The sequence below is a fragment of the Pedobacter zeae genome (assembly GCF_014196715.1).
In the GTDB taxonomy this organism is placed as follows: domain Bacteria; phylum Bacteroidota; class Bacteroidia; order Sphingobacteriales; family Sphingobacteriaceae; genus Pedobacter; species Pedobacter zeae.
This window is the reverse complement of the sequence record NZ_JACIEF010000004.1, coordinates 519,043-576,126: the sequence shown is the minus strand read 5'-3', so window position 1 is coordinate 576,126 and position 57,084 is coordinate 519,043. Positions and strand designations below refer to the sequence as shown.

Genomic DNA, 57,084 nt, shown 5'->3' with positions numbered 1-57,084 from the left:
GGTTTAACAGGAAATTAAAATACATGCGGGCATTAACTACCTGCTGCTCGGCCGAAACCAGTTGTGCATTTACATTTTCTACTTCACTTTTCGAGCGCAAAACATAAGCCGGTAAACCTTTACCACCATCGAGTAATTTTTCGTTTACCCGTAAACCCTCATTAGCCAGTTGTAAACCAGATTTATAAATTTCAACCGCCTGCAATGCATTTTGGTAATTGTAATAGGCCGTTTTAATGCTACGTACCAAATCGCGTTTGTAAATCTGCACTTCAAATTCTTGCAAGCTTACCTGTTGGGCCGAAATCTGTTTATTATAACCCAAATCGGTATTAATAATGGGTACAGTTGTACGCACTTTGGCATCATAATAATTCTTCGGCAAGAAGTTGATGCTCTGATTTTCCATTAAAGGAAAGTTGTTGGTGGCAGTCAGTTTATTCAAGGTAGTATAAACAGGGTTTAACAAATCACCTAGTGGCAAGGGGATGTTACGACCACCATCAGCTGTAGACCAGGTAGTAGAAAAGGCAACAGTCGGAAGATATAAACTCCTGGCTGTTTTTAACGCCAGCTGGGCCTTATCCAGCGAAATGTTTTTTTGTTGCAAAACAATGTTGTTCTTAAAAGCCTCAGCAACGTAGCCATCCAACAATTGCTGCGCACTGGCGTCCGAACTCCAAATTGTAACCGTGCAGAGCAAGAAACCAAATAACTTTGTTCTCATAATTAACAGTGTTAATTTAATGTTATTTTAAACTATTCAACATCGCGATAAAGCCCTCAAAAGTTTTCTCCAGCCAATCGCCCTCCTCCAACATATGCGCTTTAGTTGTGGCCATGTGATCGAGATGCCCCTGTAGCTTTAAGCTGCATAAACCATGCATTAACGACCATACGTTGAGTGCAAAAGTGGTGGTATCAAAACTGGTAAAGTAACCCGCAGCCTTGCATTGATCAACCGTCAAAATTAAAGCGGTAAATGCCTGCTCTCCTTCTTCCCACTCTTCGTCGTGACAGTGGGCCTTAACAAATTCGATGGGCTCTTTCATGATAAACATGAGTTCGTAAAAGTCTGGATTACTTAAGGCAAAGCTCATATAAACACGACCCATAGCCTTTAAACGTTCGAAAGGCTCGCTTACATGCTGCAAAACACCGAACTGCGAACCCAGGAGTTTAAAGCCTTCCTGATGGAGGGCATACATGATATCAGCCTTATCCTTATAATACAGGTAAATGGTAGTCGGACTGAATTCTATTTTCTCTGCAATCTTCCTGATTGAGGTGGCCTCGTAGCCATCCTTTAAAAAAAGGTCTTTTGCCGCATCCAAAATCCGCTGCCGTAAATCTTCCTTGTGCTTCTCTTTACGCTCTTTTATTCCCATGATAAAATAATTACAGTGCAAACATAATTAACAGTGTTAATAAAATGAAATTATTTTAGAAAAAATTTACTTAAATAGACAAATAGAAATGTTTAAAGCTTCTACTATTGAATTCCACACAGGAATAGATCATTAACCGAATCTTAACCAAAACGCCTTTAAAATTACCTCCTTCTTAACTCAGCAACTTTACACAAACGTTTGTTCTGTTTTCTTTACAGAATAATAGAATGGCCTACTTCAAAAAGCCTTATCTTTGTCCAAATCATAAAAAATAAAATATGCTTAAAGGATTTTTTAAGGTACCTACCCCAGTTAACGAGCCTATTAACAGCTATGCGCCAGGCACAAAAGAACGTACGCTTTTAAAAGAAGCTATTGCTGAGGCACGTTCAAAAAAATTGGATATTCCGATGTTTATTGGCGGACAGGAAATACATACAAAAAACAAAAAGGAAGTAGTTGTTCCACACGATCACCAGCACGTATTGGCAACTTTTAGTTATGGCGACAAAAGCCATGTAAAACAGGCTATAGATGCTGCTTTAGCGGCCAAGGCCGACTGGGAAGCTTTAGCCTGGGAGCACAGGGCAGCCATCTTTATGAAAGCTGCAGATTTGATAGCTACAAAATACCGTTATCAAATTAATGCTGCAACCATGCTTGGCCAAAGTAAAAATGCCTATCAGGCAGAGATCGATTCGGCCTGCGAATTGATTGATTTCTTACGATTTAACGTAAGTTATATGCAGGATATTTATGGCCAGCAACCGCCTGTATCGCCAAATGGTATGTGGAACAGAACCGAACAACGCCCCTTAGAAGGTTTCGTATTTGCTTTAACACCTTTCAATTTTACCGCAATTGCAGGCAATTTACCTTCCAGCGTAGCCATGATGGGCAACGTAGTGGTTTGGAAACCTGCTGATACGCAAGTTTATGCAGCCAATGTTATTATGCAAATTTTTCGCGAAGCAGGCTTACCTGATGGCGTAATTAACCTAATTTTTGCCGATGGCCCTGAAGTTGGAGATGTGATTTTTAATCATGCTGATTTTGCAGGCATCCACTTTACCGGTTCTACCAAAGTGTTCCAGGAAATATGGAAAACCATCGGAACAAACATCCATAAATACAAATCGTACCCACGTATTGTTGGCGAAACCGGCGGTAAAGATTTTATCCTGGTTCACCCATCTGCACAAATAAAAGCAGCCAGTACCGCAATTGTTCGCGGAGCTTTCGAATACCAGGGACAAAAATGCTCTGCTGCCAGCCGGGTTTATATTGCTGAAAGTGTTTGGCCAGAAATTAAAGAACAGATATTAACTGATCTTGCCAGCTTTAAAATGGGCGGAACAGAAGATTTCAGTAACTTTATCAATGCCGTTATCGATGAGCGTTCTTTCGATAAATTAGCAAAATATATCGATCAGGCCAAAAAAGATAAAGGCGTAGAAATTATTGCCGGCGGCAATTATGACAAGAGCAAAGGTTATTTCATCGAACCTACTGTTTTAGTGGTTGATGATCCTAAATATACTACGATGTGTGAAGAACTTTTTGGTCCGGTGCTTTCCGTATACGTATACCCGGATCAAGAATTCGACCAGATTTTAGAGCTCATCGATACAACTTCGCCTTATGCTTTAACAGGTGCTATTTTATCGCAGGATAGGTACGCAATAGAAAAAGCTAGTTACGCTTTACGTAACTCGGCCGGTAATTTTTACATTAATGATAAATGTACAGGTGCGGTAGTAGGGCAACAGCCTTTCGGCGGAGCCAGAGGATCGGGTACAAACGATAAAGCTGGTGCGATGATTAATCTGTTGCGCTGGGTATCTCCACGTACCATTAAAGAAACCTTTAATCCTCCAGCTGATTACCGTTATCCGTTTTTAGCAGAAGATTAAATAATAATTTAAGGCCAGGCATATTGTTTGGCCTTTTTTATGCCTATCAAACACCCTTCTAACCATGAACCCCAAATTTTTACTGACCTTTATCCTCTGTATTACAAGTTTTGGCTTTTACGCAACCGCACAAAAGAAACCCAATGTAATTATCATTTATGCTGATGATTTAGGTTATGGCGATCTCAGCTGTTATGGCGCAACCAAAATAAAAACACCCAATATTGACGCCCTCGCAGCACAAGGGTTACGTTTTACCAACGGTCATGCCACCGCCTCTACCTGCACACCTTCGCGCTATTCTTTAATGACAGGGAGATATGCATGGCGGAAAAAAGGAACAGGTATTTTACCTGGCGATGCTGCATTGATTATCCCAACAGATAACAGTTCCCTGCCATCGGTTTTTCAGCAGGCGGGTTATAAAACAGGCCTTGTTGGCAAATGGCATCTCGGTTTAGGCAATACAGTAGAAAAAGACTGGAACAAAGAAGTGAAACCTGGTCCAAAAGAAGTCGGTTTTGATTATTCCTTTATTTTTCCGGCTACTGCCGATAGGGTGCCCACCGTTTTTATGGAAAATCAATTGGTGGTAGGTTTAGACCCTAAAGATCCGATTACAGTAGATTACAAAAATCCAACCGGTACCGATCCAACAGGGAAAGACCATCCCGAACTGTTAAAAATGCCTGCTGAAGCGAATCATGGGCACAACCAGACCATTGTAAACGGGATCGGTCGGATCGGATATATGCAGGGAGGCAAGCTTGCCCGCTGGACTGATGAGGAGCTTCCGCTTACTTTTTTAACCAAAGCAAAAAATTTTATCGAAGAGCACAAACAAGAGCCTTTTTTCCTGTATTATGCCTTAACTGAACCACATGTACCACGCTTACCTGCTACCATGTTTAAAGGCAAGAGTAAATTGGGCAACCGGGGTGATGTCATTTTACAACTCGATTGGGCAGTTGGCGAAATCACTAAACAACTAAAATACCTGGGCCTTGATAAAAATACGATGATCATTTTTAGCAGCGACAACGGTCCCGTAATTATGGACGGTTATGAAGACCAGGGTTACGAAAAATTAGGCGCCCACACCCCTGCAGGTAATTTGCGCGGAGGAAAATACAGCATTCTAGAAGGTGGTACACGCGAACCTTTTATCATTTCGTGGCCGGCAAAAATTAAACCGGGTGTTTCCGGAGCCTTGGTTTCCCAGATTGATTTTTTAGCCTCATTTGCCAACTTTTTCAATATAGAATGTAAAAACGCCATTGACAGTAAAAATGTATGGGATGCCTTTACCGGGAAAGACCCAAAAGGCCGCAGCTTCTTTATCGAACAGAGCAGTCAACTGGCAATTGTTAAAGATAACTGGAAATACATCAGGCCCTCAAAAGGCGAAGCTTTTTATAAACTTACCCGTACCGAAAGCGGGAACCTGCCGGTACCGCAATTATACAACCTCACAGTTGATGTAAGCGAAAAAAACAATCTTGCCCTGAAGTATCCGGAGAAAGTAAAAGAGCTGGAAGCTTTATTAAGTACCGAAGAAGCGAAAACCAAATAAAACAGATCAGCTGGTGAATTTATACCACACTGTTTAAAGATATGAAACCAATCTTCTTTTGTGCTGTTTATATAAAAATAGCTTAAGAGAAGATCATGGAAAACACAAAAGACAATAATAAAAACCTGGGCAATAAAAATGCAGATAATGCAGCAGATAAAGCGAATATGCCCGAGCAGCAGGTACCCCGCCACCGCAGCAATGAAAAAGAAAAGAAAAACACGGTAAAAACCGATGCTGGCAACCTGGGCAGAGATTTCGGAGGGGGCGATTTTGGTGCTGAAGAAGCAAGGGAAGATGCTGAAAAAGGTAATAAAGGTACGGCGGGCAATATGCCACACAGCAAAAAAAAATAAAAGCCCGGATAAATCCGGGCTTTTCCTAACAACTAAAAAATTACACCTTGTCGGTGCTTTAACTTACCTTAAATGCAGGCGAAACATCATCAAGACTTTTGGCCGTTACCTCTAAATCTTTGATCAATCCTGTTTTTAAGCTATATACCCAGGCATGTACAGATAAATCTTGTCCGTTAGCCCAAGCACTCTGAACAATCGAGGTATTCATTACTTTGGCCGCCCCTTCAATCGCATTTAGTTCCACTAAACGGTCGAATTTCTGATCAGGATCCTGAATGGCCGAAAGTTCCTGGTCGTGAAGACGGTACACATCGCGGATATTCCTCAACCAATTATCGATCAAACCTACCTGTTTATCGCCTAATGCTGCTTTAACGCCACCACAACCGTAGTGACCACAAACAATAACGTGTTTTACTTTTAATACGTTGATTGAGTAATCGAGTACCGAAAGTAAGTTCATATCGGTATGCACCACCACATTGGCAATGTTCCGGTGTACGAAAATATCTCCCGGCCTGGTATTGGTAATCTGGTTGGCAGGCACGCGGCTATCAGAACAACCGATCCATAAAACCGGTGGAGCCTGGCCTGCTGACAGTTTATCAAAAAAGGCAGGATCGCTATCAATCGTATCCTTTACCCAGTCTTTATTCCCCTGTAATAAACTGTCGTATGTTATGTCTTTCGTATCTATTGTTTTTGCGCACATAATTATAATTTATTAATATCTTCTTCTACTTTTATATTCAGTTTTGGAACAGAATAATGTTTCTGTATGTTTTCTAAAGTTACCACAATGCCCTTGGTGTAGGCATTATGCTTGTAATTGTAAATGGTTTCCAATACATCAGGATCGATGTACCTCGCGTTTGAACCATCAATAATCACATTGGTTTCTTTCGGAATATCCGTTAAAAGTACCTGTATCGCTGCTTTATTTAAAAAGGAAACCTCTTCGGCCAGTTTAATCCTGATGTTTTTTTTATCGCCTTCTTTCGCTATCCGGTAAAAAAAGGGGTTACGCATGTTGGTACGCAACAGATAGAAAACCGAAACCAGCATACCAATGGCAACGCCTTTTAACAAATCGGTAAATAATACGGCCACAACGGTAACTACAAAAGGTACAAACTGGTCCCAGCCCTTATGGTACATGTGTTTAAACAGGCTGATCCGAGTTAATTTATAACCGGTTACCAGTAAAATGGCCGCCAAACATGATAGTGGAATCATGTTAATCAAACCCGGGATAAACAACAGCGACAACAGCAACCAAATACCATGAAAAATAGCCGACATCTTGGTTCTACCGCCCGCATTAACATTGGCCGAGCTGCGTACAATTACTGATGTCATAGGTAAACCACCAACCATGCCGCTGGTAATGTTTCCTATACCTTGCGAAATCAGCTCCCTGTTTGTTGGCGTTATACGTTTAATAGGGTCAATTTTATCGACTGCTTCGATGCTCAGCAAAGTTTCCAGACTGGCAACAATAGCAATGGTTAAGGCTACGATGTAAACGTTTTTATTGGCCAATTGTGAAAAATCAGGCAGTGTAAATAAACGGGTAAATTCGTCAAAGCCGTTAACAACCGGGATTTTTACCATTTGATCGGCCCTTAAAGGATAGTTGGTACCAGCAAAAAACAATGTACCTAAAACACCCAGGGTTACCACCAATAACGGAGCCGGTACAATGGCCAGTTTCTGAAATTTAGGCCAGATAATCAGGATGGCTATTGATAACACACTGATCACCACAGCGCCCAAACTGAAATGACCTACGGCAGCTGTAATTGCTGAAAAAGTATTTTCGTGATCTTGTTGAAAGAAACCTTCATCGCCTGTAAAGTCGGTATCAACACCCAATGCATGAGGTAACTGTTTTAGGATCAAGATCAAACCGATGGCGGCAAGCATCCCTTCAATTACACTCGAAGGAAAATAATTACCGATGGTACCTGCTTTAATTAAACCTAAAATCAACTGAAATACCCCGGCAAGTACCACAGCAAGTAAAAAGGTGGGATAGCTCCCCAAGGAGGTTATGGCCCCCAAAACAATAACCGTTAAACCTGCTGCAGGGCCACTCACACTTAATTGCGAGCCACTGCAAGAGGCAACTACAATACCACCGATAATACCGGTGATTAAACCGGCAAATAATGGTGCACCAGAAGCTAATGCAATGCCCAAACATAGCGGTAAAGCCACTAAAAACACTACAATACTAGAAGGTAGGTCTTTCTTTAAATTCTTTTTAAGAAAATATTTTTTCACGTCCGAACCTGAAAAGGCCGGGTTAAACTTTTGCATAACGATATAATTATCTGGTAAATTTTAACGAATAAATCGCAGGGGAATGTTTAAGGCATATCCAGAATAGCACCACACAAAGGTTTAAGTTTTAAACATAACCTTTATGCCCATTCAATTGAGTAGGCCAAAATTACCCCAATAAAAAACTAGATTACGTTAGGCGGTGGTGTTGGAACAGTAGGATGATATGGATCTACATATCTTTTGAAATGTTCTATAAAACTGCTCTTCAGAAAGAAATGGCTTGAAGAGAACTCATAAGAAAAGATAGGATGATTAAGCTCAACAATTTTAAAATCGGCAAATTTTGCGGTGTCTTTGGCGGTATCCTTACCGCCTTCATGCTCTAACTCAATCTGCATGATTACAGCATTCATGATTTCCTTGTCAATACCCGTACAAAACACCGGCGCAGCAGCTATCCCCATCTTCGCCATGAAGATGAATATAAACGAAGCGACGATCAAATACTTGTATTTCCTTAAAAACATTTAAAATTCTAATGTTATTTTAATGCCAATGAGTACAAATTTAAACGGATAATTGGTTTTTCAATGCCTTAGGCTGTAAAAAAAATGTAATATAAGTAAAATACAGGCACTTAAGATGTAAAGACAAGGTTCTTGCCAGGTTTTGGAAACGGTTGGTTCGCTATTATCGGTCAGTTCAGTACTGCCCATCCGCTAAATCTTTTTGGCAAAATCAGCTTTAACTTAAAACCAACATAAGCGGGACTGAAATTGCCAAAAGCACGGAACCGCTCATTTCCAATTAATACTAGAATATTTTTCTTTTTAGTAAACACAGGATTAGTTTTCATAGGCAATATAAGCCAGCCATCTGCTTTATTCAAAATCGCGTGTTAGGCCCGGATAAAATAACACCGCTTATCTTGCATTACCGTTAGTAATTTTTAATTTTAAAATCTCATAGCATCAGCAATGGATAAGAAAATAGCATTACTTAAAGATAAAATCAACCAGGCGCACCTTGGTGGCGGGCAGGCACGTATCGATAGTCAGCATAAAAAGGGAAAACTTACTGCCCGAGAGCGTATCCATTTTTTAATGGATGAGGGCAGTTTCGAAGAAATTGGCATGCTGGTTACACACCGCAGTACCGATTTCGGTATGGAACGCGAAAAGTATCTTGGTGATGGCGTGGTAACCGGTTACGGAACCATTAACGGACGCCTGACCTATGTTTTCTCCCAGGATTTTACGGTATTTGGGGGCTCATTATCCGAAACCCATGCCGAAAAAATCTGCAAACTGATGGATATGGCCATGAAAAACGGTGCACCACTAATTGGTTTAAATGATAGTGGGGGTGCCCGTATACAAGAAGGCGTTGTTTCTTTGGGTGGTTATGCTGATATTTTTTACAAAAATGTACAGGCATCAGGAGTTATTCCACAGCTATCGGCCATTATGGGCCCCTGTGCTGGTGGGGCGGTGTATTCGCCTGCCATTACCGATTTTATCCTGATGGTAGAAAACACCTCTTACATGTTCGTTACGGGCCCTAATGTAGTAAAAACAGTAACACATGAAGAAGTAACTTCAGAAGAACTGGGCGGCGCCGGTACGCATGCTACAAAATCGGGCGTTACCCATTTTGCCTGTGCCAATGAAATAGAGGCTATTAACCAGGTTAAAAAGCTGTTAAGCTATATGCCTCAGAATTGTGAAGAGACAGCCATTCATTTACCTTACGAAAGTGCCGACGAAAACCGCCCGGAACTAAACACTTTTATGCCCGAAAATGCTTCGCAGCCCTACGATATCCGTGAAGTTATTGGAGCCGTAGCCGATACCGACAGCTTTTTAGAGGTACACGCTGCCTATGCCGAAAATATTGTGGTTGGTTTTGCCCGTTTAGCAGGAAGAAGTATCGGTATTGTAGCCAATCAACCTGCTTACCTGGCTGGCGTTTTAGATAGTAACTCCTCAAACAAAGCCGCCCGTTTTGTCCGTTTTTGCGATTGTTTTAACATCCCTTTACTGGTGTTTGAAGATGTACCTGGCTTTTTACCGGGTACCGACCAGGAATGGAATGGCATTATCACCAATGGGGCAAAATTATTATATGCCTTTAGCGAAGCCACAGTACCGCGCATTACCGTAATTACCCGGAAAGCCTATGGTGGGGCGTATGACGTAATGAACAGCAAACACATTGGCGCAGATATGAACTATGCCTGGCCAAGTGCCGAAATTGCAGTTATGGGTGCAAAAGGCGCTGCTGAAATTATCTTTAAACGCGAGATTACTTCAGCAGAAAACCCTGAAGAAAAATGGCTGGAGAAGGAAAAAATTTACTCTGATATCTTCGCTAACCCCTACCGTGCAGCAGAACGCGGTTTTGTTGATGAAGTAATAGAACCTGCTCAAACCCGCATAAAGTTGATAAAAGCGTTCAAGATGTTAGAAAATAAGGTGGTGAACAATCCCAGAAAGAAACACGGAAATATACCTTTGTAAAGATGGAAAATGGATGAGGTAAGATGGTAGATGGAACAACTACACTGTCATTATACATCTTACGTATTTAATTTCATCATCCATTTTACATTGTACATCTTACATTTCACATCTTACATTATAATAACGTTACATGTTAAAACGAGCCGATATCCTCCTTATGGCTTTTTGCACAGGCCTTATTGTTGCAAACATTTATTACTGCCAGCCATTGGTGATCTTGATTGCAAAAGATTTTAACCTCAGCGAAACCAATGCCGGTAAAATTACCTACCTCACACAGATTGGCTATGCGCTTGGACTTTTCCTTTTGGTACCACTGGGTGATATGTTTGAGCGTAAAAAGCAGATCCTTGTCATTACAGGACTGGCTATTTTTGCCCTTTTGATTGCTGCACTTTCGCAGAGCTTTTTTATATTGGAAGCGGCTTCAGTGCTGATTGGTACCTGCTCCATTGTGCCGCAATTAATTTTGCCTTTGGCTGCTAATTTAAGTAGCGACGAAAACCGTGGAGCAAACATTGGCATGATTATGAGCGGACTATTGGTTGGTATTTTAGCTTCGCGGGCGGTAAGCGGAAGCATAGGCTTTTGGCTGGGCTGGAGAGCGGTTTATTATATCGCTGCTGCAATATGCGGTTTGCTGATCTTTTTAATGGCCAAACGTTTTCCAAAAAGCCATCCGGCATTTAAAGGATCCTACAGAACGCTTATGGGATCGATGTTCGGCTATATTAAAACACAACCTGCATTAAGGGAAACCTCCATTATCAACTTTTTGGCCTTTGCCATTATCAGTGCATTCTGGACCACTATGGTACTTTTTTTAGCCAATCCACCTTTTAACTTTCAAACCTTACAGATCGGTTTATTTGGTATTGCCGGTGCTGCCGGTGCATTGGCTGCCCCATTGGTTGGAAAATTAAGTGATGGCAGCAATCCCCGTAAAAACCTCCTGATCGGTTTTATCCTGCAGCTAGTGAGCATGGCCCTCTTTTATTTTACCGGTAACCATTTATACCTGTTTGTAATTGGCATTGTACTGATCGATATTGGCCAGCAGGCCATACACGTAACCAACCAGACCCGCATTTATACACTGATACCCGAAGCAAGAAACAGGCTCAATACCATTTTTATGTCGGTTAGTTTTATTGGCGCAAGTTGTGGCTCAGCCTTGGGTTTATGGCTTTGGGCCCAGGGTGGATGGGCCTTATTCTGCTATGGAATGACAGGTATAATTATCCTGAATATTTTAATCTATCAGTTCTACGGAAAGAAAAAATCAAATCACTAACCTTATAAATTTTCATGAAATTTAAAAACGCAATCAAGGCTTTAGTTTTTTATTATAATTATGGTTCAAATTGAGCAGATATTCCCCTCTCTAACCTGGCGGATCAGGCATGAGGCCATGTATCCGGAATTACCTTTTGATTCAGTAAAACTACCTGATGATTTTGAGGGCATCCATTTTGGATTATACCTCGATCATAAACTCACGGGCGTAGTTTCGCTCTTTCATCGGGACAGTATTTATCAGTTCAGAAAGCTGGCCGTTCTCCCATCAGCACAAAAGGCAGGTTTGGGCTCACAGCTCATGGCTTATATACTCGATTTTTGTAAAATTCAAAAAGCGACAAAACTATGGTGCAATGCGCGTGTAAATGCTAAGGAATTTTATTTTAAATTTGGCTTCCACGAAACCGATAGAACCTTTTTTAAAGATGGCTACGATTTTGTGATCATGGAAAAAGAACTTTAAATTACCAACCGTCATGCTGAATTTAGTTCAGCATCTCATTAATCAGATCCTGAATCAAGTTCAGGATGACGAATAATTATAGAATAACATTATGGCTAAGAAAAAAGACGACGAAAAGAAAAAACATGTTGCTGTGGTTACTAAAAAATCGCTGCAGTTTCTTGAAGAATACATCAATAACCCTGCTCCTACCGGTTATGAATGGGAAGGACAAAAACTTTGGTTAAACTATTTAAAACCATACATAGACGAACATTTTATCGATAACTACGGTACAGCTGTAGGTGTTATTAATCCTAAGGCTGCTTTTAAAGTAGTGATAGAAGCGCATGCAGATGAAATTTCGTGGTATGTAAATTACATCACTCCTGATGGTTTAATATATGTAATTCGCAATGGGGGTTCGGATCATCAGATTGCGCCATCAAAACGGGTGAACATCCATACTGCAAAAGGATTGGTTAAGGCGGTATTTGGCTGGCCGGCAATCCACACCCGTCATGGCGAAAAAGAACAGGCACCGGAATTAAAGAATATCTTTTTAGACTGTGGCTGCACTTCAAAAGAAGAGGTTGAAAAATTAGGTATCCATGTAGGGTGTGTAATTACCTATGAAGATGAATTTATGGTTTTGAACGACCGCTATTATGTTGGCCGAGCCTTAGATAACCGTGTTGGCGGCTTTATGATTGCCGAGGTAGCCCGTTTACTGAAAGAAAATAAGAAAAAACTTCCTTTCGGTTTATATATTGTAAACTCTGTGCAGGAAGAAATCGGTTTACGTGGTGCAGAGATGATTGCCCAACGCATTAAACCAAATGTGGCCATTATTACCGATGTAACGCACGATACCACCACACCAATGATCAATAAAAATGTTCAGGGCGAGTTATCTGCAGGTAAGGGTCCGGTAGTTTCTTATGCTCCGGCTGTTCAAACCAATTTAAATAAGTTATTGATCAAAACTGCTGAAAAGAACAATATTCCCTTCCAGCGCCAGGCATCTTCACGTTCTACCGGAACGGATACCGATGCTTTTGCCTATTCGAACGGTGGTGTACCATCAGCCTTAATTTCGCTGCCATTACGTTATATGCATACCACTGTAGAAATGGTGCATAAAGAAGATGTAGATAATGTAATCAGCCTGATTTACGAAAGCTTACTGAACATTACTGATGGTCAGGACTTCAGGGAATTTAAATAATAGAAAAAGTGACCATCAAAAAACGATCATCAGAACATTGCTAAAGTTTTTGCCGATCGTATCCTTATTTTGGGCGTTACGGCTTCTTTTTTTAAGATTTAACCGATTAAAGAGGAGCGATTGAAGAGGAGCGATTGAAAAGAAAAAGAACACCAATCAGCTCTAAGTTTAAGCATAATCAACAGGAAGCTGGGTTTTGAATTAAAGCCCGGCTTCTTTTTTTGCACCATACCTCCACCTTTTAGCGCGTTCTACATCCGGCCCACGCATCATTTGAACTAACTCCCTATTTTATTAATACTCAAAATATCTTTACATTGTTTGTGTAATTTATCCAAACAGTTTATCCTTTATTTATGAGTATCAAAAAAAAAAATATTGATCTATCCATTATCCGCGATGCACATTGGGATGTGGTATTCGATCACGTTGGTCTCGGCTTTTGGGAGTTGAGCATCGCAACCGGCATTCTCCGTTCAACACGGTCATTCAAAAAAAACCTGGGTTGCCCTCCTGATGAGGTTTTAAGTTATGAAACCTTTTTAAGCTTAATCTTACCGGAGGATCTTGACTACGTCCAGGATGAGATTGAACTTACGGTTTCGAAAGAAAAAAACAGTTACCATTCGGTACATAGAATCCGCCGGCCGGACGGAGAAATCAGGTGGATTAAAGCCGATGGAATACTATCCCAGCAGGATGGCGAAAGCTTAAAATTAATAGGAACACTTTTAGATGTGACCGATTTAAAGCAATAGGTTAAATGGCGTTAAACCTCACTTAGCTCAATCCAAACCGGACCGTGGTCGCTTGTTTTTTCCCAGCCTCTTACATGCTTATCTACTCCCGCAGATTTTAAGCGATCACTAACTTGGGGACTCAGTAAAAAATGATCAATTCTTAATCCCGCATCTCTACCATATGCATTTCTAAAGTAATCCCAAAAGGTATAAATTGTTTCTTTAGGGTATAACTTTCTGATTGCATCTGTCCAACCCTGCTCCATTAAATTTTGAAATGCCAAACGGGTTTCCGGGCGGAATAAAGCATCTTCAACCCAACGTTCCGGCTTATACACATCTTTTTCCGTAGGGATTACGTTATAATCTCCACACAGAATTACCGGTAAATGATGTTCCAGTAGTTTTGCTGCATGCGCATTAAAGCGTTCAAACCAGCGTAACTTGTAATCGAATTTTGGTCCTGGCGCCGGATTTCCATTCGGAAGGTAAAGACAGCCGATTATCACATTATTAACCATTGCTTCGATATACCTGCTATGTAAATCTTCAGGATCGCCATCTAAATTTCGTTTCAGCTCCTTTATTTCGAGATTCCTGGCCAATATGGCAACGCCATTCCAACTCTTTTGGCCATGCCAAATGGCATTATAACCAGCATCTTTAATGGCCTGCTCCGGAAATTTTTCCTGCGGTGCTTTTAGTTCCTGCAAACACACCACATCAGGTTTGGATTCTTCCAGCCAACGTAACAGAACAGGTAAGCGCCCATTTATTCCGTTCACATTATAAGTTGCTACTTTCATCTTTATCAATCTGCTTTTACAGTAATGAAGCCTTGCCAGTGCAGGCTGTTGCCATTATTAATTCGAAGTGTAATTTCTGAACTATGATGGTTCATTCCATAAATCTCAGCAATAAAACTCAAAAATTAAACTATTTAATAGTTTAATTAAAAGTGCATAATTGCAATCTTAATATTCCCATTATTTTTTAAAACTAATACCAAACTAAAATGTTTATCTTTCCGAGATTCATTCATGTTTGAGCGCATGTTTGAGTTTAGATAGAGGGATAAGCCCATAGCTTGTCCCTTTTTTATCCTTAAGCAACATGCTGTTTTCCTGTTTCAGTGATTAAATTTTTGCCTGTTATAAAGCCAGCCCGTCCTTGTAATTTTTGAGCATCTTTTTTAAGAGCCCTCTGGCTACATGTATCTTGGTTTTAACCGTTCCTAAAGGAATATCGAGCTCTTCGGCAATTTCATGATATTTATAGCCTTCAAAATAACGGCAGAAACAAAAGCGGCAATCTTCAGGCAGGCGGTTTAAAGCACGTTGAATATCTTCCATCATAAATTTGACCGACCCCCCATTGCCTGTAGCGCTTGGCATGAGCTGAACAGAAGTAAGGTCATCTTCCTGCTGTATCATTTCGTTTTTCCGCTTTAACTTGTAATAGTGGTTCAGGAAGGTATTTTTTAAAATCGTAAAGAGCCATGCCCTTACATTACTGCCCATTTCGAACTTTGCTGAAAACCTGAATGCTTTCATAAAAGTATCCTGCACTAAATCTGCAGCGTCATCTTCATCACGGGTATAAGCTAAGGCACGGTCGAAAAGTGGTTGTCTGTATTGGTAAATGTCGCAATTGAAATTTAATATTTCCATGTTTAGTTAGGATTGATGTATCCATTCAACAAAATAGCCTTATCCAATGTTATCTGTAGAAATACCCGATTTTTTACGGTTTCTTTTATCACCCTGAAAAATGCCCAAAAAACAGGCAAAAAACTAAGAAACATAGCCGTTCCGCATGGCAAACCGAACCAGCGAAGCGGAGTTTTTGGTGCCCGTTTTGTTGATCAGCGCTTCTCTTTGGCTCTCAACTGTGCGTCTGCTCAGGTACAATTTATCAGCAATTTCCTGGTTGGTAAAACCATCTGCAATGAGTTTTAGCACATTGATTTCACGCTCCGAAAAGTTGATTTCGGCACTTTTCTTTTGCGATAACAGATTGAGTTCGGTATTAAAACGTTCCAATATTGCAATACACAAATTAGAAGAAAGATAGCGTTTCCCCTTCATTACATGCTTCAGGCAAAACAATAGTTCTTCTTCTTCAATATCTTTTAAGAGGTATGCAAAAGCCCCTGAAATAAAGGCATTTGAAGCATACTTTTCGTCATCTAATATGGAGAGTATGACCACTTTTGTATCGTATCCACCTGCCTTAATTTTACTGATCAATCCGATCCCATCGAGGTTGGGCATTACAATATCTGATAAAACAATATCAGCTTTTATTCCTTTTTCGAGAAGTTCTAAAACGCCTAAACCGTCCGCTACTTCTGCTACCACTTTAATCTCTTCGTGTTTTTCTATCAGTACTTTTAGAGAGGTCCGGATGATATTGTGATCGTCCGCAAGAATAATGTTAATCATAATCCAAATATAACTTACGGTATTTTAAAAATAAAAACGGCTACTTTGGCAACTCGATATAGAAGGTAGTTCCGACACCGGTTTTACTCTTAAACCAGATTTTTCCCCGGTGTAAATCGACAATTGCCTTAATGATGCCCATTCCGAAACCGCCAGATTCTTCACCCTTTAAACCGGGCCTCAGGGTTTCCGGTAAATGATCGAACAGGCCGGGTTGCAGCTCTTCCGGAATCCCGATGCCATCATCAGTTACCGTAATCAACACGGTGTTTTCCAATTCTTCGGCATGCAGTCCAATGTAACCATGGTCGCCGGTAAATTTCAGGGCATTCGAAATTAAATTATTGATCACCTGAAGAAATTTCATACTATCTAAATTCAGGTAGATCTGTTCAGCAGAACTCGTAAACCTGATGTTTTTAGCTTTGCCCAATTTGGAGCGCCTGTAAAAACGTACCACATCCCGGAGTTCCCATACCAGATCGGCCCGCTCTTTATCAATTTCTATATTGGACGATTTTAAAAATTCGCGGTTAATCATGCTTTTCACTAAAAGTAAATTACGCTCGCAAAGGTCTTTTATAAAAGCGAGCGAGTTCATCATCCGCTTGTCTCCCGTTTGTGCAATACTACCTTCCATTGAGGAGGCAGTCAGTTTCATCATGCCCAAGGGTTCTTTTAAATCGTGGGCCAGTACTTCTAAGGTGATATTTTTGCGGGAATTGATCTGTTCGATATGGATTTTGTTATGCCGGGCCACAGTTGTATCTTCTACCGTACCAATTAAATAACGATCGGCATGATGCGGAAGTGCAAAAACAATCATGCGCAAATATTTTTCCCTGCCGGTAAACAACAGGCGTACTTCATATTTCTTTTCTTTGCTTTCGGCCAGGCATTCCTCGTAACAGGATATGGCATGCTCTAAATCTTCGGGGTGTATCTGTTTTAAAAGAATCAGGGGGTCATCAAAAATTTGATCTGTTTCCAATTCCCAGATATCGGCAAAGGACTTGTTGAGGTATAAAAATTTTTGCTGTTGCGTGTCGAAAATAAAATATCCGTCGGCAGACAAATCGCCCAATGCACAAAAAAGCTCATTATTTAATTCAATCATGATTTTACAATTTATACTCTTGGATATGGAGGGTTAACCCTCACTACCGAACAACCAAACCTCAAACATAAATTATCCTAAAAAAGTTTTTCTTTAGAAGTTTGAGGAGAACGACATCAAAATCTAACTTTTTCTGACTTCAGAAATAATATCAAGGCAGATATCAACATTTTCCACACGATGTGCAAAATTATTCTGCCGAAAAAACCAACCTATTCCCTAAATTGTTATGCATAAAGACACGATAAAAAAGTCCTGTGAGCGGGAGATCCGCGGAGGGCAGGCACACCATAAAAAAGACGAAAATCTTTTATCATAGCCATCTTCAAGATGGCTATTTTGTTATAATCAGGCACTTTAAAATACTTTTAAGCTGCCTGAGCTGATTTCTTTACTTTTGTTGAAACCAATACAGGTAATTAGCGGGTTAAACTTTTATCATCATAAAAAAAGATATGGCGCAGAACAAAACTACCGAAAACGATTTAAGCGTTACAGACTTTTTAAACAACATCCCAGACGAAAACAAAAGAACAGATTGTTTTAACCTCTCGGATATTATAACTAAAACCACAGGCTTAAAGGCAAAAATGTGGGGAACGGCCATTGTTGGTTTTGGCAGTTACCATTATATATATAAAAGCGGCAGGGAAGGCGATGCACCTTTGGTTGGTTTTTCTCCAAGGAAAGATGCCATAGCCTTATACCTCTCATCCGAATTTAAAAACCGGGAGGAACTGCTGGCTAAATTCGGGAAACATAAAACTGCGAAGGCTTGCGTATATGTAAAAAAAATGAGCGATATCGATGTTGAAGTATTAAAAGAGATGATCACGAATTCTGTAGCCCGGATAAGCAGTTTGTATCCGTAATGGATGGAAGGTGGATAACGGAAAACGGATGATGGAATAGGTGCACCTTCTTACCCTGGCAGTTAAAATACCATGCAACCTGAAAAGCCTCGTAACCATGTAAATAAGAAGTTACGCGCTGATACGTTAAATTTTCCAATATTTGATCATTCCTTATTTCGAACAAACCGGAAATGATTAAAAAATTATACCTCTATTTATTAATAGCTGGCACATGCGCCACGTTGGGTGCTGCTGCCCAGGATGCCATACGGTATCAAACGCCACCAAAAGAAATTGCCGACCTGTTACTTGCAAAGCCAGTACCCGGCGTAAGCATTGATGGTAAGGCTGAATGGATCTTATTCAGCGAACGCAACTCCTACCCTTCTGTTGAAGAGCTGGCAATGCCCGAATACCGCATTGCAGGCTTAAGGTTAAACCCCAACAACTATTCGCCCAGCAGACAAACCTATATCAATAATTTCAGTCTGAAAAATATAAAATCCAACCAGATTTTTCAGGTTGCTGGCTTGCCTGCACCACTTTATGCAGGTAACATCAGCTGGAACCCTTCCGAAAACAAAATTGCATTTACCAATACCACACAAAAAGGTGTAGATCTTTACATTATAGACCTCGCTACCAAAAAAGCAACAAAGGTGAACAAAACTTTCTTGAACCTTGTTTTGGGCAACGGACTTACCTGGTTAAACGATAATACCATTATTTACCGTACCATAACCAAGCCTGCAAGTGCTGCACCTGCTAAACCTTTGATGCCAAAAGGACCAACCATCCAACAAAATTTAGGAAAAGCTGCACCGAGTGTTACTTATCAGGATTTAATTAAGTCGCCGTTTGACGAACAGCTCTTCGAGTTTTTTGCTACCTCGCAATTAGTTAAAAATACAGCCGGGGTAGAAACGCCTTTCGGTAAACCAGCCATCTATCGTTCAACCAGTTTATCGCCGGATAAAAGCTATATGATGGTAGAGACGCTCCATAAGCCTTTTTCTTACCTTGTTGCGGCTTTTGGCTTTCCATCAACAGTAAGCGTTACCGATTTAACGGGTAAAACCGTTAAAGTGATTGCCGAGCTACCATCGTCAGAAGGTACACCCTCGGGTTATGATAATTTACAAAATGTAGCCCGTGGTTTTGATTGGCGTGATGACGAGCCCGCTACATTGATTTGGAGCAAACCCTTAGATAGCGGATTGATTAAAAAAGATGTTCCTTTTCACGATGCAGTTTATGCACTAAGTGCCCCTTTTACCGGAACCGAAAAAGAATTGTTCAAAACACAGACCCGTTACCGGGGGGTACAATGGGGCGACGCCAATCTGGCCCTTATTACAGAAGGCCTACGCAGCAAACAAACCAGCAAAGTAAGCCGTTATAATCCTTCAACCGGAGCAATTGAAGAATTGTACAGCCGTAACCAAACCGATGCTTACGGTAATCCAGGCTCGCCGGTAACCGTTAAAAACAAATATGGCCGTCAGGTAATTAAAATGGTTGATAACGGCACCAAACTGTTGATGAACAATACTGTTGGTTCGTCAGAAAAAGGCGACCTGCCTTTCTTAGCCAAATTTGATTTAGCCACTAAAAAGAACGAGGTTATCTGGCGCAGTGCCGAAGGAACTTTCGAATATGTAAGTGATGTGATCGATCCGGATAAACTAACCTTACTTACCCGCAAAGAAAGTCAGAAACAGGTTCCGAATTACTTTATCAAAAACCTGATGCTGCGCATTGCTGACCGGCCGATTACCAATTTCTCTAATCCGTATCCATCCCTTGAAGGCATTACCAAAGAGAAAATTTCTTATAAACGTGCCGATGGGGTTGATTTAACCGGCGATTTATATTTACCAAAGGGATACAACAAAGATAAAGATGGTCCGTTACCGACATTGATTTGGGCTTACCCACGCGAATTTAATTCTGCTGCCGATGCGGCCCAGATCAGGGGTTCGAAAGATAAGTTTACCACCATCAGCTGGGCCTCCCCTATTTTTTGGGTAACCCGTGGTTATGCAGTGCTTGATAATGCCGAAATGCCGATTGTAGCAAAAGACGGTAAAAAACCCAACGATACTTTTGTAGATCAGTTACAATTAAATGCCGAGGCAGCCATTAATAAACTTGCTGCATTAGGCGTTGGCGATAAAAAACGTATGGCCGTTGGCGGCCACAGTTATGGTGCATTTATGACCGCAAACCTATTGGCGCATACCAATCTTTTTGCGGCAGGTATTGCACGCAGCGGTGCGTATAACCGTACCTTAACACCATTTGGTTTCCAGAACGAAGAACGCACCTATTGGCAGGCTCCTCAGCTCTATTACGAAATGAGTCCGTTTAGTTATGCAGATAAGATCAAAACACCAATCTTATTGATCCACGGTGATTCTGATGATAATCCGGGTACTTTTCCGATTAACAGTGAACGTTTGTTCAATGCAATTAAAGGAGCTGGCGGTACCACCCGTTTTGTATTTTTACCTTACGAGGCACACAGTTATCGTGGCAAAGAAAACCTGCTGCACATGCTTTGGGAGCAAGACCAGTGGCTGGAAAAGTATGTGAAGAACAAAAAATAAATTACCGTTATCTTTATCGGTTAAAGTGCCTCCATGGAGGCACTTTTTTTGTTTTACGGCATTACCATCCAAATCTTATCGAAAGATCTGCCTTAAACTGCTTAATCTTCTTCTCCATACCATCGCTCTTCACCCTATGCCCATATCACTTTAAAACCTTACATTTATGTATTAAAATTGAACATTCCCATAATTAATTTGTTAAGCCAATATGGACTACATAGACTATTATAAAATCCTCGATTTAAAAAAAGATGCAAGTACAGAGGATATTAAAAAAGCTTATCGAAAACTAGCCCGGAAACATCATCCCGACCTCAATCCCAACAATGAGGAGGCCAATAAAAAGTTTCAGCAGATCAACGAAGCGAACGAAGTATTGAGCGATCCGGAGAAAAGGAAGAAATATGATAAATACGGTAAGGATTGGCAACATGCCGACCAATTAGACGCCCAGGAACAACAGCGCAGGCAGTACCAATCAAATAGTGGAAGTTATGGAGGAGGCAGCAGCTATTCGGGTGGTTTTGGTAGTGATGATTTTTCTGATTTCTTTTCTTCCATGTTTGGTGGCGGTGGCGGCAGAAGCAGCCGGAATTCGCCATTTAAAGGCCAGGATTACAATGCTGATTTACAGTTAAACCTGCTCGATGCCTATACCACCCACAAACAAACCTTAACCGTAAATGGCAAACAGGTCCGTATTACCATCCCGGCAGGGGTAGAAAACGGGCAAAAGATCAAACTTCCGGGCTATGGGGCGCCAGGTGTTAACAATGGCCCTCCGGGCGACCTGTTTATTAAATTCAACATCAGTGATGATCCAAAATTCAAACGGAAAGGAAACGATATTTATATCCAGGAAGAAGTAGATCTGTATACCGCGGTTTTAGGGGGTGAAAAAATTGTGGAAACACTGAATGGTAAGGTAAAGCTTAAAATACCTGAAAGCACACAGCCCGATACTACCCTTCGTTTAAAAGGCAAAGGATTTCCGGTTTACAAAAAAGATAATCAGTTTGGCGATCTGTATATTAAATGGCGGGTTAAGATACCAACCAATCTAAATGCCGAACAAAAAGAACTATTCAAAAAACTTTCCAAATTCTGATCATTATGGAAACCTATCTAATACCAGTAGAAGATATTTGTGCTTATCATCATGTGGAAATCAATTTTATCCAATCTCTTGAAGATTTCGGACTCATCCACACCACCATTAAAAAACAATCTTTGTTTCTGCCTGTTGATGAATTATCCAAACTGGAGCAGTATCTGCGTTTGGCAAACGACCTGCAGATTAACCTCGAAGGTATTCATGCCGTTTCACATCTGCTCGATCAGCTGCAGAATATGCAACAGGAAATAACGGCACTTCAAAACGAGCTAAACTATTATAAACAACTTAACCAGCCATACTAAACAACCGTTTGTGCAGTATTTCGGATTAAAAGTGCCAATAAAAACACGGCCTTTTTAAGATATCTTTCTTAAATTGGCAATCTAATTTTAAAAAATGAGCGATCTTTCTTCAAAATTCATCGAAAAAATAAAATTATCCTATGCCCCAACGGGCTCGTACATTTATTTAGGCGCCGGAATTTTAGACGGTCAGGTTTACAGCGAAGCCGAAGTTAATTTATCATTAAAAATGATGAATAGACACGGTCTGATTGCCGGAGCTACGGGAACAGGTAAAACGCGTACGCTACAATTGCTTGCAGAACAGCTATCAGACGCCGGGGTTCCGGTTTTTATGTTAGATGTTAAAGGAGATTTATCAGGCCTGAACCAGCCCGGAGCAGTGAACCCCAAAATCGAAGAAAGGGCAAAACAACTTAATAAGGCTTTTTCTCCAACGGGTTTTCCTGTTGAGATTTATTCGCTTTCCGGTAAAATGGGCGCACAAATGCGAGCAACCGTGTTAGAATTCGGCCCTACGCTATTATCAAAGATTTTAGATTTAAATGATACACAAGCTGGTGTTTTGGCTGTTATCTTTAAGTATGCGGATGATAATAAACTACCAATAATCGATTTAAACGACCTGAAAAAATTGGTATCCTACCTTTCAGAAGGTGCTGGTGCTGCCGAAATTAAAAGCAGTTATGGCAGTATTTCAGCGGCTACTGCAGGTACCATGCTTAGAAAAATCGTTGCTATAGAGCAGCAGGGATTAGGTGGTATGTTTGGAGAAAAATCGTTTGATATAGAAGATCTTTTCGAACGGATCGATGGCAAAGGAGCCATCAGCTTATTAAACATTTCCGACGTCCAGAATCAGCCGGTACTCTATTCAACTTTTTTACTCAGCTTATTGGCCGAATTATTTAATACCATGCCGGAGGTTGGCGACCTGGATAAGCCAAAACTCGTATTCTTTTTTGATGAAGCACATTTATTGTTCAAAAACTCATCAAAAGCATTTTTAGAACAGATAGAAACCATCATCAGGTTAATCCGTTCAAAAGGGATCGGCGTTTTCTTTTGTACACAGGCACCAAGCGATGTTCCGGAAAGTGTTTTGGGTCAATTGGGGAACCGTGTTCAACATGCCTTACGCGCTTTTACCCCGAATGATGTTGATGCCTTAAAAAAGACGGTTAATACTTATCCTAAATCAGACTTTTACGAGATTGATAAAATATTAACTTCTTTAGGAACCGGACAGGCTTTGGTTACCGTACTCAATGAGAAAGGTATCCCAACAGAGGTTTCGGCAACAATGCTCACCCCACCAAGAGCCGTTATGGGCCCGTTAACTGCGGCAGACTTTGATCAATTGGTTCACGCCAGTCCGATGTACACCAAATACAAAGAAACTATCGACCCGGAAAGTGCTTATGAGCTATTAGTTAAACGCATTAACGACCAAACTGCTGCAGCCGAACAACAAAAACAGGAGATTGAAGCGCAAAAGCAGGCAGAAGAAGACAATAAACCTAAACCAGGTGAAAAAAGCCTTGTTGAGAAGGTTATGGGTGCAACGATCACACGTCAAATAGGCAAAGAAATTGTACGTGGCATTTTTGGTATGCTTACTGGGAAAAAAACACGATCAAAAACGGGTGGCGGACTTTTCGGATTTTAAAAATCAGCTTTATGAAGTATATATTTTTAATGCTCACTTTTATTTCGCTAAAATCGTATAGCCAGTATGCGCTTACCCCATTTGCAGATGTACAGGGCACAATGCTGAGAGAAATCAAATACGAGGATGTAAAAGGCTCTCCTTACCTGTCGGATAATTGGACCTTTGGAAAGGTAACTACAAAATCTGGAAAACAATATGTCGATGTTCCGTTAAAGTATAATGTAATGGACGATAAGCTAATCTTTAAACATGAGAATGGCAATCAGATGTATTTTGTAGAACCCGTAATAGCATTTGAGCTTAATAACCTTATTTCAGGCACTTCAGCTAAGTTTGTAAACGGATTACCGGCAATAGATCACTATAATGCTTTATCCTATTATGAAGTTATATTTTCCGGACCGATTTCATTATTCAAAAAGACAAACAAAGTAATTACTGAGAGCAAAGAATATGGTTCTGCTTTAATCAATAAATCTTTTAATACAACACTTAACTACTTTGCCCTTTCTGATGGTAAGATTTCTAAAATTACGCCTAACAGGAAAGCCATTAGCACTTTATTTCCTTCAAAAGAACAGCAATTGAATGATTACCTTAAAAAGGAAAAAATTGACTTAAAAAATGATGAAGATTTAAAGAAGCTATTTGCATACTTAAATTAAAATTAAACTACTATTATTAATTTCGCGAAATTATATTCCGGTCCCGAAAAAAAATAATCAGATAATAAACACAACATTAAACATTAGAGGCCCGGCCTTAAGAATAAAACAATAAACATAAATGAAACCCACCTTATTAATATTGGCTGCCGGAATGGCAAGCCGTTACGGAAGCATGAAACAGATAGATGGTTTTGGCCCCAATGGAGAAACCATTATCGATTATTCAATATATGATGCGATAAATGCCGGTTTCGGTAAAGTTGTATTTATCATTAAAGAGGAGTTTGTAGATAATTTTAAAGCTATTTTCGAACCTAAACTTGCAGGAAGGATAGAAACAGATTACGTTTTCCAAAATTTTGATTTAAAACAGTTCGGCATAGAGGAAGAAATTTATAGAGAAAAACCCTGGGGTACTGCACATGCAATCTTGTCGGGCAGAAACGTAATTAAAGAACCGTTCTGCGTAATTAACGCTGACGATTATTATGGTTTTGATGCTTTTAAGAAAATGGTTGATTTCTTAACTACAGAAGTAACCGATAGCAATTACGCAATCATTGGGTACCAGATTGGTAAAACTTTATCAGAATTTGGTGCAGTTTCGCGCGGTGTTTGTAAAGTAGATGCAGCTGGTAACCTGGAAGAAATTGTTGAGCGTACCAAAGTTTATCCTAAAGATGGTAATATTTTTTATGAAGAAAACGGCGAAGAGTTTCCTTTAAGCTATGAAACTCCGGTTTCAATGAATTTCTGGGGCTTTACACCTGCTGTTTTCAAAATTACCGAAGAATTATTCCGGGAATTTGCAGAAGCAAATAAAGACAAGCCTAAAGCAGAATTCTTTATCCCATTAATTGGCGAAAACCTTGTAAAAAGCAATATTGCAACCTTTAAAGTGATACCTACCGATAACAAATGGTTTGGGGTAACCTATAAAGAAGACAAACCTTATGTTCAGGATAGTATTGACCAATTGGTTAAGAACGGAACATACCCGGAAAAACTATGGAATTAAATTTAGATTCCGAGGTTTTAGCAGCATACGGATATACTAAAGAAAATACAAAAATTACGCAAATAGGTACGGGATTAATTAACCGTACTTATTTGCTTTCTCCCAAAACAGAGGAAAAGAAGTACATCCTTCAAAACATTAATACTTCGGTTTTTAAATCGCCTCAGGCTATTGCCAACAACCTCCGGGCAATTGCCGATTACCTCAGCCTGACTTCTCCTGAATATCTTTTTATCAAGCCTGTTTATACGAAAAACGGTGACGAAATGGCGCACATTAAGCAGGAATATTGGCGGATGTTACCATTTGTGTCCAATACCATCTCTTTAGATGTTTTGGCCGATCCCAAACAGGCTTACGAGGCGGCCAAACAATTTGGTAAACTGAGCAGGTTGCTGGATAAATTTGATGCCAAAACACTCGAACCTACTATTCCGGGTTTTCATGACTTAAAGTTGAGGTATGAACAGTTTACATTGACATTAAACCAGGCAAACGAAAAGCTTAAAGAAACTGCAAAAGCACAGGTAGAAAATGCTTTATCCCATAAATACATCCTCGATTATTACCTTTCCTATTTGCATCGTGCTGATTTCCCCGACCGGGTAATGCACCATGACACCAAAATAAGTAATGTTTTACTCGACGAAAAAACGAATGAGGGAATTTGTGTAATTGACCTGGATACCATCATGCCCGGAAAATTTATTTCTGACCTGGGCGACATGATGCGTACTTATCTCTGTGCCTTCTCAGAGAATGAAACTGATCTGGATAAAATAAACATACGGTTGCCTTATTTTGAAGCGATGATAAAAGGCTATTTAGCCGAAATGAAAAGTATTTTAACCCCAACAGAGAAAGAGCTCATCCTATTCTCAGGTAAATACATCATTTACATGCAGGCTTTACGCTTTCTAACCGATTTTTTAAGTGGCAATCAGTACTATCCTACCGATTATCCTGCGCAAAACCTCGACCGGTGTAAAAACCAGTTTAAACTCCTGCACGAATTATCGGTAAATGGAAAAGAATTGCAGGATATCATAGAAGAAAATTTGTTGTAGAACCTTGCGGGACCACTCGTTTTCAAAAAACAAAAAATGCCATTTATAACCAGTTGGTTTTAATAAAAAAGTCGTTATCCCGACTGGAACGTACCGAATATTCGGGAGAGCGATCTATCCCGATAGATTTCTCGGCTGCGTTTGCACTCCGCTCGAAATGACGGCCTCCATTAAAATATACGAGGTTTAGCCCACAAAAAAAGCGTTCCTGAATAACCAGAAACGCTTTCTATTTTATTCTCCCAAGACTTTCGACTCAGGAATGAAGACTTATTTCTCTTCTTTTACTTCTTCAAAATCAACGTCTGTAACGTTATCGCCACCCTGAGCCTGCGCATCAGCTTGTGGTTGTTCACCACCCTGAGTCTGCTCACCGGCTTTGTACATTTCTTCCGATGCTACGTTCCAAGCAGCTTGCAATTCAGCCGAAGCTGCATCGATATCTGCAAAGTTACGTGATGAATGCGCAGCTTTCAATTTCTCTAAACCAGCTTCGATCGGTGCTTTTTTATCAGCAGATAATTTATCACCAAATTCTTTCAACTGTTTTTCAGTAGAGAAAATCAATGCATCGGCACTATTGATTTTATCAGCTTCTTCTTTTGCTTTTGCATCATCTGCAGCATTAGCTTCAGCTTCTTCTTTCATCTTTTTGATCTCGGCATCAGTTAAACCTGAAGATGCTTCAATGCGGATTTTTTGTTCTTTACCAGTAGCTTTATCTTTAGCACTTACATGTAAGATACCGTTGGCATCAATATCGAATGATACTTCTACCTGAGGCACACCACGAGGTGCCGGTGGAATACCATCTAAAATGAAACGTCCGATTGTACGGTTTTGAGCAGCCATAGGACGCTCACCCTGTAAAATGTGGATCTCTACCGAAGGCTGGTTATCAGCTGCAGTTGAGAAAGTTTCAGATTTTTTGGTCGGAATAGTGGTGTTAGACTCGATTAATTTAGTCATCACACCTCCCATAGTTTCGATACCCAACGATAAAGGAGTAACGTCTAATAACAATACATCTTTTACATCGCCGGTTAATACACCACCTTGAATGGCTGCACCAATCGCTACTACCTCATCAGGGTTAACACCTTTGCTTGGTTCTTTACCGAAGAAAGCTTTAACAGCCTCTTGAATGGCAGGGATACGTGTAGAACCACCTACTAAGATGATCTCGTCGATATCACCTGTGCTTAAACCTGCATTTTTCAAAGCTGATTTACAAGGCTCAATGGTACGTTTAATCAGGTTATCCGCTAATTGCTCAAATTTAGCACGGGATAAGGTACGTACCAGGTGTTTAGGACCGCTGGCATCAGCTGTAATATATGGTAAGTTAATTTCAGTTGAAGTTGTGCTCGATAACTCGATTTTAGCCTTCTCAGCAGCTTCTTTTAAACGTTGTAAAGCCATTGGATCTTTAGAAAGATCCATATTGTTTTCTGCTTTAAACTCCTGCGTTAACCAGTCGATAATGATGTGATCAAAGTCATCACCACCTAAGTGTGTATCACCATCAGTAGATTTTACTTCGAAAACGCCATCACCCAATTCCAGTACAGAAACGTCGTGTGTACCACCACCACAGTCGAACACCACAATTTTCATGTCTTTGTGTGCTTTATCTAAACCATAAGCTAAAGCAGCTGCAGTTGGCTCGTTAATGATACGTTTTACAGATAAACCTGCAATTTCGCCGGCTTCTTTAGTAGCCTGACGTTGTGCATCATTAAAATAAGCAGGTACGGTAATTACCGCTTCAGTAACTTCCTGGCCTAAGAAATCTTCAGCAGTTTTTTTCATTTTCTGCAAAATCATAGCAGAAATCTCTTGCGGAGTATATTTTCTGTCGTCGATTTCAACACGCGGCGTGTTGTTGTCACCTTTTACAACTTTATAAGGTACACGGCTAGCTTCTTTCGCACTTTCGTCGTAGCTGTTACCCATAAAGCGTTTAATCGAATATATCGTTTTTGTTGGGTTGGTTATAGCCTGACGTTTAGCAGGCTCGCCAACTTTACGCTCACCGTTTTCTGCAAAAGCAACAATAGACGGCGTAGTACGTTTACCCTCACTGTTTGCGATAACTACAGGCTCATTGCCCTCCATTACGCTCACACAAGAGTTTGTTGTTCCTAAGTCTATTCCAATAATTTTTCCCATTGTATTTTTAATTTCTCTTTTTAAAGTATTATAATTTCTACTCCTATTAAACAATGCCTGTGCCAATTGGTTTTTGGCAGATAATATGGACGAAAGACTGATAAAATGTAAAAAATAACCAGACTTGATACTGACAGCATGACAGAAAAGGCACCAGGAAGACCAAAGCTGAAAGACTAAAACTTAAAGAGCAAAACAGGCAATATGCTTGAAAGGATTTGAAAATGAAAGTTCAGATCTCTTCGGAAACAGCAGCCCCGCTATCCGCTTTACTTCGTTTCACTTGTGTTCGCTATTATCGGGTTTATTAAACACCAGTCAGTGCAAAAAAGACCAACGGGCTAAAACATAATCACACAATAATAATTCTCAATTTTTTATACCTTTAAAGGTAAAATCAATCCATAAAATCATTTAATCTGTGTAATCCTATTTTATAATGCAGACAGCAGCACAAATCGTGATCGGCTTAGTAGCCTTCATCCACATCTATATCCTGTGGTTAGAAATGTTCGCATGGACAACCAAAGCCCCCAAAGTATTTAAAACCATCCCAAAAGATTTATTCGCCCCGACTAAAACTTTGGCCGCCAACCAGGGCTTATACAATGGTTTTTTAGCAGCAGGCTTAATCTGGTCGCTATGCATAAGCGATCATCATTGGCGCTTGTATGTAGCCATATTCTTCTTAACCTGCGTAATTATTGCTGGTATTTATGGCGCGGCAACAGCCAGTAAGAAAATTTTATATGTGCAATCGATACCGGCCCTGGTAGCCTTGATTTTATTGCATTTATAGGCTTCCCCTAACGGTCGGTACCCGCCGACCGAAAACGAATAGATGATAGATTCTGAAACGAGTTCAGAATGACGAATTTCTTTATAGGTTCAATAACCGCTCCAAATGGTGATAACCAATGCCAAAATATTCTTTACTCGCTTTAATCTTCTCCAAAATTACTTTCTGCTCTTCACTCATCGGACTTCCGACTAAAGACTTCGGACTTTTTTTAACTCCTACTACAAGTACATTTTTAGGTGTATGCGCATCAGAGATGAATTCGAATACCTTGGTTTTATAACCAAAATATTCTAAAATCAGAGCCCGAATGCCATCTGTTACCATTTCAGCCTGCCGTTCCAAAAAAATGCCATATTTGGTTAAAAACGAAACATCATTCTTCACCTTGTTTTGCTCAATTTCCCTGCGGATCTGTTTATGACAACATGGTGCCACTACAATCAGTTCGGCATTTGTTTTAATTCCCTTAAAAATGGCATCATCGGTAGCCGTATCGCAGGCGTGTAGGGCAATTAATAAATTAACATCACGCGCATCATAATCTTCAATGGTCCCCTGAACAAAATTTAATTGAGCAAAAGCAGACTTTTCAGCTACCCGGTTGCATAGATCAACCATATCCTGGCGGTATTCTACCCCGACTACTTCAGTTTGCAATTTTAAAACCGAATGCAGGTAATCATACAGTGCAAAGGTTAAATAACCCTTGCCTGATCCCATATCTGCTACCTTTTTAATGGTACCTGCAGGCAACTCCTTTATTAAAGAACTTAAAATCTCAATGTAATGGTTAATCTGACGGAATTTATCCTGCGCATTTTTAAAAACCTTTCCTTCAATATCGGTGATTTTTAATTCAGTTAAATAGGGTTTTGAACCGGCTTTGATCAACCGGTTTTTTTCCTTGTCGTGACTGGCTGAAGGAGCTTCTTTACTTGATGCTTTGCTTTCCCGCAAAACAATTTTCCCGTTATTCAACTCCTCTAATATCAGGTCTCTTTCGGTGCTAAACAATGTGGCAATCTTAAATCCACTCTCCAGATAACCCACGATTACATCTATAGCCTCGTCTAAACTATAGTTTTTTACTACATCCCGTGTTTTATAACGATAGGTAAAGGCCAGCTTAGTTTCACGCTTGATGATCACTTTACGGATCAGCAATTGTTTCAGGGCTTCCTCCTCTCCCTTGTAGTTCCCTAAGGAAATTTTCACAAAAGTTTCAGCTTTTAAACTTTCTTTTAAAACTGTAATAAATCGGTTGATGTATTCTGACACTGGCATTGATTTGAAATACAAAGATAATCAAGTTTATCCGGAGCAGAACATCCAACGGATAATGTAACAATAGAGCGACTTTATTGAATTGACGGATGAGGTAAAATGTAATAAGGATCAGAATTATCAACCGGAAAAACCCCTGGCATTACCTTAAACAAGTGAATGAGGTAATACGATTTAGAAATACGAAATGACATCATAATCTATATTGATTCCAAAATAGCGGAACACTTTTTTTTCAAAAAATTAAACTTTAGATTTAGGGTATTTAAATAGCTAACCACAATACATGAGTGACTTTCAGATAAAAAAATCGCCTACCGTATACGATGCCATCATTGTTGGCTCTGGTGCCGGAGGCGGGATGGCGGCCTATGTTCTGGCACATGCTGGTCAAAAGGTTTTAATGCTTGAAGCTGGTCAAAATTTCGATCCGCGATTAGATTCACATCAGTTAAAATGGCCATGGGAATCGCCGCGCCGTGGAGCAGGTACCGTTCGTCCATTTGGCGATTTCGATGCTTCTTACGGGGGATGGGAATTAGAAGGTGAGCCTTATACCCAAAAAAACAAAAGTGAATTCGAATGGTTCCGCTCACGAATGCTCGGCGGCCGTACCAACCACTGGGGAAGGATTTCTTTACGGATGGGTCCGGATGATTTTAAACCCAAAGACGGTTTAACTGATGCCTGGCCGATAACCTATGCCGATGTAAAACCATTTTACGATAAGGTTGACCGCTTGATCGGCATTTATGGAACAGCTGAAGGTTTAGAAAATGAACCCGATGGAATTTTTATGAAACCACCTAAACCAAGGTTAAATGAACTTTTCATCAAAAAGGGGGCAGAAAAAGCTGGGGTAAAGGTAATTACGGGCCGTGGATCTGTATTAACAGAAGCTTTGCCGAACAACAATGATCGTGCACCTTGTTTTTACTGTGGCCAATGTGGCAGAAGCTGTAAAGTTTATGGCGATTTTTCATCATCATCGTGTTTGGTAAATCCTGCAGTAAAAACAGGAAACCTGACCGTCATTACGGATGCGATGGTACGCGAGGTAATTACCGACAAAGATGGTACGGCAAAGGGTGTTTCCTATGTAAACCGTAAAAACCTGCAAGAATACCAGGTAAATGGCAAACTGGTTATTTTAGGCGCCAGTGCCTGCGAATCAGCCCGTATATTATTAAATTCAAAATCATCCTCGCATCCAAACGGCCTGGCCAATAGCAGCGGTGTAGTTGGAAAATATTTACATGATTCTACAGGGGCTAGTGTTTCGGGGTTTCTGCCTCAATTAATGGACCGGAAACGTTACAATGAAGATGGGGTGGGCAGTGTGCATATTTATTCGCCCTGGTGGCTGGATAACCGGAAATTGAATTTTCCGCGGGGTTACCATATCGAATATTGGGGCGGAATGGGCATGCCGGCTTACGGTTTTGGCAGTGGTGTAGCCCAAATGAACGGAATGGTACCGGGCAGAGACGGTAAAATGAAAGAAGCCGGAGGTTATGGAAAATCGTTAAAAGATGATTACCGCCGCTTTTACGGAACAGGTGTTGGCATGGCCGGCCGTGGTACCGCTATTGCCAGAGAAAGCAACTATTGTGAAATCGATCCGAATACGGTAGATAAATATGGCATACCGGTTTTAAGATTTAACTACAAATGGGACCAGGATGAAATTCTGCAGGCTAAACACATGCAGGAAACCTTTCTTTCGATTATGAAAGAAATGGGTGCAGTGGTTACTTCCGAAATTCAGGGTGCAGATACCAATTATGGCCTGCTTAATCCCGGAAAAATCATCCACGAAGTGGGTACAATACGTATGGGCGATGATCCTAAAAAATCGGCACTGAATAAATACTGCCAGGCACACGACTGTAAAAACCTGTTTGTGGTAGATGCCGGTCCGTTTGTGCAACAGGGTGATAAAAACGCCACCTGGACTATTTTAGCTCTTTCGATGCGTACTGCCGAATATATTTTAGCTCAAAAGAAAAAACAGAACATTTAAGAATTACCATCATGAACAGACGTGATTCACTAAAAGCATTGGGTTTAACAGCCATAAGCACCACCGTGCTGCTGGAGGCCTGTAAACAACCTGAAACAAAAACCGAAGCCGCAACACCGGAAGAAACGACAAAGGAAGCGGGCAGGGAGCAGTGGGAAATAGATAGAGATAAAAACCTGAAATCAGAAACTTTCTTTACCAAGCACGAGATGGCAACGATTACCGTTTTGGCCGATATCATTATCCCTAAAGATGAGGTTTCGGGCAGTGCGTCAGATGCCAAAGTACCAGAGTTCATCGAATTTATTGTAAAAGATATTCCTGAACATAAAGTGCCCATGCGGGGTGGTCTGAAATGGCTGGACCTGTATAGTTTTAACAAATTCCAAAAACCTTTTATTGAAGCTTCGGCAGATCAGCAGATTTCGATCGTAGATGAGATTGCCTATCCTAAAAAAGCACGGCCGGAAATGCAGCCGGGTGTAACCTTTTTTAACAGGATGAGAAATTTAACGGCATCAGGCTTTTATACGACAGAAATGGGCGTAAAAGATATTGGTTACGTGGGTAATGCGCCTAACCAATGGGCCGGTGTACCAGCCGACGTATTGAAACAATATGGAATGGAAAATGTGAAAATATAATCAATCTATAAAAATAGCTCAGGGTTTAAACCCTGAGCTATTTTTTTGTTATCGCATCGGTACGTGTCTCCACGTACCGAAAATTATATATCCAAATACATGGTTCGTGCAGACACAAACCATGGCACAGTATAACATAAAAAACCGTCATCTCGACTGAAACGCAGTGGAATGGAGAGATCTGTCTCGAGCTAGATTTCTCGACTTCGCTGCGCTCCGCTCGAAATGACGGTAACTTTAAGGGAGTAATTACTCCACAATCAAAATCAAACCTTTTCCCTTTTCAACCGGAACCGATTTTCCATCGGTATAACTTCCTGCTTTTTGGAATTTTTCAATTGCAGGAGCAGTTATTTTAACTTTGGCAGCATCAAGGCCTAGTTTAGCCCAATCGATAGCTAGATTAACATTGGTATCCCCTTCGTTCCAACTGGCTAAAGCCACCATAGTTTTACCATGCTTCTTATAAACTGTGGCTAAAACTTTTGGATTATCTGTTTTAACAGGGCAGTTTTCGCTCCAGTAACCTATCATTTCCGATCCTTTTATACCAAAGTTATCCCATGCTTTCCACAATGGTCGTGGATCGCTTTTCTCCGACCAACCTAAACGGCTGGTCATACCATAAATCATCCCACGCCATGGGTTTCCATCATCCTGCAACATCTCTCCCATTAAACCAAACGGAATACCACTCACTTCGGTTAAGAAGAAATCGGGCATGTTTTTTTGATAATCGAAATATTCGCCAAACCATAAACGGTTCAGGTAAGGAAAATGCTCTAGGTATAAAATGGCACTATTATTAAAGCCATCGCTTTTGTTGTACTGGTTCGCAGAGTGCAGATCGATAATTCCCGGATGATTGTTTTGGGTCAATACACGTTTTATGCGCTTCATGGTTACACGGTCGAAAGCAACATCATCTAAATACACGCCGTCAATCCCAACATTGTTTACCAACCAGTTCATGCCCTCCACATAGTAATTGTGCCAGCGGTTCATTCCGCTGTTAATTACAGCAGCATCCTTAATTTCGGGCACAAACCAGGCTGCAATGTAGTTAGAATCTAAATGTTCCTGTAACCAGCTAAACCCTCCTCCCTTTCCGGGAGAATAGACCTCAGTACCCAGGCTTCTTAAAGCAGGTAATTCATAGGCTCGGTTAGAAAGCTCACGAACAGTATTGTATATCTTTACTTTTAATCCTTTGCTGTGTGCATCGTCAATATAACCTTTCATCTTTTTCCATTCGATAAACGGATAGTTGATCCACGGGTTGATCGGCGTAGCATGATGGATATTTACCACACTTGCACCGGTAGCTTTAATGGCATCTAAATCGCCGTATTTATGGTAAAAGCGGTTATCCCACTGAAAATCGGTATTGAGTAAGTGAAACGGCGTAATCAGTAAATTGAAGTTGTAGTACAGTACATCACCTTTTTTCATGTTTCTTGCACCGGTAAAGTTATCGGCCAGCATCGAACTGCCCTTAACATTAATCTGGATACCGCCTTTATCTTCATTCCCCCACGATTTAGGCAACAATAAAGGCTTCTGCAGGTAAAAATTGGTATTTAGTGGACGAACATAGTGTTCATCTCTTAAATTATAATACAGCCCTGCATTTACGTTACCAATCCAAACAGCATCCTGGTTTTTATTGGCCACATCCCATTTCCATTTAACAGTGTCAGGTCTTATTCCCCCCTTTTCACCCAACCCCATTAAATACTTGGTTGCGCCTTTATCAAATGGAATATGAAAATCTACATTACTGAACTCTACATCTTTTAAAGCGGTAACCTTAACCACGTAATGTACATAGCCATCAAATTCCAACGCACCTTCCAGGTCCATTTTCAAATTTTCTGAAGTATTGGTAACCGTCCATTTTACTATACCTGCCTCTTTGCTGGTCATCTGAAAATTGGTTGCAACAAATTTCTCTTGTGTTTTTGGCGTATTAAAAAAGTGAAAGTGAATGGGCTCAGCTAAAATATTGTTAGGCTTATCGGTATAAGCCGTCATCTCTGCATTAAAGAAAGTCTGAATTTGTTTAGGAAAACCATCCGGATTGATCTCAAATTTTCTTCCCAAAAGCGAGATCACATTCCCATCTACTGTTAGGGGTGTGTAGGGAGCTACTACTGTATTGGATTGCGCTAAAGTAGAGTTTAACCAGGTTAAACGGGTTTGTTTATCGGGTGTGCCTACGCCGGCATCGACCAAAACCTCATCGCCTACGGTAATTTTAGCGGCAATTACTTTCGATTTTCCATTGGCTTTAACTACAAAATTACCCGTATATACACCGGCTGAGGTAGTTTTAGGAATATCAACGGTAATCCACATGGACTGGACCTTACCTGCAGCTACATTCACCTCTTTCACGAGAGGTTTATTGTCGTAACTTGTTCCTTTTGTATTTAAACAGTTAATAAATTTCGAAGAAATTATCTTTCCTGTGGTAGTTCTTAAATCGCCAAAGCTTACGGTTACTTTGTTTAAATCTTTTAGTGCAAATACGCCTAATTGAAAGGAGTAATTCTCTCCTTTACTTGCTGTACCAGTAAAAGTACTGGCTGCTCCTTTCCGTATCCAACGGTAGGGCAAATCGTCTTGCATTTTTACAGGAAACATCCGGTCCTCCGGGAATACCACAAAAGCATCTGCTACGTACTTGGCTTTTATTGCTGCTGTTTCTTTCGCTGTAGCAATTACTTCCATTGGATAGAAGCTATTAAAAGCATCAATAGATTGAATCTCTGATACCGAAGTATTTACAGCAGTACGTTTAGCCTGGTTTAACCAGTTCTGATCTGCTGCTTTAGGTTTTAAATAAACACCCTTTGGGTAATTGCTTCTTCCTTCGTTTTTATAAGCCAGGTAATATACATAGTATTTTCCCACACCATTAGGCTCAAAATAAACATCTACACTTTCCCGGCTTAATTTATCGGTACCATAAACATCCACATTTTTACCGTTTGCATCCTGAATAATGATTCCCTTAGCTTCAGGATGTTTATCCCTTCTGCGCCAATCTATTTTGGCATGTGCAATTTTACCGGTACCGGCAAACTGGAGCACAACACGATGGTTACCTAATGAATCAGGATTCCAGGCATGATTACCATTGGTATAGTTTACTACTTGCGCATGAAGAGAGATCTGCCAGAAAAGACAGAGTGATAGAAAAAACCTAAATTTCATTTCAAATTTGTTTAAGGCTAATTTATAGATACCTATCTGAAAAAATGTTATGTAATGAAAAAATGAGACAAACGTTTGCCTGATTGGTTCACTAGCTATTGGTCTGGAATCTTGTCACTCTGAGCAAAGCGAAGAATCTTTTCCCTATCGTACAGAATCATGATATACTACCAAGTTCAACTAAGCCAGGTTCTATTTCTTTGTTCGGATTGGGATGGCATACTTCAGGATGCATCACTGTACTCAGAATGGAATGAAAACAAAAAAGTCCTGCTCTTTCGAACAGGACTTTCTTTATTTTCGGCTGAATAAAATTATTCTCCTTTTGGTTCTTCAGTAGCTGGCGCTTCTTCAGCAGGAGCAGCTTCTGGTGCAGCCTCTTCAGCAGCTTCAGCTTTCGCTTCAGTAGCTTTTTTAGGAGCAGCAGCAGATTTACTTCTACCACGACGAGTTGTTTTCTTCTCTTCTTTAGCTTCTACTTCTTTACCGTAAACTTCGTTATAATCTACCAGTTCAATTAAAGCCATCTCAGCGTTATCACCCTGACGATTGTTTAATTTAATGATACGAGTGTAACCACCTGGACGGTTAGCCACTTTTTCTGCCACTTCGCGGAACAAAATAGTGATTACTTCTTTATCCTGTAGGTAAGAGAAAACTGTACGACGTGAGTGAGTAGTGTCATTTTTCGCTTTAGTGATTAATGGCTCAACATAAGTACGTAAAGCTTTAGCTTTAGCTAAAGTTGTAGTAATTCTTTTTGCTTTAATAAGTGAAGTAGCCATGTTAGCTAACATCGCTTTTCTGTGGCTGTCGGTTCTGCCTAAGTGATTAACTTTTTTACCGTGTCTCATTGTTCTTTGATTAAGTGTATACCGTCTCTGTCTCAGAGGGAATTATACACTGTTAAAAATTATTTAATTTTCAAATTTCAATATCCAATTTTCAAACTGAAAACTCTCTACTGAAAACTGAACTATTCTTCGTCTAATTTAAATTTAGACAGGTTCATGCCAAATGACAAACCTTTTGATTTTACTAATTCCTGGATCTCTGTTAAAGACTTTTTACCGAAGTTTCTGAATTTTAACATATCAGCAACATCGTAAGAAACTAAATCAGCTAAGGTACGGATATCAGCAGCTTTTAAGCAGTTTAATGCTCTAACTGAAAGATCCATGTCTACTAATTCTGTTTTAAGGATTTTACGCATATGTAAAATTTCCTCATCAACCTCTTTAGTTTCTTCTTTAGCCTGAGATTCTAATACCAAATTCTCATCAGAGAATAACATAAAGTGCTGGATAAGGATCTTAGCCGCTTCTTTTAGTGCTTCTTCCGGATGAATTGAACCATCAGTAGAGATATCTAGAACCAGTTTCTCATAATCCGTTTTTTGCTCAACACGAAAATTTTCGATCGTGTATTTTACATTTTTCATAGGAGTATAAATCGAATCGATAGCGATTACTCCTACAACAGCATCAGCAACTTTATTTTCTTCAGCAGGTACATAACCACGTCCTTTATTGATGGTTAATTCCACTTCCAAAGTAACAGATTTATCCATGTTGCAAATCACATGCTCAGGGTTTAAAACTGTAAAGTTGTTAGAGAATTTAGTGATATCACCAGCTTTAAACTGATCTTGGCCATTAACGATGATAAACACTTTTTCAGAATCACCTGAATCACCTGTTTTCTTAAAACGAACTTGTTTTAAGTTTAAGATGATATCAGTTAAATCTTCTACAACACCTTTAATGGTAGAAAATTCGTGAGAAACGCCTGAAAAACGAATAGTAGTAATAGCATAACCTTCTAATGAAGAAAGTAAAATTCTTCTTAAGGCATTACCAATTGTTACACCGAAACCGGGCTCTAAAGGACGAAATTCAAATGTGCCATCGAAATCAGTCGATTTCTGCATGATCACTTTGTCTGGTTTCTGAAATGCTAAAATTGCCATTTATATTTTTTTAAATTCGTTATTGAATATATAGTAACAAGAAAAAAGTTAATTACCCTTTTGAGGTAATTAACTTGCTTATTTATTACTTTGAGTATAACTCGATAATTAAGTTTTCCTTGATGTTTTCAGGAATCTCATCGCGTTGAGGGTAAGTTAAGAATTTACCAGTTAATTCACTGGCGTTCCACTCTAACCATCCGAACTTGTTAATTGTTCTGCCAGCAACCGAGTTAGTAATTGATTCTAAAGATTTAGATTTTTCACGAACAGCAACCACATCACCAGCTTTTAACTGATACGAAGGAATATTTACAACTTCACCATTCACGGTTACGTGTTTATGGCTAACTAACTGGCGTGCACCAGAACGGGTTGTTGCAATACCTAAACGGTATACTGTGTTATCTAAACGTGCTTCTAATAACTGAAGTAAGTTATCACCGGTAATACCAGCACGAGAAGATGCTTTTTTAAACAAGTTACTGAATTGCTTTTCTAATACACCATAAGTATATTTTACTTTTTGTTTCTCCATTAACTGGATTGCATACTCAGATTGTTTTCCTCTTCTTTTTGACACACCATGTTGTCCAGGAGGATAATTTTTTCTGTCTAACACTTTATCAGGACCGAAAATTGGTTCTCTGAATTTACGTGCGATTTTTGATTTTGGGCCTGTATATCTTGCCATTTTTCTTTGTTTTTAAAGTATCATCCAACCTGTAGCTGGAGATTCTTAGCTTTAAAATTAATTAAACTCTTCTCTTTTTAGGAGGACGACATCCGTTGTGAGGAAGTGGAGTAATATCTTTAATAGACGTTACTTCAAGACCTGCTACCTGTAAAGTTCTGATTGCAGATTCACGACCTGATCCCGGACCTTTTACAAATACTTCAACTTTACGTAATCCCAAGTCAAACGCAACTTTACCGCAATCTGAAGCCGCTTGACCAGCTGCATAAGGGGTGTTCTTTTTAGAACCTTTAAAGCCCATTTTACCAGCAGAAGACCATGAAATAGTCTGTCCGTTGTTGTTTGTTAAGGTAACGATGATGTTGTTGAAGGTAGCATTGATATGGGCCTGACCAACAGGCTCAATTACAACGATACGTTTTTTTGTTACTTTTTTACTTTTAGCCATTTTATCTTTTAGATTTTAGATATGAGACTTGAGATATGAAACTTTCTCTACCCCGATACTCAGTATCCTAATTTTCTCTTTTATTCCAGATTTGAGCAGATTTTAAAGACATGGTTCTCACATCTAAAATCTCACATCTCCTATCTATCTATTACTTAGTAGCTTTTTTCTTGTTAGCAACTGTTTTTCTCTTACCCTTACGAGTACGTGAGTTATTTTTAGTACGCTGACCACGAGAAGGTAAACCTTTTCTGTGACGTAAACCACGGTAACAACCAATATCCATTAAACGTTTGATGTTTAACTGAACTTCTGAGCGTAAAGCACCTTCTACTTTAATCTCATCGTTGATCATTGTACGGATTGCTGATAACTCATCATCAGACCAGTCCTGCACTTTTTTGTTAAGATCGATACCTGCAGTTGTTAAAATACGTTGTGCAGTTGTTCTGCCAATTCCGTAGATATAGGTTAAACCGATCTCTCCTCTTTTGTTTCTTGGTAAATCAATACCTGAAATCCTTGCCATATTTATTGATGCTTTTAAGTAATTCCGAACGGCGGGCCACCGTTGTACGGTTGATTACAATATTCTTAATTACCCCTGACGTTGCTTGTATTTAGGATTTTTCTTGTTGATTACGTAAAGTTTACCTTTACGGCGAATAATCTTACAATCAGCGCTACGTTTTTTAATTGATGATCTAACTTTCATTTTATCTGTATCTATAAGTAATGCGTCCTTTTGTTAAATCATAAGGAGACATTTCCAATTTAACTTTATCACCAGGAAGAATTTTGATGTAGTGCATCCTCATCTTTCCTGAAATGTGCGCAATAATTTCATGTCCATTTTCGAGTTCAACCCTGAACATCGCATTGGATAATGCTTCTCTTATTACTCCGTCTTGTTCAATTGAGGCTTGTTTAGCCATATTTTATTGATTGTTACTTAATTAGCTGCTTCCAAACAGGGTTGCAAAGTTAAATAAAAAATTTTAATTATTTATTTTTTTTTGTAAAACTTCTTCTATAATAGAAAACGTTGATAAAACTTCTGCCTTGCCCTTTTTTATGGCCACTGTGTGTTCAAAATGTGCTGATGGCTTATTGTCTTTACTCGTTACTGTCCATCCGTCTTTATGAAATTTAACACCGGCAACACCCGCGTTAATCATGGGTTCTATCGCAATTACCATTCCTTCTTCAAGTTTTGGTCCCGCACCACGCTTTCCATAATTCGGAACTTCAGGTTTTTCGTGAAGCTTAACGCCAACACCATGTCCAACAAGCTCTCTTACTACTCCAAATCCATTGCTTTCTGCATAGTGCTGAACAGCGAAACCAACGTCGCCGATACGCATACCCGCCACTGCTTTCTCTATTCCTAACTCCAGGCAATGTTTAGTAACCTCTACCAATTTTTGTTTTTCGGCATCTACTTCCCCTATCGAGAAAGTATAAGCCGAATCGCCAAAATAGTTATTTTTGATTACACCACAATCGACCGAAATCAGATCGCCTTCTTTAATTACATAATCGCTTGGAAAACCATGAACAACCTGCTCATTGGGCGAAATACATAAAGAATAAGGGAAACCATTGTAGTTTAAAAATGCCGGGATCGCTCCATTGTCATTAATAAACTCGTAAGCCAGTTTATCTAACTGAATAGTAGTCATGCCTGCCTTTATTACTTTGGCCACTTCAGCCAAAGTCTTAGAAACAAGCATGGAACTTTCTCTTATTAACTCGATCTCTTCAAGAGATTTGTAATAGATTTTAGACATTCTTTACACTACAACGCTGCGTTGCTACTAGCAGCAGGAACACCTGTTCTGCCGGTAACCCTGCCCGTTTTCATCAAACCATCATAGTGACGCATCAATAAATAACTTTCGATCTGTTGTAAAGTATCCAATACCACACCAACCAAAATCAATAAAGAAGTACCACCAAAGAAGTGAGCAAATTCTTGTTTAATACCAAATTTAACCGCTAACGATGGAAGGATAGCAATGATCGCTAAGAATACAGCACCCGGGAAAGTGATTTTGGAAATTACATCATCAATAAAAGTCGATGTTGCAAAACCAGGTTTAATACCTGGAATAAAACCACCGTTTTTCTTCATATCATCGCTCATTTGAGTTGGGTTAACTGTAATGGCGGTATAGAAGAAAGTAAATGCAATAATTAAAATAGCGAAAGTTAAGCTATAAGCCAACGAAGTGGTGTTGCTAAACTGGATTAACCATGAACCCTGCAAAGAAGGAACAAACTGCATTAAGGCACCCGGAATGAACATCAATGCCTGGGCAAAAATGATCGGCATAACACCGGCAGCATTCACTTTCAAAGGAATGTACTGGCGCACACCACCAAATTGACGGTTACCAACAATTTTCTTAGCATATTGTACAGGCACTTTACGTACACCTTGGACAATTAAAATGGTAAACATAACCACAGCAAATAATGCAACGATCTCTAAAACCAGGGCAACCGGGCCTCCACCTTCACTGGCAGAACCTACACGTGCACTGAATTCCTGAGAAATTGCAACTGGTAAACGCGCAATAATACCCACCATAATGATCAGTGATGTACCGTTACCAATACCTTTATCTGTAATTTTTTCACCTAACCACATTACAAATAATGTACCTGCAGTTAATACAAATGTAGATAGTACTAAAAATAAAGTGTTTGGCAATAAAATAGCTTCTGCAGGAACTTGCGTTTTCACGTAACCAACAGATTGAACGATTGTGATCGCTACCGTTAGGTAACGGGTAATCTGGTTCATTTTCTTTCTACCACTTTCGCCTTCTTTCTGCATTTTTTGAAAAGAAGGAACAGCAATACCCAATAGTTGCACCACGATAGATGCAGAGATATAAGGCATTACCCCCAATGCCAAGATAGAAACACGAGAGAAAGATCCTCCGGCAAACATATCAAGTAAGCCTAAAAGTCCCGATTTTTCGTTATTACCTAAAGCAGTTGGATCCACACCCGGTAAAACCACGTGAGATACAAAACGGTATACCAAAAGAATTAAGAGCGTAAACAATATACGCTCTTTTAATTCCTGAATTTTCCAGATATTACTTAAAGTAGTAAATAGCTTCTTCATTTAATAATTACAATTTTACAATAGAACCACCTGCAGCTTCAATAGCTTTTTGTGCGGTTGCAGAGAACGCATGTGCTGAAACTTCTAGCTTTGCTTTAACTTCACCACGACCTAAAATTTTAACTAAGTCGTTTTTAGAAGCTAAACCGTGTGCTTGTAAAGCAGCAAAATCGATAGCTGTTAAGTTGTGTTTTTCAGCTAAAGCCTGTAGAACATCTAAGTTTACACCAACATATTCAGTACGGTTGATTGGTTTGAAACCAACTTTAGGCACACGACGTTGTAATGGCATTTGACCACCTTCGAAACCGATTTTGGTTGAGTGACCAGAACGGGAACCCGCACCTTTGTGACCACGGGTTGAAGTACCGCCACGACCAGAACCTGTACCACGACCAATTCTCTTGCTGTTTTTTGTAGAACCTTTTGCAGGTTTTAAATTACTTAAATTCATTTTTTTGAATTTGTGTTGCCCTTCGCTTTCACTAAACAGGTACAACGATTAAACATATATAAAGGTAATACGGGTTTTACCCCATATTACCTTTCACTTTTTTTTAGATTGCTTCGATAGCTACCAGGTGGTTCACTTTGCGAACCATACCGATAATTTGCGGTGTAGCTTCAACCTCAACACTTTGGTTCAATTTAGATAAACCCAAAGCCTGAACGGTTCTTTTTTGGCGCTCGCTTCTGTCGATAACGCTTTTTACTTGTGTTATTTTGATCTTAGCCATAATATTATCCGTTAAATACTTTGTTTAAATCAATACCACGGGTTTGAGCTACTGTATAAGCATCGCGCATTTTAGTTAATGCATCAACAGTTGCTTTTACCACGTTGTGTGGGTTAGATGATCCTTTAGATTTTGCCAATACGTTGTGTACACCGGCACTCTCTAATACAGCACGCATTGCACCACCAGCAATTACACCGGTACCTACTGCAGCTGGTTTGATCAACACAAAACCGCCAGAGAATTTACCGATTTGCTCATGAGGAACAGTACCGTTTAAAATTGGAACTTTTACCAAGTTCTTTTTAGCATCATCCACACCTTTTGCAATTGCTTCAGTTACCTCTTTCGCTTTACCTAAACCGAAACCAACAACACCGTTTTCATCACCTACAACAACAATTGCTGAGAAGCTGAACGTACGGCCACCTTTGGTTACTTTGGCAACACGTTGTATACTAACCAAACGATCCTTTAATTCGATATCGGTGGTTTTTACTCTTTTTATATTAATAGTTGACATCTTACTTTTTCTTCAGATTAAAATACTAAACCAGCTTCGCGGGCACCCTCTGCCAACGATTTCACACGACCGTGGTATAAATAGCCGTTTCTATCGAAAACAACTTCTTTAACACCTGCGGCGATTGCTTTTTCGGCAACTAATTTACCTACAGCAACCGATTGATCGCTCTTGCTTCCAGTACCAGTAAAATCTTTCGATAATGATGATGCTGATGCTATTGTTGTACCGGTTACATCGTTAATTACCTGCGCATAAATCCCTTTATTGCTTCTATATACAGATAACCTTGGACGTTCTTCCGAACCGGTAAGTCTTTTTCTGATCCCTTTTTTAATACGATCTCTTCTTGATAATTTTTTACCTGCCATGATTACTATTTTTTAGATGCTGATTTACCTGCTTTTCTTCTTAACACTTCACCTACAAACTTGATACCTTTACCTTTATATGGTTCTGGTGCACGTAACGAACGGATTTTCGCTGCTACCTGGCCAATCAATTGTTTGTCGATACTCTCTAAAATAATTTTAGGAGTCTGACCTTTTTCTGATTGCGTAGTTACTTTAATCTCTGCTGGTAACTGGAATACATAGTGGTGAGAATAACCTAAAACCAAATCCAGTGTGTTACCCTGGTTTGTAGCACGGTAACCAACACCAACTAATTCTTGGGTTAATGTATAACCTTCTGTAACACCAACAACCATGTTGTTAAGCAACGAGCGGTATAAACCGTGTAATGCTTTGTGTTTCTTTTGATCTGATGGACGTTGAACTGTTAAAATTCCATCTTCCTGACTTACAGTGATATCTTTATCAACTGCTTGTGATAATTCACCTTTAGGGCCTTTTACAGTTACCACGTTATCGTTAGATACTGTAATGGTTACACCTGTAGGGATTGTAATTGGGGCTTTTCCTATTCTTGACATTGTGTTGTTCTCCTAAATATTAATAAACGTGACACAATACCTCACCACCAATGTTTAATTTGGCTGCTTCTTTATCGGTCATTACACCTTTAGAAGTAGATAAGATTGCGATACCTAAACCGTTTAATACTCTTGGCATATTTTCAACGCCTGCATACTGTCTCAAACCTGGTTTACTTACTCGCACTAACGTACGAATAGCAGGAATTTTAGTGATCGGATTATACTTTAAAGCAATTTTGATGGTGCCTTGTACAGTAGTATCCTCAAATTTATAATTCGCGATGTAACCTTTATCGAAAAGTACTTTAGTAATTTCCTTTTTAAGGTTTGATGCAGGAATTTCTACAACTCTGTGGTTGGCCTTAATGGCATTCCTTACTCTTGTTAAATAATCTGCTATTGGATCTGTATTCATTATTTATTGTTTTTGATAGTGGTTTCCTTCTGCTACCCAGCTGTGGGACCTGCTATCGGTTAAAATTCTTTTTTTAGTATAAAGACATAAGTATCAAGTATCGAGACATAATTAAGTCTTGATACCTGATACTACAGTACTTTAATACTATTTTATATTACCAAGATGCTTTTTTAACACCCGGTATTTTACCGTCTAGTGCCATTTCGCGGAATGTTACCCTTGAAATACCAAAGGTACGCATATATCCACGAGGACGACCAGTTAATTTACAACGGTTGTGTAAACGTACCGGAGAAGAGTTTTTTGGTAATTTATCCAAGCCCTCGTAATCTCCTGCAGCTTTTAATGCTGCACGTTTTTCAGCGTATCTAGCTACCAATTTTTGGCGCTTAACTTCGCGTGCTTTTACACCTTCTTTTGCCATTATTCTGCTGTTTTTTGATTTTTAAATGGTAATCCGAATTGTTTCAATAACTCAAGCGCTTCTACGTCAGATTTTGCCGAAGTTACGAAAGTTATATCCATCCCTAAAATTTTATTGATTTTATCTATATTAATCTCAGGAAAGATGATTTGTTCAGTAACCCCTAAAGTGTAGTTACCTTTTCCATCGAAACCTTTATCGCTAATACCTTTGAAATCACGGATACGTGGTAAAGCTACAGAGATCAAACGATCAAGGAACTCGTACATGTTGTTGTCGCGTAGGGTTACGCGCACACCAACTGGCATACCTTTACGTAACTTAAAGTTAGAGATATCTTTTTTAGATTGTGCTGCAACTGCTTGCTGACCAGTAATGGTAGTCAACTCAACAATTGTAGTATCCATAACTTTTTTATCCGTAACAGAAAAACGACCTACCCCCTGATTGATACAGATTTTCTCCAATTTAGGAACCTGCATAACAGTTTTGTACTGAAATTTCTCTTTTAATGCATTTACAACTTCTTCTTTGTATTTGCTTTTTAATCTAGGTGTAGCCATTATTTAATCTCCTCCCCTGAAATTTTTGCAACTCTAACCAATTTGCCGTCAGCGTTTAGTTTACGACCTACACGGGTAGCTTTACCAGATTTTGGATCAACCAACATCAGGTTAGAAATGTGAAGAGCAGCTTCTTTTTTAATAATACCACCGTTAGGATTTGCAGCATTCGGTTTAGTATGTTTAGCTACTAAGTTAATGCCTTCTACAATGGCTCTGTTTTTATCTTTTTGTACTGAAAGTACTTTTCCTTGTTGACCTTTTGAATCGCCAGCAATTACTTTAACTAAATCTCCAGTGCGGATTTTAAGTTTTGATGGTGTATTTACTTTGTTTCCCATTTTATAATACCTCCGGTGCTAATGATACAATTTTCATGAATTGTTTTTCACGTAGTTCTCTCGCAACCGGGCCAAAGATACGTGTACCTCTTGGCTCATCCTGTGCGTTCAATAATACAGCAGCATTATCGTCAAAACGGATATAAGAACCATCTTTACGACGGATTTCCTTTTTAGTTCTTACAACAACTGCTTTAGAAACCGTACCTTTTTTAATGTTACCCGAAGGTAAAGCGCTTTTTACGGTAACAACTATTTTATCACCAATTGAAGCATAACGTTTGCCGGTTCCACCTAACACACGAATTACCAATACTTCTTTTGCGCCGCTGTTATCAGCAACGTTTAATCTTGATTCCTGTTGTACCATCTTATTTAGCCCTCTCTAAAATTTGTACCAATCTCCAGTTCTTGTTTTTACTCAAAGGACGAGTTTCCATAATCAATACCGTATCGCCGATACCGCATTCGTTTTTCTCGTCGTGAGCCATAAATTTGGTAGTTTTCTTAACGAACTTACCATAAATCGGGTGTTTCACTTTACGCTCAACGCTCACTACAACAGATTTATCCATCTTGTTGCTTACCACTAACCCCGTTCTTGTTTTTCTTAATTGTCTTTCCATGACTCTCAAATTATTTAGTTTCAGTAGCTGCCTCAGTGTTTTTCACTTTAGTTAACTGCGTGTTTAAACGGGCTATATCTTTCCTTACTTTTGCAATGCGTGAAGGATTTTCGATAGCTGAAATAGTGTGAGCGAACTTCAGTTTTGATAAGTTCTCTTTCTCTTCCGCAATCTTAGCTACTAATTCTTCTTTTGAAAGCCCTGTGATTTCTGAATTTTTCATTTTTCTTTTTCTTTTACGTTGAGTGTAGCGGTTATAATAAACAAGTATTTACAACATTCATCTCAACACTTTACTATGCTTCTACGTAATCTCTACGTACTACGAATTTGGTTTGGATTGGTAATTTCTGAGCAGCTAAACGTAAGGCTTCTTTAGCAATTTCTAAAGGCACTCCTTCAGCTTCGAAAATTACACGTCCAGGTCTTACAACGGCTACCCAATACTCAGGAGCACCTTTACCTTTACCCATACGTACCTCAGCAGGTTTTTTAGTTACTGGTTTGTCCGGGAAAATTCTGATCCATACTTGACCTTCACGTTTCATGAAACGTGTTACGGCGATACGGGCAGCCTCTATCTGACGACTTGTGATCCAAGTAGCTTCTAGAGATTTGATACCGAAAGATCCGAATGCCAATTCAGCTCCACGAGAAGCTAAACCCTTCATTCTGCCTTTTTGCATCTTCCTGAACTTCGTTCTTTTTGGCTGTAACATTTTATTTTGTTCTAATCGTTAAACGATGTTAATAAATCAATTATTTACGAGGACCTCTGTTAGCGCCTGCGCCACCACCTCTGTTCGCACCGCCCTGGCCCGGACCACGACCGCCTTGGTTTCCACCACGTCTGTCGTTACCACCGCCACGGTTCTCTCTTCCACCACCTCTGTTATCTCTTCCACCGAAAGCAGGTTTCTCTGACTGGCCTTTTGGACCGTTGTTTGCTGCACCAATGTTTGGAGACAAATCACGTTTTCCATAAACCTCACCTTTACAGATCCATACTTTAACACCTATCTTACCATAAGTAGTTAAGGCTTCAGCTAAAGCATAGTCGATATCAGCACGGAATGTATGCAAAGGCACCCTTCCTTCTTTGTACTGCTCGGTACGTGCCATCTCAGCACCACCTAAACGACCAGAAGTCATGATTTTGATACCTTCAGCACCCATACGCATGGTTGATGCGATAGAAGATTTCATTGCTCTACGGAATGAGATCCTTGCTTCTAATTGTTTTGCAACACCTTCTGCAACTAATTGTGCATCAAGTTCTGGGCGTTTAATTTCGAAGATGTTGATCTGAATTTCCTTTTTAGTCAATTTCTTCAACTCTTCTTTAATTTTATCAACCTCAGCACCTGCTTTACCGATTACGATACCTGGACGGGCTGTATGGATAGTTACAGTGATACGTTTTAACGTACGCTCAATAACTACTTTTGCAACACCACCTTTAGCAATACGGGCAGAAAGGTATTTTCTTATTTTCTCATCTTCAACTAATTTATCGGAGTAGTTGTTGCCACCGAACCAGTTAGAATCCCATCCTTTGATAATTCCTAACCTGGCACCTATTGGATTTGCTTTTTGTCCCATTTCCTAATTAGTTTTGAGTTGTTTCTGTGTTTTTACTATCTACAATCAGCGTTACGTGGTTAGAACGTTTACGAATTCTATATCCACGGCCTTGAGGAGCTGGACGTAAGCGTTTTAACTGACGGCCACCGTCAACCATAATTGTTTTAACAAAAAGTTGACTTTCTTCAGGGCGGGCACCATCATTTTTTGCTTCCCAGTTTTTGATAGCAGATAATAATAATTTCTCAACTTTTATTGCTGCTTCTTTATTGGTAAACTTTAAAATGCTTAATGCTTTCTCTACACGTTCACCTCTGATAAGATCTACAACCAAACGCATCTTACGCGGTGAGGTTGGACAATTGTTTAATTTTGCTATTGCTTCCATTGTCTAATTATTTTTTCTTTTCAGCGTGTCCTCTGAATGTTCTGGTCGGAGCAAATTCTCCCAACTTGTGACCAACCATGTTTTCTGTTACGTACACAGGGATAAATTTATTTCCATTGTGTACTGCAAATGTATGATTAACGAAATCTGGTGAAATCATTGATCTGCGAGACCAAGTTTTGATTACAGACTTTTTGCCTGAATCATTCATAGAGTTTACTTTTTTCTCTACGTTATGGTCAATATAAGGTCCTTTTTTTATCGAACGAGCCATTATTTCTTCCTTCTCTCTATGATGTAACGATTAGAATATTTTTTAAGTTCTCTGGTTTTGTAGCCTTTAGCTAAAACACCTTTTCTTGAACGTGGGTGACCACCTGATGATCTACCTTCACCACCACCCATTGGGTGATCTACTGGGTTCATCGCTACCGGTCTAGTTCTCGGACGACGGCCCAACCAACGTTTACGACCAGCTTTACCTAATACTTCGTTCGCATGATCTGAGTTAGATACTGCGCCGATAGTAGCCAGACAGGTAGTCAAGATTAAACGGGTTTCGCCTGAAGGCATTTTTAAAGTAGCATATTTACCATCGCGGGCAGCTAATTGTGCATAAGCACCTGCACTACGGGCTAATTGAGCTCCTTTTCCAGGGTGAATCTCCACGTTGTGGATGATAGAACCTAATGGAATCTTCGATAAAGTTAGCGTGTTACCTACTTCAGGAGCTGCTTTATCGCCCGATAATAATACCGAACCAACTTGCAATCCTTCTGGAGCAATGATATAACGCTTCTCGCCATCTGCATAGTGTAGTAATGCGATGCGGGCAGTACGGTTTGGATCGTATTCAACAGTAGCTACTGTTGCAGGAATATCGAATTTATCGCGTTTGAAGTCGATAATACGATAAGATTTTTTGTGACCACCACCAATATAGCGCATAGTCATCTTACCTGTATTGTTACGTCCACCAGACTTTTTTGATGATACAACCAATGATTTTTCGGGCTTGGTTGCTGTAATCTCCGTAAAACTAGCACCTACTCTGAAGCGGGTACCTGGAGTAACTGGTTTAAATTTTCTTAAGCCCATAGTTATAATTAATTATTAAATTAAAGAGTTGCGTAATAATCTATTGTTTCGCCGTCTTTTAACGTTACAATCGCTTTTTTGTATTTAGGGCTACGGCCTGATACAAAACCTGCTTTCGTGTAACGAGATTTAGCTTTTCCATCAACAACCATGGTGTTAACTGCAACGATGGTTACACCGTACAATTTCTCAATAGCTGCTTTAATCTGGATTTTGTTAGCCTTGTGGTTAACGCTAAAAGTGAAACGGTTAGATTTTTCAGATAAAGCTGAAGCTTTTTCGGTTAGTATTGGTTTTTTTAAAATTTCCATATTACTTGGCAAATGCCTCCTCCAAAGTTTTAACAGAATCAGCAGTTAACACAAGTACTCCAGCGTTTAATACATCATAAGTATTCAAATCTGAAGCAGCAATTACTTTAGTTTTCTGAACGTTTCTGCTTGATAAATAGATATTATTATTTTGTGCAGGTAAAACCAACAAAGTTTTTTGAGTATCTACTTTTAAAGCAGCCAATAAACTTGTAAAGTTTTTAGTTTTAATGGTATCGAAGCTGAAATCTTCTAAAACCACCACGTTGTTATCTTTTGCTTTATAAGCTAAAGCCGATTTACGTGCTAATGATTTCAATTTCTTGTTCAATTTAAAACTGTAATCACGTGGCTGAGGACCGAAAACACGACCACCGCCGTTAAATAACGGAGATTTAATGCTACCAGCACGGGCACCACCTGTACCTTTTTGTTTGTATAGTTTACGGGTCGAACCAGCAATCTCATTACGTTGTTTAGATTTGTGAGTACCCTGACGTTGGTTTGCCAGATACTGTTTTACATCTAAATAAATCGCGTGGTCGTTAGGCTCGATACCAAATACCGATTCAGGAAGTTGCACCTTGGCACCTGTTTCTTTACCTGAAATGTTTAATACTTTAACTTCCATCTGATTATTTGTCTAAGATTACGTAAGAACCTTTAGCTCCTGGAATGGAACCACTAACTACTAATAAGTTTTGCTCAGCATAAACTTTCAAAACCTGTAAGTTTTGAATTTTTACCCTGTCTCCACCTGTTCTTCCTGCCATGCGCATTCCTTTGAATACACGTGATGGGAATGATGATGCTCCCAATGAACCTGGGGCACGTAAACGGTTATGCTGACCGTGAGTCTGCATACCAACACCGGCAAATCCGTGGCGTTTTACAACACCTTGAAAACCTTTACCTTTTGAGGTACCTACAACATCAACAAAATCGCCTTCTGCAAATGCATCAACAGTTACCACATCACCTAAATTAAGTTCAGTTGTAAATGAGTTGAATTCTACCAGCTTGCGTTTTGGAGTTGTGTTTGCTTTCGCGAAATGGCCTTTTAACGGTTGAGTTGTGTTTTTCTCTTTTTTCTCATCGTATCCTAACTGAACAGCTGAATACCCGTCTTTTTCTTCGGTCTTAACTTGTGTCACTACACAAGGCCCAGCTTCGATTACAGTACAAGGAATATTTCTTCCTTCTGCATCGAAAATACTGGTCATTCCTACTTTTTTTCCAATAATTCCTGACATTTTATCTTTTCTTTTTAACACCCATCGAAGCAGTAGGGCTTCGTTCAAGGTGGTTGTACATCCCCCGAAAGGGACGGCAAAGATAGACAAGAATTATTAATTTTCAAATAGTTAGCAAAATATTTTTTCAAATAAATTGCTGATATGATGCGATTTAACCTTAAAAGTAAGGTTAATGAGCTAAACCACCATTTAAACTGATGGTTATAATAGCCAAAATGATAAATCCGATCAGTACGTAAAGATAATCACGCTCTATTAAAAAGCTGAAAATAGCAAAAACAATACGCGCAATAGGTGTAAAAATAAGCATCAGGATTCCAAATTGCACAATGGCATCGCCCTGAAGGCTTAATACACCCCTGAATATACCTGTTATAGAAGAAAATTTATTAAGCTCGGGTTTAAAAACTTTATAATCGGTAATGGAGCCGTTGTGGTGTATCAAAAAGATTATTCCCCCGATCAGCACAATGCCCATCGAAAGGATTACCCCTGCACGCAACAGCGTGCCCAGAATTAACTGAATATCTTTATCGTTTAGGTTTTCTTTTTTTGCTGTATCCATCCTTATAATCCGCTAATGCCTTTATAAATCATCTGCAGGGCCAAAAACACTACTACAACTGCAAATACAGCTTTAAGTTTATCGGTTTTTGTTTTCAATAAAACCTTTGAGCCTAAAGATGCGCCCGTTAACACACCGATGCATACCGGCATGGCAATACCCGGATCAATCTGCCCACGGTGAAGGTAAACCACTGCACTTGCGGCAGCCGTAACGCCCATCATAAAGTTACTGGTGGTGGTTGATACCTTGAATGGCAGGCGCATAATATTATCCATGGCAATTACTTTTAACGCCCCGCTACCAATACCCAGTAAGCCCGATAAGGTTCCGGCAAAAAGCATCATAAAGAAACCGCCCGGAACATGCTTTACCGCGTAAGGATGCGTTATCCCCCTATCGGGATAGGATCCGTTGAGTTTAAAAAATCTGGCCCATTTATCGGTATCATCCTGCGTGGTATGATCTACCTTTTTCTTTAAAGTCATGATGGCCGAAAATATAAGGATGCAACCAAACAGAATGGCAATATAGTTGGCATTTAAATAAACTGCTACTATGGCACCACATACCGCGCCTATCGTGGTTGCGATTTCTAAAAACATCCCGATGCGGATATTCGTAATCCCCTCTTTTACATAAGCCGCCGCTGAGCCTGAAGAGGTTGCAATAACCGAAACAATAGATGCTCCAATGGCATAGTGGATATCTACACCCAAAGCCAGGGTAAGTAAAGGAATAATAATTACACCTCCGCCTAAACCGGTTAGCGAACCCAATAAACCAGCCAAAAAAGCCCCTGTTAAAACGATAATGGTAAACAACAATACCGACATGCGGGCAAATATAATGTACTGTTTTTGCCTAAACGAAGAATTTGGGGAATAAAATAAAGTCTATATGTTATATAGGAAAAGGGAAAAATATTAGAAATAATGTAGAATTATTAATTTTTATATGATTTACAAAAGGGCCTAAACGCGGTTTAAAATTATTCCATTTGATTAAATTAACTTTAGCAAACCTTAATTTTTAAAATAAAGAAACCCTTTTTTATCTCCATTACCTAAAACCTTATTATTTTTATCTATTACTTCAAAAACAGTATATGATCCTATCGCAATGTTTCGGGTAATTTTATAAGCTAGTACAGGATTACATTTGCTATATGGATTTATAAAACCATATTTATTTTTTTTCTCAATTGAAAAAGAAGAATAATCACTACTTGGTTCAAATCGACTCTCATCAACCGGAAATTCGACTTTTCCATTAAAATCCGTAAGTCCATACTTATTACCCTGCCTTAAAAGCCAGAAATCCCCACGATATTTTCTTACAATGTCATCATATATACACGGTAGTATTTCTTTATTATCGGCACTAACAACCCCCCATTGCATTATTCCAGTTTTAGAAAATTTTCCGACTATAAAATAATGATAGTTAATCCCATTACTAAAATATCTAATTGAATCGTAAACAGCAGGGATCGGCTTGTAGGCACCTAGGATTCCGAATTTATTATTTTTTTTAAATTTAATATAATTCGGCCTGTTAAATACGGTATCAATCGACTTCGCATCTATTTTAAACTGATGTGCGATAAATCCTTCATCACCATAATTGCAAACCTCAGCCTTTTCAAAATCAATATTAAAAGAAAGCGTATCTGTTTTAGAAGAAGTGTTGTAATACAAATTGCGGTTGGATGTTTTTAACAGAATTTTATTCCCCTTTATGAAAAAATTAAATGTTTTTATAATTGTTTTGCGTGCCTCACTGTAAGATCCAACCCGGCTGTTACCTTCATACAACGGACTGTTATCTCCCTTAATCTGAGGCTCCTTTCTGCTGTTCGTGGCAGGTAACAGAGCATATTTATTTTTTTCGGTATCGAATAACATATCGTATTTTTTTACCTGCCGATTATTTGTTTCATACAAGTATAGATCAAAAATATTTTCATAAGAATAGGCATTTGCTTCAAACACATCCTTAACAATCCATTGTTCGATACTTTGTTTTATCGGGTTATACCATATTATGCCAACATTATTTTTTGGCCCGTAAGCAATACGATAAAGCTTTTGGATATTATTCCCGCCTTGAATTGCTTCGATCGAATTCACGCTATCTTTTAGCAGTTGTTCCCCTTTAAGATTATATAAGATTGTTTTGCGACTTGTTCTTATATTATTTCTTTCAATGATAAACATGGAATCTGCATGAAGGTTATTATATTTTGTATCCAGTATAAGCTTACTTTCCTTTATAATTCCGTACTTATTGTTTTTTTGAACTATAAACAGATTGTCTTTTTCATTCCCATAAACGTATTTATCCGTTCTTTCTATTTTACTGTACTTTGGTTCAACTACAACTTTCCCTAAAGTATCTGCAAGTCCCCAAACATTTCCGAGCCTATATGGGATCAAAACCTGTTGGCCATATAATGATGATGATAAAATAATTGATAATATCAAAAGAAAAACAGTTTTCATAACCGATTAATAATAATTATATATGAATTTACATTCTAAATTTAGAATCCTCAAAACATCTTCTTCTGACAAAGAAATAATCATTCTCCAAACAAGTCGTAAAGCCCAACGACGATTATCCAAACACACAATAAAACGCTCAGCCATACGAAAGAATTATTGCCGACCTTAATTATTGTATATCCTAAAAAAACCGCCCAATAAGATTGAAAAACCTCCAATAATTTTATTTACAACAACAAATTGATGCTTACTATAAGCTTCCTGATACGCTAAAACAATCATTAGGATTATATAAAATAACACTGTTGCATTTACCAGAACCTCAAGGGAATTCAAGCGGAAAGATAAGGCTTGTAGCGTGCCAATCAAAAATATAATTGCCAGAATAGCCCTGGATGTAACTAAAAATTTGCGGGTTTGGGTGAGATGTTCCAAAATGGTATTTAGATTTAAAAATGAGCGTACATTTCATTCGAAAATAATAACAATCTCTTAAAAATAAAATTAAAATATCAAAATGATAACAGCATATTTTAGTAAGTTTAATTACATGCTAATAAATCACTACACACACAATAGATGCCATCATACGTTTTCCATCATCCATCTTACATTTTTCCATCTTACATCATTTCCCCAACCTTTTAATCATCTCCGCACTCAGATCCCTGCCATCGTTCAGCCGGTTGGCAAAAAATGATTTCGCCGCTTCGAAATGTTCCTTATAACCTTTTAAATCACCATAGCCGATAATAGATGCCCATTCGTGTACCGCGGTATGGAATTCCAGGTCATCGCCACGGATGGACTTATCGTACAGTGCTGTTTGGATGGATTCTTCGAGCATTTCCTCGTTTTTAAATAAATATTCTGCAATGCCTAAGCGGAGTTTAAACGGCGGAGTTTGACAGATCAGGTTATCGTAAGGATTTACCCCCATTTTATACCAGGCATACACCATGCTCAGTAAACTTAAATGTGAATTAGGCTTTTGTTTATGGTCTGCATCAGACAAGCTGAATTCTTTCATGATGTTATCATCCAAAAGCAGCAACGAACGGCTTTCATGAAAAACGAAATCGCGGGCGGCATAAATCTTTTCCCTAAACTCAGCTTCATTTTCACAGATCATGAGCTTAAACAGCTCAGATTCTGCCTGGGCATAATATTTTACCTGCTTTTGCGCATAAGGATTTAAAATAGCCAAACCGGCATAAATGTGCGATTTGTAACTAAAAATCCGTAAGGTGGTTAAAATCTTCACGTTATCAATCCCTCCTGCATAAGCCGGGTTATCCCAGGGGAAAAAACCTGCATTTTTCCAGGCCGAGCCCATGCTTTCGAAGCCCATATGCGTTACCGCCTGGGTATCGGCCACAATACGGTCGTGCTCCCTATAGTCGTCCATTTCGATAATGTTCGATTTTAACGCCTTATAAATTTCCAATGCTTTCGCATAAACCTCATCGGTAGCACGGTGACGCACCACCACCAGCGTTTGCCCCTCGGGACTAAAAGCCGGCCCATGCAAAGAATGGCAGGTTACAATCTGGGTATCATTTGGAAGGTGCTTTTCAAAAGCAGCAATTTCGGGGTTTTTAACCGATGTTTGACCTGAAACAATTGCACCATATTTGGTTGAGCGCGCAAAAGTAGCCACTACTTCATCAATTTTTTCGGCTTCTACACAGTAAATGATAAAATCCGATTTACGCGCCACCTCATGGCCATCAATCAAAACTTCTATCCCTTTAGGTTCAAGCTCATTTTTTAAATCCGTAA

66 protein-coding genes (2 of these 66 cut by a window edge) are annotated in these 57,084 nt (G+C 39.4%); 19 read left to right on the top strand and 47 right to left on the bottom strand.

The features are described 5' to 3' along the window. On the bottom strand, positions 1-727 hold the 5' portion of the coding sequence (locus tag GGQ60_RS21100) for a TolC family protein (protein WP_183768084.1). The gene continues 635 nt to the left of window position 1, outside the view; the window shows 727 of its 1,362 coding nt (coding positions 1-727); its start codon is at positions 725-727; its stop codon lies off the left edge, out of view. Positions 728-749: 22 nt separating this feature from the next. After that, positions 750-1,388, bottom strand: a complete 639-nt coding sequence (locus GGQ60_RS21095) for a TetR/AcrR family transcriptional regulator (protein WP_183768082.1) — start codon at positions 1,386-1,388, stop codon at positions 750-752. 281 nt (positions 1,389-1,669) lie between these two features. Here GGQ60_RS21095 and pruA point away from each other — a divergent pair, with 281 nt between their 5' ends. The 3 genes from pruA to GGQ60_RS21080 all read left to right on the top strand — a co-directional run bounded on the left by pruA (position 1,670) and on the right by GGQ60_RS21080 (position 5,233). Then, entirely contained in the window at positions 1,670-3,304 is a 1,635-nt protein-coding gene (gene pruA / locus GGQ60_RS21090; RefSeq protein WP_183768080.1) for an L-glutamate gamma-semialdehyde dehydrogenase, read from the top strand. Positions 3,305-3,368: 64 nt separating this feature from the next. Then, positions 3,369-4,877, top strand: a complete 1,509-nt coding sequence (locus tag GGQ60_RS21085; RefSeq protein WP_183768078.1) for a sulfatase family protein — start codon at positions 3,369-3,371, stop codon at positions 4,875-4,877. Positions 4,878-4,972: 95 nt separating this feature from the next. After that, complete coding sequence (locus tag GGQ60_RS21080) at positions 4,973-5,233, top strand: hypothetical protein (RefSeq protein ID WP_183768076.1); 261 nt, start codon at positions 4,973-4,975, stop codon at positions 5,231-5,233. A gap of 58 nt (positions 5,234-5,291) precedes the next feature. Here the strand turns inward: GGQ60_RS21080 and GGQ60_RS21075 are convergent, their stop codons facing one another. The 4 genes from GGQ60_RS21075 to GGQ60_RS21060 all read right to left on the bottom strand — a co-directional run bounded on the left by GGQ60_RS21075 (position 5,292) and on the right by GGQ60_RS21060 (position 8,414). Further along, positions 5,292-5,948, bottom strand: a complete 657-nt coding sequence (locus GGQ60_RS21075) for a carbonic anhydrase (RefSeq protein ID WP_183768074.1) — start codon at positions 5,946-5,948, stop codon at positions 5,292-5,294. Positions 5,949-5,950: 2 nt separating this feature from the next. Then, entirely contained in the window at positions 5,951-7,558 is a 1,608-nt protein-coding gene (locus GGQ60_RS21070) for a SulP family inorganic anion transporter (RefSeq protein WP_183768073.1), read from the bottom strand. 149 nt (positions 7,559-7,707) lie between these two features. Next, the gene (locus GGQ60_RS21065) at positions 7,708-7,998 is read right to left on the bottom strand and encodes a hypothetical protein (protein WP_229685177.1); all 291 of its coding nucleotides are present in this window, start codon (positions 7,996-7,998) and stop codon (positions 7,708-7,710) included. A 224-nt stretch (positions 7,999-8,222) separates the two neighbouring features. Next, the gene (locus GGQ60_RS21060; protein ID WP_183768069.1) at positions 8,223-8,414 is read right to left on the bottom strand and encodes a hypothetical protein; all 192 of its coding nucleotides are present in this window, start codon (positions 8,412-8,414) and stop codon (positions 8,223-8,225) included. A gap of 88 nt (positions 8,415-8,502) precedes the next feature. Between GGQ60_RS21060 and GGQ60_RS21055 the strand changes: the two genes are divergently transcribed. The 5 genes from GGQ60_RS21055 to GGQ60_RS21035 all read left to right on the top strand — a co-directional run bounded on the left by GGQ60_RS21055 (position 8,503) and on the right by GGQ60_RS21035 (position 13,774). Then, positions 8,503-10,044 carry an acyl-CoA carboxylase subunit beta gene (locus tag GGQ60_RS21055; RefSeq protein ID WP_183768067.1) on the top strand — a complete coding sequence of 514 codons (1,542 nt, stop codon included), beginning with the start codon at positions 8,503-8,505 and terminating at the stop codon, positions 10,042-10,044. A gap of 133 nt (positions 10,045-10,177) precedes the next feature. Beyond that, positions 10,178-11,341 (top strand): MFS transporter, encoded by a 1,164-nt coding sequence (locus GGQ60_RS21050; protein WP_229685176.1) that lies wholly within the window; start codon positions 10,178-10,180, stop codon positions 11,339-11,341. A 60-nt stretch (positions 11,342-11,401) separates the two neighbouring features. Continuing rightward, positions 11,402-11,809, top strand: a complete 408-nt coding sequence (locus GGQ60_RS21045; RefSeq protein ID WP_221236014.1) for a GNAT family N-acetyltransferase — start codon at positions 11,402-11,404, stop codon at positions 11,807-11,809. Between the two features lie 91 nt (positions 11,810-11,900). Further along, a complete protein-coding gene (locus GGQ60_RS21040; RefSeq protein ID WP_183768065.1) occupies positions 11,901-13,016 on the top strand; it encodes a M42 family metallopeptidase in 1,116 nt (371 codons plus the stop codon). A 356-nt stretch (positions 13,017-13,372) separates the two neighbouring features. Continuing rightward, entirely contained in the window at positions 13,373-13,774 is a 402-nt protein-coding gene (locus tag GGQ60_RS21035; RefSeq protein WP_183768063.1) for a PAS domain-containing protein, read from the top strand. A gap of 11 nt (positions 13,775-13,785) precedes the next feature. Here the strand turns inward: GGQ60_RS21035 and xth are convergent, their stop codons facing one another. The 4 genes from xth to GGQ60_RS21015 all read right to left on the bottom strand — a co-directional run bounded on the left by xth (position 13,786) and on the right by GGQ60_RS21015 (position 17,317). Next, positions 13,786-14,562 carry an exodeoxyribonuclease III gene (gene xth / locus GGQ60_RS21030; RefSeq protein ID WP_183768062.1) on the bottom strand — a complete coding sequence of 259 codons (777 nt, stop codon included), beginning with the start codon at positions 14,560-14,562 and terminating at the stop codon, positions 13,786-13,788. A gap of 345 nt (positions 14,563-14,907) precedes the next feature. Continuing rightward, positions 14,908-15,426 (bottom strand): RNA polymerase sigma factor, encoded by a 519-nt coding sequence (locus tag GGQ60_RS21025; RefSeq protein WP_183768061.1) that lies wholly within the window; start codon positions 15,424-15,426, stop codon positions 14,908-14,910. A 123-nt stretch (positions 15,427-15,549) separates the two neighbouring features. Beyond that, complete coding sequence (locus GGQ60_RS21020) at positions 15,550-16,200, bottom strand: response regulator (RefSeq protein ID WP_183768060.1); 651 nt, start codon at positions 16,198-16,200, stop codon at positions 15,550-15,552. A gap of 40 nt (positions 16,201-16,240) precedes the next feature. Next, positions 16,241-17,317 carry a PAS domain-containing sensor histidine kinase gene (locus GGQ60_RS21015; protein ID WP_183768059.1) on the bottom strand — a complete coding sequence of 359 codons (1,077 nt, stop codon included), beginning with the start codon at positions 17,315-17,317 and terminating at the stop codon, positions 16,241-16,243. 455 nt (positions 17,318-17,772) lie between these two features. On the opposite strand from GGQ60_RS21015, the gene GGQ60_RS21010 reads away from it, so the two are divergent. From GGQ60_RS21010 to GGQ60_RS20975, 8 genes are all read left to right on the top strand, one after another. Next, on the top strand, positions 17,773-18,189 hold the full coding sequence (locus tag GGQ60_RS21010; protein ID WP_183768058.1) for a DUF1801 domain-containing protein: 417 nt from the start codon (positions 17,773-17,775) through the stop codon (positions 18,187-18,189). A 173-nt stretch (positions 18,190-18,362) separates the two neighbouring features. Next, positions 18,363-20,780, top strand: a complete 2,418-nt coding sequence (locus GGQ60_RS21005) for an alpha/beta hydrolase family protein (protein ID WP_183768057.1) — start codon at positions 18,363-18,365, stop codon at positions 20,778-20,780. 211 nt (positions 20,781-20,991) lie between these two features. Further along, the gene (locus GGQ60_RS21000; RefSeq protein WP_183768056.1) at positions 20,992-21,891 is read left to right on the top strand and encodes a DnaJ C-terminal domain-containing protein; all 900 of its coding nucleotides are present in this window, start codon (positions 20,992-20,994) and stop codon (positions 21,889-21,891) included. 5 nt (positions 21,892-21,896) lie between these two features. Next, positions 21,897-22,202, top strand: coding sequence for a chaperone modulator CbpM (locus GGQ60_RS20995; protein WP_183768055.1), 306 nt, complete (start codon positions 21,897-21,899; stop codon positions 22,200-22,202). A 94-nt stretch (positions 22,203-22,296) separates the two neighbouring features. Continuing rightward, positions 22,297-23,871: a helicase HerA-like domain-containing protein gene (locus tag GGQ60_RS20990; RefSeq protein ID WP_183768054.1), complete on the top strand. Its 1,575-nt coding sequence runs from the start codon at positions 22,297-22,299 to the stop codon at positions 23,869-23,871. Between the two features lie 11 nt (positions 23,872-23,882). Further along, positions 23,883-24,539: a hypothetical protein gene (locus GGQ60_RS20985; RefSeq protein WP_183768053.1), complete on the top strand. Its 657-nt coding sequence runs from the start codon at positions 23,883-23,885 to the stop codon at positions 24,537-24,539. Positions 24,540-24,660: 121 nt separating this feature from the next. Beyond that, a complete protein-coding gene (locus tag GGQ60_RS20980) occupies positions 24,661-25,560 on the top strand; it encodes a nucleotidyltransferase family protein (protein WP_183768052.1) in 900 nt (299 codons plus the stop codon). Continuing rightward, the gene (locus GGQ60_RS20975) at positions 25,551-26,627 is read left to right on the top strand and encodes a phosphotransferase enzyme family protein (protein WP_183768051.1); all 1,077 of its coding nucleotides are present in this window, start codon (positions 25,551-25,553) and stop codon (positions 26,625-26,627) included. Before GGQ60_RS20980 ends, GGQ60_RS20975 begins: the two co-directional genes overlap by 10 nt. A gap of 270 nt (positions 26,628-26,897) precedes the next feature. Here the strand turns inward: GGQ60_RS20975 and dnaK are convergent, their stop codons facing one another. Next, a complete protein-coding gene (dnaK, locus tag GGQ60_RS20970; RefSeq protein WP_183768050.1) occupies positions 26,898-28,799 on the bottom strand; it encodes a molecular chaperone DnaK in 1,902 nt (633 codons plus the stop codon). A 439-nt stretch (positions 28,800-29,238) separates the two neighbouring features. On the opposite strand from dnaK, the gene GGQ60_RS20965 reads away from it, so the two are divergent. Beyond that, positions 29,239-29,598 carry a DUF1304 domain-containing protein gene (locus GGQ60_RS20965; protein WP_183768049.1) on the top strand — a complete coding sequence of 120 codons (360 nt, stop codon included), beginning with the start codon at positions 29,239-29,241 and terminating at the stop codon, positions 29,596-29,598. 81 nt (positions 29,599-29,679) lie between these two features. Here GGQ60_RS20965 and GGQ60_RS20960 read toward each other — a convergent pair whose 3' ends face one another. Beyond that, positions 29,680-30,885 (bottom strand): class I SAM-dependent methyltransferase, encoded by a 1,206-nt coding sequence (locus GGQ60_RS20960; RefSeq protein WP_183768048.1) that lies wholly within the window; start codon positions 30,883-30,885, stop codon positions 29,680-29,682. A 286-nt stretch (positions 30,886-31,171) separates the two neighbouring features. Here GGQ60_RS20960 and GGQ60_RS20955 point away from each other — a divergent pair, with 286 nt between their 5' ends. Continuing rightward, positions 31,172-32,908 (top strand): GMC family oxidoreductase, encoded by a 1,737-nt coding sequence (locus tag GGQ60_RS20955; protein WP_183768046.1) that lies wholly within the window; start codon positions 31,172-31,174, stop codon positions 32,906-32,908. 11 nt (positions 32,909-32,919) lie between these two features. After that, positions 32,920-33,552: a gluconate 2-dehydrogenase subunit 3 family protein gene (locus GGQ60_RS20950; protein ID WP_183768044.1), complete on the top strand. Its 633-nt coding sequence runs from the start codon at positions 32,920-32,922 to the stop codon at positions 33,550-33,552. A 249-nt stretch (positions 33,553-33,801) separates the two neighbouring features. On the opposite strand, the gene GGQ60_RS20945 is transcribed toward GGQ60_RS20950, so the two are convergent. From GGQ60_RS20945 to GGQ60_RS20775, 35 genes are all read right to left on the bottom strand, one after another. Further along, the gene (locus GGQ60_RS20945; RefSeq protein ID WP_183768042.1) at positions 33,802-36,771 is read right to left on the bottom strand and encodes a glycoside hydrolase domain-containing protein; all 2,970 of its coding nucleotides are present in this window, start codon (positions 36,769-36,771) and stop codon (positions 33,802-33,804) included. Between the two features lie 314 nt (positions 36,772-37,085). Further along, entirely contained in the window at positions 37,086-37,625 is a 540-nt protein-coding gene (gene rplQ / locus GGQ60_RS20940; RefSeq protein ID WP_183768040.1) for a 50S ribosomal protein L17, read from the bottom strand. Between the two features lie 122 nt (positions 37,626-37,747). Next, positions 37,748-38,740, bottom strand: coding sequence for a DNA-directed RNA polymerase subunit alpha (locus GGQ60_RS20935; protein WP_090984031.1), 993 nt, complete (start codon positions 38,738-38,740; stop codon positions 37,748-37,750). An 85-nt stretch (positions 38,741-38,825) separates the two neighbouring features. Then, a complete protein-coding gene (gene rpsD / locus GGQ60_RS20930; protein WP_183768038.1) occupies positions 38,826-39,434 on the bottom strand; it encodes a 30S ribosomal protein S4 in 609 nt (202 codons plus the stop codon). A 61-nt stretch (positions 39,435-39,495) separates the two neighbouring features. Then, positions 39,496-39,885, bottom strand: coding sequence for a 30S ribosomal protein S11 (rpsK, locus tag GGQ60_RS20925; RefSeq protein ID WP_039475175.1), 390 nt, complete (start codon positions 39,883-39,885; stop codon positions 39,496-39,498). Between the two features lie 151 nt (positions 39,886-40,036). Further along, the gene (rpsM, locus tag GGQ60_RS20920) at positions 40,037-40,414 is read right to left on the bottom strand and encodes a 30S ribosomal protein S13 (protein WP_010599886.1); all 378 of its coding nucleotides are present in this window, start codon (positions 40,412-40,414) and stop codon (positions 40,037-40,039) included. Between the two features lie 69 nt (positions 40,415-40,483). Then, a complete protein-coding gene (gene rpmJ / locus GGQ60_RS20915; RefSeq protein ID WP_010599887.1) occupies positions 40,484-40,600 on the bottom strand; it encodes a 50S ribosomal protein L36 in 117 nt (38 codons plus the stop codon). A 1-nt stretch (position 40,601) separates the two neighbouring features. Further along, positions 40,602-40,820 carry a translation initiation factor IF-1 gene (gene infA / locus GGQ60_RS20910; protein WP_183768036.1) on the bottom strand — a complete coding sequence of 73 codons (219 nt, stop codon included), beginning with the start codon at positions 40,818-40,820 and terminating at the stop codon, positions 40,602-40,604. Positions 40,821-40,883: 63 nt separating this feature from the next. Then, a complete protein-coding gene (gene map / locus GGQ60_RS20905; protein WP_183768034.1) occupies positions 40,884-41,675 on the bottom strand; it encodes a type I methionyl aminopeptidase in 792 nt (263 codons plus the stop codon). An 8-nt stretch (positions 41,676-41,683) separates the two neighbouring features. After that, complete coding sequence (gene secY / locus GGQ60_RS20900; RefSeq protein WP_183768032.1) at positions 41,684-43,024, bottom strand: preprotein translocase subunit SecY; 1,341 nt, start codon at positions 43,022-43,024, stop codon at positions 41,684-41,686. Between the two features lie 7 nt (positions 43,025-43,031). After that, complete coding sequence (gene rplO / locus GGQ60_RS20895; protein ID WP_183768030.1) at positions 43,032-43,478, bottom strand: 50S ribosomal protein L15; 447 nt, start codon at positions 43,476-43,478, stop codon at positions 43,032-43,034. A 103-nt stretch (positions 43,479-43,581) separates the two neighbouring features. Next, positions 43,582-43,761 (bottom strand): 50S ribosomal protein L30, encoded by a 180-nt coding sequence (rpmD, locus tag GGQ60_RS20890; RefSeq protein WP_090984037.1) that lies wholly within the window; start codon positions 43,759-43,761, stop codon positions 43,582-43,584. A gap of 4 nt (positions 43,762-43,765) precedes the next feature. Then, a complete protein-coding gene (gene rpsE / locus GGQ60_RS20885; protein WP_010599893.1) occupies positions 43,766-44,284 on the bottom strand; it encodes a 30S ribosomal protein S5 in 519 nt (172 codons plus the stop codon). 17 nt (positions 44,285-44,301) lie between these two features. Continuing rightward, complete coding sequence (gene rplR, locus GGQ60_RS20880) at positions 44,302-44,655, bottom strand: 50S ribosomal protein L18 (protein ID WP_183768028.1); 354 nt, start codon at positions 44,653-44,655, stop codon at positions 44,302-44,304. Positions 44,656-44,660: 5 nt separating this feature from the next. Next, a complete protein-coding gene (rplF, locus tag GGQ60_RS20875; RefSeq protein WP_183768026.1) occupies positions 44,661-45,218 on the bottom strand; it encodes a 50S ribosomal protein L6 in 558 nt (185 codons plus the stop codon). 19 nt (positions 45,219-45,237) lie between these two features. After that, positions 45,238-45,636 carry a 30S ribosomal protein S8 gene (gene rpsH / locus GGQ60_RS20870; RefSeq protein ID WP_115402665.1) on the bottom strand — a complete coding sequence of 133 codons (399 nt, stop codon included), beginning with the start codon at positions 45,634-45,636 and terminating at the stop codon, positions 45,238-45,240. 157 nt (positions 45,637-45,793) lie between these two features. Further along, on the bottom strand, positions 45,794-46,063 hold the full coding sequence (gene rpsN, locus GGQ60_RS20865; protein ID WP_183768023.1) for a 30S ribosomal protein S14: 270 nt from the start codon (positions 46,061-46,063) through the stop codon (positions 45,794-45,796). Continuing rightward, positions 46,063-46,629: a 50S ribosomal protein L5 gene (gene rplE / locus GGQ60_RS20860; protein WP_308421200.1), complete on the bottom strand. Its 567-nt coding sequence runs from the start codon at positions 46,627-46,629 to the stop codon at positions 46,063-46,065. The genes rpsN and rplE overlap by 1 nt, the downstream gene beginning before the upstream one ends. After that, a complete protein-coding gene (gene rplX, locus GGQ60_RS20855; RefSeq protein ID WP_183768019.1) occupies positions 46,626-46,967 on the bottom strand; it encodes a 50S ribosomal protein L24 in 342 nt (113 codons plus the stop codon). The genes rplE and rplX overlap by 4 nt, the downstream gene beginning before the upstream one ends. Before the next feature lies 1 nt (position 46,968). Beyond that, the gene (gene rplN / locus GGQ60_RS20850; protein ID WP_008244575.1) at positions 46,969-47,337 is read right to left on the bottom strand and encodes a 50S ribosomal protein L14; all 369 of its coding nucleotides are present in this window, start codon (positions 47,335-47,337) and stop codon (positions 46,969-46,971) included. A gap of 1 nt (position 47,338) precedes the next feature. After that, on the bottom strand, positions 47,339-47,593 hold the full coding sequence (gene rpsQ, locus GGQ60_RS20845) for a 30S ribosomal protein S17 (RefSeq protein ID WP_010599901.1): 255 nt from the start codon (positions 47,591-47,593) through the stop codon (positions 47,339-47,341). 10 nt (positions 47,594-47,603) lie between these two features. Further along, the gene (gene rpmC / locus GGQ60_RS20840) at positions 47,604-47,816 is read right to left on the bottom strand and encodes a 50S ribosomal protein L29 (protein WP_183768017.1); all 213 of its coding nucleotides are present in this window, start codon (positions 47,814-47,816) and stop codon (positions 47,604-47,606) included. A 73-nt stretch (positions 47,817-47,889) separates the two neighbouring features. After that, positions 47,890-48,312 carry a 50S ribosomal protein L16 gene (gene rplP / locus GGQ60_RS20835; RefSeq protein WP_113951798.1) on the bottom strand — a complete coding sequence of 141 codons (423 nt, stop codon included), beginning with the start codon at positions 48,310-48,312 and terminating at the stop codon, positions 47,890-47,892. A 40-nt stretch (positions 48,313-48,352) separates the two neighbouring features. Further along, positions 48,353-49,195, bottom strand: a complete 843-nt coding sequence (gene rpsC / locus GGQ60_RS20830) for a 30S ribosomal protein S3 (protein ID WP_183768015.1) — start codon at positions 49,193-49,195, stop codon at positions 48,353-48,355. A gap of 7 nt (positions 49,196-49,202) precedes the next feature. Next, positions 49,203-49,565, bottom strand: a complete 363-nt coding sequence (rplV, locus tag GGQ60_RS20825; RefSeq protein WP_183768013.1) for a 50S ribosomal protein L22 — start codon at positions 49,563-49,565, stop codon at positions 49,203-49,205. Between the two features lie 7 nt (positions 49,566-49,572). Further along, entirely contained in the window at positions 49,573-49,839 is a 267-nt protein-coding gene (gene rpsS, locus GGQ60_RS20820; protein ID WP_010599906.1) for a 30S ribosomal protein S19, read from the bottom strand. Continuing rightward, on the bottom strand, positions 49,839-50,663 hold the full coding sequence (gene rplB, locus GGQ60_RS20815; RefSeq protein WP_183768011.1) for a 50S ribosomal protein L2: 825 nt from the start codon (positions 50,661-50,663) through the stop codon (positions 49,839-49,841). Before rplB ends, rpsS begins: the two co-directional genes overlap by 1 nt. Positions 50,664-50,683: 20 nt before the next feature. After that, positions 50,684-50,974, bottom strand: a complete 291-nt coding sequence (gene rplW, locus GGQ60_RS20810; protein WP_090501098.1) for a 50S ribosomal protein L23 — start codon at positions 50,972-50,974, stop codon at positions 50,684-50,686. A gap of 1 nt (position 50,975) precedes the next feature. After that, positions 50,976-51,605, bottom strand: a complete 630-nt coding sequence (gene rplD, locus GGQ60_RS20805; protein ID WP_039475219.1) for a 50S ribosomal protein L4 — start codon at positions 51,603-51,605, stop codon at positions 50,976-50,978. Between the two features lie 4 nt (positions 51,606-51,609). Then, positions 51,610-52,227, bottom strand: a complete 618-nt coding sequence (gene rplC, locus GGQ60_RS20800) for a 50S ribosomal protein L3 (protein WP_183768009.1) — start codon at positions 52,225-52,227, stop codon at positions 51,610-51,612. A 172-nt stretch (positions 52,228-52,399) separates the two neighbouring features. Continuing rightward, the gene (locus tag GGQ60_RS20795) at positions 52,400-52,795 is read right to left on the bottom strand and encodes a DUF1634 domain-containing protein (RefSeq protein ID WP_183768007.1); all 396 of its coding nucleotides are present in this window, start codon (positions 52,793-52,795) and stop codon (positions 52,400-52,402) included. Positions 52,796-52,797: 2 nt separating this feature from the next. After that, positions 52,798-53,631 (bottom strand): sulfite exporter TauE/SafE family protein, encoded by an 834-nt coding sequence (locus GGQ60_RS20790; RefSeq protein WP_183768005.1) that lies wholly within the window; start codon positions 53,629-53,631, stop codon positions 52,798-52,800. Positions 53,632-53,820: 189 nt separating this feature from the next. Continuing rightward, complete coding sequence (locus tag GGQ60_RS20785) at positions 53,821-55,299, bottom strand: WG repeat-containing protein (protein ID WP_183768004.1); 1,479 nt, start codon at positions 55,297-55,299, stop codon at positions 53,821-53,823. Between the two features lie 168 nt (positions 55,300-55,467). After that, entirely contained in the window at positions 55,468-55,737 is a 270-nt protein-coding gene (locus GGQ60_RS20780) for a hypothetical protein (RefSeq protein ID WP_183768002.1), read from the bottom strand. Positions 55,738-55,930: 193 nt separating this feature from the next. Then, positions 55,931-57,084, bottom strand: the 3' portion of a protein-coding gene (locus GGQ60_RS20775) for a prephenate dehydrogenase (RefSeq protein WP_183768000.1). It continues 103 nt past the right edge of the window; the window shows 1,154 of its 1,257 coding nt (coding positions 104-1,257); the start codon falls outside the window, past its right edge; it ends in the stop codon at positions 55,931-55,933.

Coding starts and splice junctions, on each gene's coding strand:
- GGQ60_RS21095 (WP_183768082.1), bottom strand. CDS start 1,388: ATGGGAATAAAAGAGCGTAAAGAGAAGCACAAGGAAGATTTACGGCAG.
- pruA (WP_183768080.1), top strand. CDS start 1,670: ATGCTTAAAGGATTTTTTAAGGTACCTACCCCAGTTAACGAGCCTATT.
- GGQ60_RS21085 (WP_183768078.1), top strand. CDS start 3,369: ATGAACCCCAAATTTTTACTGACCTTTATCCTCTGTATTACAAGTTTT.
- GGQ60_RS21080 (WP_183768076.1), top strand. CDS start 4,973: ATGGAAAACACAAAAGACAATAATAAAAACCTGGGCAATAAAAATGCA.
- GGQ60_RS21075 (WP_183768074.1), bottom strand. CDS start 5,948: ATGTGCGCAAAAACAATAGATACGAAAGACATAACATACGACAGTTTA.
- GGQ60_RS21070 (WP_183768073.1), bottom strand. CDS start 7,558: ATGCAAAAGTTTAACCCGGCCTTTTCAGGTTCGGACGTGAAAAAATAT.
- GGQ60_RS21065 (WP_229685177.1), bottom strand. CDS start 7,998: ATGGCGAAGATGGGGATAGCTGCTGCGCCGGTGTTTTGTACGGGTATT.
- GGQ60_RS21055 (WP_183768067.1), top strand. CDS start 8,503: ATGGATAAGAAAATAGCATTACTTAAAGATAAAATCAACCAGGCGCAC.
- GGQ60_RS21050 (WP_229685176.1), top strand. CDS start 10,178: ATGTTAAAACGAGCCGATATCCTCCTTATGGCTTTTTGCACAGGCCTT.
- GGQ60_RS21045 (WP_221236014.1), top strand. CDS start 11,402: ATGGTTCAAATTGAGCAGATATTCCCCTCTCTAACCTGGCGGATCAGG.
- GGQ60_RS21040 (WP_183768065.1), top strand. CDS start 11,901: ATGGCTAAGAAAAAAGACGACGAAAAGAAAAAACATGTTGCTGTGGTT.
- GGQ60_RS21035 (WP_183768063.1), top strand. CDS start 13,373: ATGAGTATCAAAAAAAAAAATATTGATCTATCCATTATCCGCGATGCA.
- xth (WP_183768062.1), bottom strand. CDS start 14,562: ATGAAAGTAGCAACTTATAATGTGAACGGAATAAATGGGCGCTTACCT.
- GGQ60_RS21025 (WP_183768061.1), bottom strand. CDS start 15,426: ATGGAAATATTAAATTTCAATTGCGACATTTACCAATACAGACAACCA.
- GGQ60_RS21020 (WP_183768060.1), bottom strand. CDS start 16,200: ATGATTAACATTATTCTTGCGGACGATCACAATATCATCCGGACCTCT.
- GGQ60_RS21015 (WP_183768059.1), bottom strand. CDS start 17,317: ATGATTGAATTAAATAATGAGCTTTTTTGTGCATTGGGCGATTTGTCT.
- GGQ60_RS21010 (WP_183768058.1), top strand. CDS start 17,773: ATGGCGCAGAACAAAACTACCGAAAACGATTTAAGCGTTACAGACTTT.
- GGQ60_RS21005 (WP_183768057.1), top strand. CDS start 18,363: ATGATTAAAAAATTATACCTCTATTTATTAATAGCTGGCACATGCGCC.
- GGQ60_RS21000 (WP_183768056.1), top strand. CDS start 20,992: ATGGACTACATAGACTATTATAAAATCCTCGATTTAAAAAAAGATGCA.
- GGQ60_RS20995 (WP_183768055.1), top strand. CDS start 21,897: ATGGAAACCTATCTAATACCAGTAGAAGATATTTGTGCTTATCATCAT.
- GGQ60_RS20990 (WP_183768054.1), top strand. CDS start 22,297: ATGAGCGATCTTTCTTCAAAATTCATCGAAAAAATAAAATTATCCTAT.
- GGQ60_RS20985 (WP_183768053.1), top strand. CDS start 23,883: ATGAAGTATATATTTTTAATGCTCACTTTTATTTCGCTAAAATCGTAT.
- GGQ60_RS20980 (WP_183768052.1), top strand. CDS start 24,661: ATGAAACCCACCTTATTAATATTGGCTGCCGGAATGGCAAGCCGTTAC.
- GGQ60_RS20975 (WP_183768051.1), top strand. CDS start 25,551: ATGGAATTAAATTTAGATTCCGAGGTTTTAGCAGCATACGGATATACT.
- dnaK (WP_183768050.1), bottom strand. CDS start 28,799: ATGGGAAAAATTATTGGAATAGACTTAGGAACAACAAACTCTTGTGTG.
- GGQ60_RS20965 (WP_183768049.1), top strand. CDS start 29,239: ATGCAGACAGCAGCACAAATCGTGATCGGCTTAGTAGCCTTCATCCAC.
- GGQ60_RS20960 (WP_183768048.1), bottom strand. CDS start 30,885: ATGCCAGTGTCAGAATACATCAACCGATTTATTACAGTTTTAAAAGAA.
- GGQ60_RS20955 (WP_183768046.1), top strand. CDS start 31,172: ATGAGTGACTTTCAGATAAAAAAATCGCCTACCGTATACGATGCCATC.
- GGQ60_RS20950 (WP_183768044.1), top strand. CDS start 32,920: ATGAACAGACGTGATTCACTAAAAGCATTGGGTTTAACAGCCATAAGC.
- GGQ60_RS20945 (WP_183768042.1), bottom strand. CDS start 36,771: ATGAAATTTAGGTTTTTTCTATCACTCTGTCTTTTCTGGCAGATCTCT.
- rplQ (WP_183768040.1), bottom strand. CDS start 37,625: ATGAGACACGGTAAAAAAGTTAATCACTTAGGCAGAACCGACAGCCAC.
- GGQ60_RS20935 (WP_090984031.1), bottom strand. CDS start 38,740: ATGGCAATTTTAGCATTTCAGAAACCAGACAAAGTGATCATGCAGAAA.
- rpsD (WP_183768038.1), bottom strand. CDS start 39,434: ATGGCAAGATATACAGGCCCAAAATCAAAAATCGCACGTAAATTCAGA.
- rpsK (WP_039475175.1), bottom strand. CDS start 39,885: ATGGCTAAAAGTAAAAAAGTAACAAAAAAACGTATCGTTGTAATTGAG.
- rpsM (WP_010599886.1), bottom strand. CDS start 40,414: ATGGCAAGGATTTCAGGTATTGATTTACCAAGAAACAAAAGAGGAGAG.
- rpmJ (WP_010599887.1), bottom strand. CDS start 40,600: ATGAAAGTTAGATCATCAATTAAAAAACGTAGCGCTGATTGTAAGATT.
- infA (WP_183768036.1), bottom strand. CDS start 40,820: ATGGCTAAACAAGCCTCAATTGAACAAGACGGAGTAATAAGAGAAGCA.
- map (WP_183768034.1), bottom strand. CDS start 41,675: ATGTCTAAAATCTATTACAAATCTCTTGAAGAGATCGAGTTAATAAGA.
- secY (WP_183768032.1), bottom strand. CDS start 43,024: ATGAAGAAGCTATTTACTACTTTAAGTAATATCTGGAAAATTCAGGAA.
- rplO (WP_183768030.1), bottom strand. CDS start 43,478: ATGAATTTAAGTAATTTAAAACCTGCAAAAGGTTCTACAAAAAACAGC.
- rpmD (WP_090984037.1), bottom strand. CDS start 43,761: ATGGCTAAGATCAAAATAACACAAGTAAAAAGCGTTATCGACAGAAGC.
- rpsE (WP_010599893.1), bottom strand. CDS start 44,284: ATGTCAACTATTAATATAAAAAGAGTAAAAACCACCGATATCGAATTA.
- rplR (WP_183768028.1), bottom strand. CDS start 44,655: ATGGCAGGTAAAAAATTATCAAGAAGAGATCGTATTAAAAAAGGGATC.
- rplF (WP_183768026.1), bottom strand. CDS start 45,218: ATGTCAAGAATAGGAAAAGCCCCAATTACAATCCCTACAGGTGTAACC.
- rpsH (WP_115402665.1), bottom strand. CDS start 45,636: ATGAATACAGATCCAATAGCAGATTATTTAACAAGAGTAAGGAATGCC.
- rpsN (WP_183768023.1), bottom strand. CDS start 46,063: ATGGCAAAAGAAGGTGTAAAAGCACGCGAAGTTAAGCGCCAAAAATTG.
- rplX (WP_183768019.1), bottom strand. CDS start 46,967: ATGGGAAACAAAGTAAATACACCATCAAAACTTAAAATCCGCACTGGA.
- rplN (WP_008244575.1), bottom strand. CDS start 47,337: ATGGTACAACAGGAATCAAGATTAAACGTTGCTGATAACAGCGGCGCA.
- rpsQ (WP_010599901.1), bottom strand. CDS start 47,593: ATGGAAAGACAATTAAGAAAAACAAGAACGGGGTTAGTGGTAAGCAAC.
- rpmC (WP_183768017.1), bottom strand. CDS start 47,816: ATGAAAAATTCAGAAATCACAGGGCTTTCAAAAGAAGAATTAGTAGCT.
- rplP (WP_113951798.1), bottom strand. CDS start 48,312: ATGTTACAGCCAAAAAGAACGAAGTTCAGGAAGATGCAAAAAGGCAGA.
- rpsC (WP_183768015.1), bottom strand. CDS start 49,195: ATGGGACAAAAAGCAAATCCAATAGGTGCCAGGTTAGGAATTATCAAA.
- rplV (WP_183768013.1), bottom strand. CDS start 49,565: ATGGAAGCAATAGCAAAATTAAACAATTGTCCAACCTCACCGCGTAAG.
- rpsS (WP_010599906.1), bottom strand. CDS start 49,839: ATGGCTCGTTCGATAAAAAAAGGACCTTATATTGACCATAACGTAGAG.
- rplB (WP_183768011.1), bottom strand. CDS start 50,663: ATGGGCTTAAGAAAATTTAAACCAGTTACTCCAGGTACCCGCTTCAGA.
- rplW (WP_090501098.1), bottom strand. CDS start 50,974: ATGGAAATTTTAAAAAAACCAATACTAACCGAAAAAGCTTCAGCTTTA.
- rplD (WP_039475219.1), bottom strand. CDS start 51,605: ATGGAAGTTAAAGTATTAAACATTTCAGGTAAAGAAACAGGTGCCAAG.
- rplC (WP_183768009.1), bottom strand. CDS start 52,227: ATGTCAGGAATTATTGGAAAAAAAGTAGGAATGACCAGTATTTTCGAT.
- GGQ60_RS20795 (WP_183768007.1), bottom strand. CDS start 52,795: ATGGATACAGCAAAAAAAGAAAACCTAAACGATAAAGATATTCAGTTA.
- GGQ60_RS20790 (WP_183768005.1), bottom strand. CDS start 53,631: ATGTCGGTATTGTTGTTTACCATTATCGTTTTAACAGGGGCTTTTTTG.
- GGQ60_RS20785 (WP_183768004.1), bottom strand. CDS start 55,299: ATGAAAACTGTTTTTCTTTTGATATTATCAATTATTTTATCATCATCA.